This window comes from Erwinia sp. 1181_3, from assembly GCF_052824965.1.
The window spans coordinates 113,577-171,247 of sequence record NZ_VTDE01000004.1 but is presented as its reverse complement, the minus strand read 5'-3'; the positions used below and the strand labels follow the sequence as shown (position 1 = coordinate 171,247).

At 53.9% G+C, this 57,671-nt stretch carries 48 protein-coding genes (1 of these 48 only partly in view); 20 read left to right on the top strand and 28 right to left on the bottom strand.

Features of this window, described 5'->3' with window-relative positions; all coding sequences use genetic code 11:
• Positions 1–16: 16 nt before the first annotated feature.
• A complete protein-coding gene (locus FY046_RS12685) occupies positions 17–1,162 on the bottom strand; it encodes a Gfo/Idh/MocA family protein (RefSeq protein WP_259150059.1) in 1,146 nt (381 codons plus the stop codon).
• A 289-nt stretch (positions 1,163–1,451) separates the two neighbouring features.
• Between FY046_RS12685 and FY046_RS12680 the strand changes: the two genes are divergently transcribed.
• Both FY046_RS12680 and FY046_RS12675 read left to right on the top strand, forming a co-directional pair.
• Entirely contained in the window at positions 1,452–2,330 is an 879-nt protein-coding gene (locus FY046_RS12680) for a BadF/BadG/BcrA/BcrD ATPase family protein (protein ID WP_159338151.1), read from the top strand.
• 7 nt (positions 2,331–2,337) lie between these two features.
• The gene (locus FY046_RS12675) at positions 2,338–3,465 is read left to right on the top strand and encodes an ROK family transcriptional regulator (protein WP_133846542.1); all 1,128 of its coding nucleotides are present in this window, start codon (positions 2,338–2,340) and stop codon (positions 3,463–3,465) included.
• Positions 3,466–4,074: 609 nt separating this feature from the next.
• Here FY046_RS12675 and FY046_RS12670 read toward each other — a convergent pair.
• On the bottom strand, positions 4,075–5,166 hold the full coding sequence (locus FY046_RS12670) for an ABC transporter ATP-binding protein (protein WP_167863949.1): 1,092 nt from the start codon (positions 5,164–5,166) through the stop codon (positions 4,075–4,077).
• Positions 5,167–5,178: 12 nt separating this feature from the next.
• Positions 5,179–5,778, bottom strand: a complete 600-nt coding sequence (locus tag FY046_RS12665) for a GNAT family N-acetyltransferase (RefSeq protein WP_171148686.1) — start codon at positions 5,776–5,778, stop codon at positions 5,179–5,181.
• 530 nt (positions 5,779–6,308) lie between these two features.
• On the opposite strand from FY046_RS12665, the gene FY046_RS12660 reads away from it, so the two are divergent.
• The 3 genes from FY046_RS12660 to FY046_RS12650 are packed head-to-tail and all read left to right on the top strand — an operon-like array spanning position 6,309 to position 9,395.
• Complete coding sequence (locus tag FY046_RS12660; RefSeq protein WP_171148523.1) at positions 6,309–7,649, top strand: ABC transporter substrate-binding protein; 1,341 nt, start codon at positions 6,309–6,311, stop codon at positions 7,647–7,649.
• Between the two features lie 58 nt (positions 7,650–7,707).
• Positions 7,708–8,577, top strand: coding sequence for a carbohydrate ABC transporter permease (locus FY046_RS12655; protein ID WP_446186114.1), 870 nt, complete (start codon positions 7,708–7,710; stop codon positions 8,575–8,577).
• Between the two features lie 2 nt (positions 8,578–8,579).
• Positions 8,580–9,395, top strand: a complete 816-nt coding sequence (locus FY046_RS12650; protein WP_133846546.1) for a carbohydrate ABC transporter permease — start codon at positions 8,580–8,582, stop codon at positions 9,393–9,395.
• Positions 9,396–9,417: 22 nt separating this feature from the next.
• On the opposite strand, the gene FY046_RS12645 is transcribed toward FY046_RS12650, so the two are convergent.
• Positions 9,418–9,567 (bottom strand): hypothetical protein, encoded by a 150-nt coding sequence (locus FY046_RS12645; protein WP_159338149.1) that lies wholly within the window; start codon positions 9,565–9,567, stop codon positions 9,418–9,420.
• Positions 9,568–9,812: 245 nt separating this feature from the next.
• Here FY046_RS12645 and FY046_RS12640 point away from each other — a divergent pair, with 245 nt between their 5' ends.
• Positions 9,813–10,352, top strand: coding sequence for a cytochrome b/b6 domain-containing protein (locus FY046_RS12640; RefSeq protein WP_133846547.1), 540 nt, complete (start codon positions 9,813–9,815; stop codon positions 10,350–10,352).
• A 31-nt stretch (positions 10,353–10,383) separates the two neighbouring features.
• On the opposite strand, the gene FY046_RS12635 is transcribed toward FY046_RS12640, so the two are convergent.
• Genes FY046_RS12635 through FY046_RS12610 form a run of 6 tightly spaced genes read right to left on the bottom strand, consistent with a single transcriptional unit; the run spans position 10,384 to position 16,341 of the window.
• Positions 10,384–11,055: a flavin reductase family protein gene (locus FY046_RS12635; RefSeq protein WP_197931277.1), complete on the bottom strand. Its 672-nt coding sequence runs from the start codon at positions 11,053–11,055 to the stop codon at positions 10,384–10,386.
• A gap of 1 nt (position 11,056) precedes the next feature.
• Positions 11,057–12,481 (bottom strand): M24 family metallopeptidase, encoded by a 1,425-nt coding sequence (locus FY046_RS12630; RefSeq protein ID WP_133846548.1) that lies wholly within the window; start codon positions 12,479–12,481, stop codon positions 11,057–11,059.
• Between the two features lie 23 nt (positions 12,482–12,504).
• Complete coding sequence (locus FY046_RS12625; RefSeq protein ID WP_339506149.1) at positions 12,505–13,329, bottom strand: ABC transporter permease; 825 nt, start codon at positions 13,327–13,329, stop codon at positions 12,505–12,507.
• Complete coding sequence (locus FY046_RS12620; RefSeq protein ID WP_159338147.1) at positions 13,322–14,149, bottom strand: ABC transporter permease; 828 nt, start codon at positions 14,147–14,149, stop codon at positions 13,322–13,324. Before FY046_RS12620 ends, FY046_RS12625 begins: the two co-directional genes overlap by 8 nt.
• A 9-nt stretch (positions 14,150–14,158) precedes the next feature.
• Entirely contained in the window at positions 14,159–15,211 is a 1,053-nt protein-coding gene (locus tag FY046_RS12615; protein ID WP_446186113.1) for an ABC transporter substrate-binding protein, read from the bottom strand.
• Between the two features lie 14 nt (positions 15,212–15,225).
• Positions 15,226–16,341 carry an ABC transporter ATP-binding protein gene (locus FY046_RS12610; protein WP_197931278.1) on the bottom strand — a complete coding sequence of 372 codons (1,116 nt, stop codon included), beginning with the start codon at positions 16,339–16,341 and terminating at the stop codon, positions 15,226–15,228.
• 552 nt (positions 16,342–16,893) lie between these two features.
• Between FY046_RS12610 and FY046_RS12605 the strand changes: the two genes are divergently transcribed.
• From FY046_RS12605 to FY046_RS12595, 3 genes are all read left to right on the top strand, one after another.
• The gene (locus FY046_RS12605; RefSeq protein WP_167863954.1) at positions 16,894–17,994 is read left to right on the top strand and encodes a sugar phosphate isomerase/epimerase family protein; all 1,101 of its coding nucleotides are present in this window, start codon (positions 16,894–16,896) and stop codon (positions 17,992–17,994) included.
• Positions 17,995–18,102: 108 nt separating this feature from the next.
• Positions 18,103–18,825 carry a GntR family transcriptional regulator gene (locus tag FY046_RS12600; RefSeq protein ID WP_133846554.1) on the top strand — a complete coding sequence of 241 codons (723 nt, stop codon included), beginning with the start codon at positions 18,103–18,105 and terminating at the stop codon, positions 18,823–18,825.
• Positions 18,826–18,900: 75 nt separating this feature from the next.
• The gene (locus tag FY046_RS12595) at positions 18,901–19,314 is read left to right on the top strand and encodes a GFA family protein (protein WP_159338239.1); all 414 of its coding nucleotides are present in this window, start codon (positions 18,901–18,903) and stop codon (positions 19,312–19,314) included.
• A gap of 52 nt (positions 19,315–19,366) precedes the next feature.
• Here the strand turns inward: FY046_RS12595 and katG are convergent, their stop codons facing one another.
• The 4 genes from katG to FY046_RS12575 all read right to left on the bottom strand — a co-directional run bounded on the left by katG (position 19,367) and on the right by FY046_RS12575 (position 24,982).
• Positions 19,367–21,544 (bottom strand): catalase/peroxidase HPI, encoded by a 2,178-nt coding sequence (gene katG / locus FY046_RS12590; protein WP_167863955.1) that lies wholly within the window; start codon positions 21,542–21,544, stop codon positions 19,367–19,369.
• A gap of 150 nt (positions 21,545–21,694) precedes the next feature.
• On the bottom strand, positions 21,695–22,261 hold the full coding sequence (gene satP / locus FY046_RS12585) for an acetate uptake transporter (protein ID WP_421504524.1): 567 nt from the start codon (positions 22,259–22,261) through the stop codon (positions 21,695–21,697).
• A 194-nt stretch (positions 22,262–22,455) separates the two neighbouring features.
• A complete protein-coding gene (locus tag FY046_RS12580) occupies positions 22,456–23,661 on the bottom strand; it encodes an MFS transporter (protein ID WP_446186112.1) in 1,206 nt (401 codons plus the stop codon).
• A gap of 205 nt (positions 23,662–23,866) precedes the next feature.
• On the bottom strand, positions 23,867–24,982 hold the full coding sequence (locus tag FY046_RS12575; protein ID WP_446186111.1) for a metallophosphoesterase: 1,116 nt from the start codon (positions 24,980–24,982) through the stop codon (positions 23,867–23,869).
• A gap of 148 nt (positions 24,983–25,130) precedes the next feature.
• Here FY046_RS12575 and FY046_RS12570 point away from each other — a divergent pair, with 148 nt between their 5' ends.
• Positions 25,131–25,664 carry a GrpB family protein gene (locus tag FY046_RS12570; RefSeq protein WP_159338140.1) on the top strand — a complete coding sequence of 178 codons (534 nt, stop codon included), beginning with the start codon at positions 25,131–25,133 and terminating at the stop codon, positions 25,662–25,664.
• 617 nt (positions 25,665–26,281) lie between these two features.
• Positions 26,282–27,568 carry a methyl-accepting chemotaxis protein gene (locus FY046_RS12565; RefSeq protein WP_133846561.1) on the top strand — a complete coding sequence of 429 codons (1,287 nt, stop codon included), beginning with the start codon at positions 26,282–26,284 and terminating at the stop codon, positions 27,566–27,568.
• A gap of 168 nt (positions 27,569–27,736) precedes the next feature.
• Here FY046_RS12565 and FY046_RS12560 read toward each other — a convergent pair whose 3' ends face one another.
• The 5 genes from FY046_RS12560 to FY046_RS12540 all read right to left on the bottom strand — a co-directional run bounded on the left by FY046_RS12560 (position 27,737) and on the right by FY046_RS12540 (position 32,770).
• Positions 27,737–28,165, bottom strand: a complete 429-nt coding sequence (locus FY046_RS12560) for a hypothetical protein (RefSeq protein ID WP_446186110.1) — start codon at positions 28,163–28,165, stop codon at positions 27,737–27,739.
• A 65-nt stretch (positions 28,166–28,230) separates the two neighbouring features.
• Entirely contained in the window at positions 28,231–29,625 is a 1,395-nt protein-coding gene (locus tag FY046_RS12555; RefSeq protein WP_446186109.1) for a M24 family metallopeptidase, read from the bottom strand.
• Positions 29,626–29,648: 23 nt separating this feature from the next.
• Positions 29,649–30,584, bottom strand: coding sequence for a nucleoside recognition domain-containing protein (locus FY046_RS12550; protein ID WP_133846564.1), 936 nt, complete (start codon positions 30,582–30,584; stop codon positions 29,649–29,651).
• A 99-nt stretch (positions 30,585–30,683) separates the two neighbouring features.
• Positions 30,684–32,156 (bottom strand): ATP-binding protein, encoded by a 1,473-nt coding sequence (locus tag FY046_RS12545; RefSeq protein WP_446186108.1) that lies wholly within the window; start codon positions 32,154–32,156, stop codon positions 30,684–30,686.
• Positions 32,157–32,248: 92 nt separating this feature from the next.
• Positions 32,249–32,770: a hypothetical protein gene (locus FY046_RS12540; RefSeq protein WP_159338135.1), complete on the bottom strand. Its 522-nt coding sequence runs from the start codon at positions 32,768–32,770 to the stop codon at positions 32,249–32,251.
• A 266-nt stretch (positions 32,771–33,036) separates the two neighbouring features.
• Between FY046_RS12540 and FY046_RS12535 the strand changes: the two genes are divergently transcribed.
• On the top strand, positions 33,037–34,365 hold the full coding sequence (locus tag FY046_RS12535; RefSeq protein WP_242462141.1) for a glycoside hydrolase family 10 protein: 1,329 nt from the start codon (positions 33,037–33,039) through the stop codon (positions 34,363–34,365).
• A 242-nt stretch (positions 34,366–34,607) separates the two neighbouring features.
• Positions 34,608–34,967, top strand: a complete 360-nt coding sequence (locus FY046_RS12530) for a cupin domain-containing protein (protein WP_133846566.1) — start codon at positions 34,608–34,610, stop codon at positions 34,965–34,967.
• A 70-nt stretch (positions 34,968–35,037) separates the two neighbouring features.
• On the opposite strand, the gene FY046_RS12525 is transcribed toward FY046_RS12530, so the two are convergent.
• Positions 35,038–35,502: a GNAT family N-acetyltransferase gene (locus tag FY046_RS12525; RefSeq protein WP_133846567.1), complete on the bottom strand. Its 465-nt coding sequence runs from the start codon at positions 35,500–35,502 to the stop codon at positions 35,038–35,040.
• A gap of 173 nt (positions 35,503–35,675) precedes the next feature.
• Here FY046_RS12525 and treZ point away from each other — a divergent pair, with 173 nt between their 5' ends.
• From treZ to glgX, 3 genes are all read left to right on the top strand, one after another.
• Positions 35,676–37,463, top strand: a complete 1,788-nt coding sequence (gene treZ / locus FY046_RS12520) for a malto-oligosyltrehalose trehalohydrolase (protein ID WP_446186107.1) — start codon at positions 35,676–35,678, stop codon at positions 37,461–37,463.
• Positions 37,460–39,994 carry a malto-oligosyltrehalose synthase gene (treY, locus tag FY046_RS12515; RefSeq protein ID WP_446186106.1) on the top strand — a complete coding sequence of 845 codons (2,535 nt, stop codon included), beginning with the start codon at positions 37,460–37,462 and terminating at the stop codon, positions 39,992–39,994. The genes treZ and treY overlap by 4 nt, the downstream gene beginning before the upstream one ends.
• A 63-nt stretch (positions 39,995–40,057) precedes the next feature.
• Positions 40,058–42,133, top strand: coding sequence for a glycogen debranching protein GlgX (gene glgX, locus FY046_RS12510; protein WP_446186105.1), 2,076 nt, complete (start codon positions 40,058–40,060; stop codon positions 42,131–42,133).
• Positions 42,134–42,168: 35 nt separating this feature from the next.
• On the opposite strand, the gene FY046_RS12505 is transcribed toward glgX, so the two are convergent.
• Entirely contained in the window at positions 42,169–42,378 is a 210-nt protein-coding gene (locus tag FY046_RS12505; protein ID WP_133846571.1) for a glycine zipper 2TM domain-containing protein, read from the bottom strand.
• Positions 42,379–42,805: 427 nt separating this feature from the next.
• On the opposite strand from FY046_RS12505, the gene FY046_RS12500 reads away from it, so the two are divergent.
• The gene (locus FY046_RS12500) at positions 42,806–44,701 is read left to right on the top strand and encodes a beta-glucoside-specific PTS transporter subunit IIABC (RefSeq protein ID WP_133846572.1); all 1,896 of its coding nucleotides are present in this window, start codon (positions 42,806–42,808) and stop codon (positions 44,699–44,701) included.
• Positions 44,702–45,054: 353 nt separating this feature from the next.
• Here FY046_RS12500 and FY046_RS12495 read toward each other — a convergent pair whose 3' ends face one another.
• From FY046_RS12495 to FY046_RS12475, 5 genes are all read right to left on the bottom strand, one after another.
• Positions 45,055–45,387, bottom strand: a complete 333-nt coding sequence (locus FY046_RS12495; RefSeq protein WP_446186104.1) for a hypothetical protein — start codon at positions 45,385–45,387, stop codon at positions 45,055–45,057.
• Positions 45,388–45,487: 100 nt separating this feature from the next.
• Positions 45,488–45,871 (bottom strand): hypothetical protein, encoded by a 384-nt coding sequence (locus FY046_RS12490; RefSeq protein ID WP_446186103.1) that lies wholly within the window; start codon positions 45,869–45,871, stop codon positions 45,488–45,490.
• The gene (locus FY046_RS12485) at positions 45,868–46,482 is read right to left on the bottom strand and encodes a peptidoglycan recognition protein family protein (RefSeq protein ID WP_167863964.1); all 615 of its coding nucleotides are present in this window, start codon (positions 46,480–46,482) and stop codon (positions 45,868–45,870) included. The genes FY046_RS12490 and FY046_RS12485 overlap by 4 nt, the downstream gene beginning before the upstream one ends.
• Before the next feature lie 22 nt (positions 46,483–46,504).
• On the bottom strand, positions 46,505–46,987 hold the full coding sequence (locus tag FY046_RS12480) for an Hcp family type VI secretion system effector (RefSeq protein WP_446186102.1): 483 nt from the start codon (positions 46,985–46,987) through the stop codon (positions 46,505–46,507).
• A 169-nt stretch (positions 46,988–47,156) separates the two neighbouring features.
• Entirely contained in the window at positions 47,157–48,083 is a 927-nt protein-coding gene (locus FY046_RS12475) for a DMT family transporter (protein WP_446186101.1), read from the bottom strand.
• Between the two features lie 137 nt (positions 48,084–48,220).
• Here FY046_RS12475 and FY046_RS12470 point away from each other — a divergent pair, with 137 nt between their 5' ends.
• The 3 genes from FY046_RS12470 (at position 48,221) to FY046_RS12460 (ending at position 53,004) form a co-directional block, all read left to right on the top strand.
• Positions 48,221–48,715 carry an Lrp/AsnC family transcriptional regulator gene (locus FY046_RS12470; protein ID WP_159336675.1) on the top strand — a complete coding sequence of 165 codons (495 nt, stop codon included), beginning with the start codon at positions 48,221–48,223 and terminating at the stop codon, positions 48,713–48,715.
• 320 nt (positions 48,716–49,035) lie between these two features.
• On the top strand, positions 49,036–51,186 hold the full coding sequence (gene fhuE, locus FY046_RS12465) for a ferric-rhodotorulic acid/ferric-coprogen receptor FhuE (RefSeq protein WP_167864008.1): 2,151 nt from the start codon (positions 49,036–49,038) through the stop codon (positions 51,184–51,186).
• A gap of 561 nt (positions 51,187–51,747) precedes the next feature.
• Positions 51,748–53,004, top strand: a complete 1,257-nt coding sequence (locus tag FY046_RS12460) for an SfnB family sulfur acquisition oxidoreductase (RefSeq protein ID WP_420361208.1) — start codon at positions 51,748–51,750, stop codon at positions 53,002–53,004.
• Positions 53,005–53,452: 448 nt separating this feature from the next.
• Here the strand turns inward: FY046_RS12460 and FY046_RS12455 are convergent, their stop codons facing one another.
• Positions 53,453–54,925, bottom strand: a complete 1,473-nt coding sequence (locus FY046_RS12455; RefSeq protein WP_167863969.1) for an MFS transporter — start codon at positions 54,923–54,925, stop codon at positions 53,453–53,455.
• Between the two features lies 1 nt (position 54,926).
• Positions 54,927–57,671 carry the 3' portion of a multidrug efflux RND transporter permease subunit gene (locus FY046_RS12450; protein ID WP_446186100.1) on the bottom strand. It continues 372 nt past the right edge of the window, so only the last 2,745 of its 3,117 coding nucleotides appear in the window; the start codon falls outside the window, past its right edge; the stop codon is at positions 54,927–54,929.

The following is a 57,671-nucleotide window of genomic DNA, read 5'->3' as shown; positions in this document are numbered from 1 at the left end:
CAAACTCACCTCCAGATTACCCCTGGTGGGCATCGAATTTTTTCCAGGTTTCCGTTAAATCAATGACCTGACGTATTTTTCTCGCTTCATCAATCTTAATTGCAGTCAAACCGGCTTCCAGTGCATCTACCACGGAGACTTTCAGCGGCGTTCCCTGAGTGATGTGTTTGACGATCTCTTCCGCCATCAGTGCATCGGCACCGTAATGACCGTCGTACGCATTGCCACCGTAAGAGGTATCCACTTCTTTTTCGCCCGTACGCGCGTTGTGAACGCGGAAGTAGTTACGCACAAAGTCCCCTTCGGCCATACCATCGGTGCCCATCACGCAGAAACGGCGGAACTCGTCAGGCACATTCAGATTGGCATGGAAGGACAGGGTGGCACCGTTGGCGTATTCAATGATCGCTGTCTGGTAGTCAACAATATCAGCGTCGCTGTCAAAGACGGCATCCGTGCTGGACCAGCCGCTCGGTTTCTCGTGATAAATCTCGGATGCTGCGGTGATCGCGCCCTGCGGGGCATGTTGGGGAGTGAACGACTTACGGCCGCCAAAGCTGGCCACCCGCACAGGGCGTTCAGCCATCAACCCCTGATAGAGGTCGATATCATGGCAGCATTTTTCCAGAATGTAAGGACCGGCATACTTCTCCAGACGGCGCCAGTCACGCTGGAAGAATGCACCGTGGTAAGGCTTGATGTGTTCGGTGGCTTCCATCGAGGTGATTTCGCCCAAACGGCCCTGATCGCGGGCGGCCAGCAGATCGTGGTAGAGCGGGGAGTAACGCAGTACCAGACCGACCAGAATACGTTCCTTGCCGTACTGGCGCACCAGCTTCGCCATCTCCATCGTCTGTTCTTCGTTAATCACCACCGGCTTTTCAGTGAACACGCGGTAACCCGCCGCCAGCGCCTGGCGAATATGTTCCAGATGCATAAAGTTAGGGGAACCCACCAGAATCAGATCGAGTTCACCCGCTTGCAATAACGCCTCGATGGAATCAAAGGCCGTACCGGGTGCAATACCGAAGCTGGCCAGATTAGGCAGCCCCGCCGGGGCGGGATCGAAATAGCCGGCGATTTCAAATGATGGGTCGGCTTTGCTGAACTCGTGAACCACATGGGACAGGCGAAAACCAAGACCGATAATGCCTACTTTCATGTTAAAACCCCTGACGGAAATGCATGAGCGTGAGGTGAAGGCCAGTTAACCGTATGCAGACAGGTTCGCTGGAGATTATCTGACCACCAACTTATTACGGCAAGAAAACTAATGTCAACACGCGCACTGAGACATTTCACCAGGTTATTGGTTAATGCATTGTTATAAAACATTTTTAATGAAGGTGATTTTCGTCATATTTATTTGTTATTGCGATTTAAGTTTTTTTCACCTATCGTTCGGTCAATAATGAAACAACGATTCACAGCGATTAACGTGGGAGCAGCCCGTGTATTCTGACTATCTCCTTGGTATTGACGGCGGTGGCACCCATTGCCGTGCAAGGCTGACCGATAAACAGGGCGTTCTACTGGCCGAAGTGACGGGGGGAGCGGCCAATGTCTGGTCAGACTTCGCACAGGCCATCGACAGCGTTGAGCAGTTGATCGCCCGGGCGATGGCCACGGCGGGCCTTCCGCCTGATGCATTGAAGAAAACCGCGCTGGTGGCGGGTCTGGCAGGGGCCAATGTCGCTTCCGTTGCTGCGCAGCTGGCAGACTGGCAGCCCGCCTGTGCCTCTTTGCAGGTGCTGAGTGATGTTGAGATCGCCTGTGCAGGCGCTCACGCAGGCAGCGCGGGTGCGGTGTTGATTGTCGGCACCGGCAGTCAGGGTGCCGCCTGGGACGGTGAACGCTTTACGCTGCTGGGCGGTTGGGGGTTTGCACTTTCCGATCAGGGTTCGGGAGCCGAACTGGGCCGTCGGGCGTTGCGGCAGGCGCTGCTGGCTCATGAAGATCTCATTGTCAAAACCGACTTTACCCAGACCGTGATGGCGCGTTTTCAGCACAGCGCGGAAACCATGCTGTTGTGGACACGTACGGCAACGCCGGGCGACTGGGCACGTGTGGTGCCTGAGGTGTTTAGCGCTGCCGCAGCGCAAGATCCTCATGCGGTAAAATTAATCCGGCAGACTGCCGAGGATATTGCGATGATAGTCCGCCGCCTGCGCCTGCTGAGCAGCGGTCATATTGCACTGATGGGCGGGCTTGCTGCGCCGATCGAACGCTGGCTGGATGATGATATCCGGGCGCTGCTGGTACCGCCGCAACAGGATGCACTGGCAGGCGCATTGCTGCTGGCCCACTATCACGCTTCATTTGCTGAATAAGGGAACGATGACAGCGCCAAATGTAACCGCGCGCATTCTGCGCCTGATTGTTGAAAATGCCCCGATCAGCCAGTCCGACCTGAAAGTACGCACCGGGCTGAGCATGTCGACGGTCTCACAGGCCACTAACCGGCTACTGGCTCAGGAAATTATTCAGGAGCTGGGGCTGCGGCGGGTGTCGATGGGACGGCCGAAAACGCTGCTGGGACTGAATCCTGAACGCGCCAGCGTGGTCGGTATTCAGCTTAATGCTGAACGCAATCTGATCGTGATGACGGATCTCAACGGGAACTTACTCGGTGAACAGCAGATCCCGTCGGGATCTATGACGCCACGCCAGCTCAGTGATGCGCTGGCGAAATTTTTACGTGGCGTGGAGGGAAAGCGCGTCAGTGCCATCGGGCTGGCGCTGTCCGGGCTGGTCGACGCGGAGCAGGGCATCTGTATCCGCTCTAATGTGCTGGACTGGGATAACGTGCCGATTGCGCAGCTGCTGTCCGAGCGTTTCTCGTTGCCGGTGTTTATCGAGAATGATGCGAATGCGATGGCGATGGCTGCCATGGTGTTTGGTCAACTGGGCAATGTGCACTCTGCGGTGATTGCCACCTACGGTAAAGGGATTGGTGCCGGCATTTTGCTGGATCGCCAGCTTTATCGTGGCCGACATGGTAAAGCGGGGGAGATTGGTCACGCACTGCTGGGTGATGGCTCGATGCGTCTGCTTGAGGATGTCGCCTCTTCCCGGGCTATTCTTCGGCGTCTGGCGTCCGGCCCGGAGAGCAAATCAGTGACGCTGAAGTCTCTGGACGCGGCACCCACGCCGGATGCGCTTGAGGCACTGGAGGAGGCGGGGCGCCATTTAGGCATTTCGCTGGCGAATTTGTCCATTGCCTATGATCCTGACGTGGTGTATCTGGCGATGGAGCCGCAGATGGCCTCACGCATCCTGCTCGACCATATTACCCTCAACTTCCAGGCTTACCGCCTGAAGCTGACGCCGCAAACCACGCCCCTGCAATTTTTGACTGAATCCAGCCGTATGTGGGCGCTGGGGGCGGCCGGTTTTGCGATCAATAAGCTGTTGGATTTGCTGGCGGCGCAGGCGAATGATGAGGCAGAAAATCCCGTTAGTTAGTGGGTCAAGGGCGTTTCGCTTTCCCACGTTGTGGGCGAAGCGACCAAAGGGCGGCAGTCGCCCCGCCCTTTGGAATCCACGCTTGCGGCAGGCGCTGCGCCCGTTTCACGGGTGCCTTCGCAAGCGTTGCTCACCGACGGACCGCTCGTGACGGCACCTCCCTGTGCCGACACGAGCGTTCATCCTGGTTCACATCGCTTCCTCAGCGCAGCTTAATTGCCGCCTCAACATCAAAACCCAGGTCAAAATCTAAAGAAATTAAAACACCAACAAAAGCCAAGAATGGTTCTTTTGTGTTTGGTTTATTTTTAGTCCGTCTTTGATTGTTCTTTTGACCTGGCCGTTGACCTTTTGAGCGGCAATTAAGCCTCGCCGAAGGAGGGCGGATTTCCAGGACGAGCCAACAGGACGTCGGCGAGAGGGCGTGCCGGGACAGGGATGTCCCGTCACAGCCAGTCCGGCAGGAAAGCCAACCGACTGAGGGAACCCACGAAGTGGGCGATGCGACTGGCCGCCCTGGGTCGCTCAGCCCGCGACAGCGGGAAAGCGAAACGCCTTTGACCTGGCCGTTGACCTGGCCTTTCGGGTCGCCCCCTACGTTAGGCCACTTCAGCGCACTCGCTGCCCCTGCTCATCGAACACCAGACAATGCGTTGGCGGGATCACCCATTCCACCCGTGTACCGATCTCCCGCTGATGCACTTCGCGCTCCTCCACCACCAGCATCTGCTCATCCCCGGTATTCAGATAGAGATAGTTAGTGTGCCCCAGCAGCTCACAGTAGGTCAGCTCCGCACTGAACTGCGAGGGGCTGGCGCTGTCTTTCACCGGCTGGAAGTGCTCAGGGCGAATACCCAGACGCATTTTCTGCCCTTCGTGGCAGGGGGTATTCAGCGCCAGCGTCAGATTATCAATGCCCAGCGACGGCAGACGCAGTTGCACCTGGCCTTCACGGGTCGCAACCACCTGGGCATCAATAAAGTTCATCTTTGGCGAACCGATAAACCCGGCGACGAACAGATTGTCCGGGTTGTGATAAAGATCCAGCGGCGTACCCACCTGTTCAATGCGCCCCTGACGCAGCACCACAATACGGTCTGCCAGCGTCATCGCTTCCAGCTGATCGTGGGTCACGTAAATCATCGTATTCCCGAGGGAGGCATGCAGACGGGCAATCTCAATACGCATTTGCAGGCGCAGCTCCGCATCCAGATTCGACAGAGGTTCATCGAACAGGAAAATACGCGGTTGGCGAATAATGGCACGCCCGATGGCCACACGCTGACGCTGGCCGCCTGAAAGGGCACGTGGATGCCGATCCAGCAGTTCGGTCAGATGCAGTTTTGCCGCGGTTTCGGCAATGGCGCTGGCGATCTCGGCTTTAGGCCGTTTGGCCACCTCAAGTGGATAGGCCAGATTGCCACGCACTGTCATATTCGGGTACAGCGCATAGGACTGAAAGACCATCGCCACACCACGTTCGGTCGCGTGACGCTGGGTCATATCCTCTTCATCAATCAGCAACTGACCACCGCTGATCTCCTCCAGCCCGGCAATCATTCTCAGCAACGTGGACTTACCGCAGCCAGAGGGGCCGACAAACACCACAAACTCACCGCTGTTAATCGTCAGGTCGATACCTTTGATGACACTGATGTGATCGTAAGACTTTTGAACGTTCTGCAATCGCAAACTGGTCATGAACTGCCTCACTCAAAGTAACTGGCCCATATAAATGGCATTGCTGCGCAGCAGAGGCTGGAAGCCCAGGCGCTGATAGAACGCGCACACCTGTTCATTTTGCAGGCTGACGCCAAGATGCACACCACCGACACCCGCTGCACGCAGGGCATTCAGCTGATGTTCAATCAGTTTGCGTCCCCAGCCCCCTTTCTGCTGCGCAGGTAACAGATTGATATGGAGATGGGCAGGATAGAGCGTGACCAGTTCCCCGGCGGCAGCATCAGGATGGCGAATACTGTTTAGCACGTTGGCATCCAGCGCAGCCTCAGGCTGACGCTGGCGATATTTTTCCTGTAATTCAGGCCACCATACGTTGTTCAGCGTGGCTTCAAAGGCGCGCGTATCAGGGGCGGCAACCACATAGCCCATCACCTCACCGTCCACATCCAGCACGAACGCGAAGTCGGGCGCAAAGCGCGCATAGGGAACAGCAAAACGTTGCCCGGGGTACTCCGGGTCGGAATAGAGCGCACTGGCATCAACCCCCGCATTCGCCGTTTGCAGGCAAATTTGGTAGAGCGCCGGATAGTCGTCCGGGGTGGCTGCACGGATCACAGGGTCATTATTCATCATCAATTCTCGTTGGTCAGCAGATGAGCAATTTCAACGTTAATGAATGCCGACTTAGTTTTCAAGATGAAATAATTGCGTGACATCACAAAGCAGACGTAATAGTGCATCATTCTGCTCACCGATAACCACGGTCATCCGCCGGGTACGCCTTTAGCGCTGCGGCCTGCGCCTTTCCTGGTGTAGTGGAACCCGCAACGCGACCGGAAAATATATGATTTTCGTATGGTAAAACAGGAGGTTAGTTTTCCCCAATTTTTATCAGCTTAAGATGCTGGCAACAGGGAGATAAGCGGAGTGAATCACAGGCTATCGACCGCGTCTGCGCGATGGCATGCTGAATCGGTGCACAATATGTTGCTTTTATGCACGCGCTCACAGTGCTGTAAATCGCTACAGGCGGTGTTTGACTTTATTTTCCTATTAAAGTAAGTATGAAGGGGTGCATAAATAATCGTAGCTTCAATCTGCGGGATTGGCAGATGTCGACATGAAAGGATGCCCATTCAGTGATGGAGAAACCGAGCACTATGTCTAGTTCATCCGTTCGTTCGTCCCAGTTTCGTACTTCAGTGCGCCTGCTCTCACGTTTGATAGCGGCCGGCGCGCTGGTCGGGTGCATGGCGCAAAGCGCCCATGCCGTCACGCTTAATGAATGGGATATCTATAACTATCCTCAGCAGACCGCCGCAGTTGATGAAGGGATAAAAGAGTTCTCACAGAAAAACCCGTCAATTGTGATCAACCGATCCGTTCACTCGTTTGAAGATACCCGCATCCCGCTCAAGCTGGCGCTCACCGCTGGCGATGGTCCGCAGATTGCCCAGGTCAATCAGGGCGGCGGCGATATGGGGTCATTGGTGAAAGACAAGCTGCTGGTGCCGCTGGACGGTTATGCCAGCACCTATGGCTGGACCAAACGCTTCCCGGATTCCATCCTGAAACGTAACCGCTGGTCCGACACGCAGGACTTCGGCAGCGGTAAGCTGTATGGCGTGGCAAGCCTGGGGGAGATGGTCGGGCTGTATTACAACAAAGCGCTGCTGGATAAAGCCGGCATTGCCGTGCCGAAAACGCTTCCCGAACTGGAAAGCGCAATGGCAAAACTGAAAGAGCAGGGCGTGGCCCCGATGATGCTGGGCCTGCTTGATGGCAATATGGGTCAGCAGATGCTGAGTACACTCTGGCAGGCGCAGATCGACAGTAAGGATCGTAAAAAGCTGGATGACCTTATCTATGATGTTGGCGGCACCTTTAAAGATGACAAGCTGAGCCGGGCGGCAACGATGATGAAGGACTGGAACGAGAAAGGGTACTTCTTCCCGGGCTTCCAGGGCATCGGTAACGATGATGCCGCAACACTGTTCCAGAACGGGCAGTCGGCCTTCCTGATCAGCGGGACCTGGTATCTCGGCCAGTTTAAAGATAATAAAGATCTCCACTTTGCCGCGATGCCTGCAGGCGAGGGCGTACAGCATGCGCTGATGGTCGGGGGCACCGATTTAGCGTTCTCCGTGACCAGCACGGCGAAGGATAAAGCGCAGCAGGATGCCTCGGCGAAATTTATCGATTATATGGTGTCAGATGCCATGGCCGACCGCTGGTTAAAAGCCGGTTTCCTGCCGGCCAGCTCCAGTAAGAATGCCCAGGTTCCTGCGGATAACGTGCTGCTGAAAGAAGCCTGGCAGGTGTGGTTAACCCTGAATGAGAATGACGGCCTGGGCCATTATGTGGACTGGGCGACGCCGACCATGAACGCGGAGCTGAATCAGAATGTTCAGCTGCTGCTGGGAGGGCGTCAGACGGTCGATAAGATGGTGACCAATTTCGATAATAACTATCAACGCTACCTCAAAAGCATGAAACATTAAGCCGCATTGCCCGGCAATCCTGCCGGGCAGTCAGACGTTCTGGCCTGTGAGTCCGTTTATGTTGAATCTAAGCCCCTGGCGTAATTTTCTTTATCTTCTTCCTGCGGTGCTGGTGTATGGCGTCTTTTTGCTGCTGCCACTGTTGGCCTCGCTGGGTATCAGCTTTACCGAATGGGACGGTACCTCGTCCCCGGTATTTGCCGGTATCAGTAACTATATGCGGATGTTCAGCGATCCGGTGTTCTGGATTGCGCTGGGGAACAACGCCCTGCTGATGCTGTTTTATACGCTGCTGCCTATCGGCATTGGGCTAATGCTGTGCAGTTTCCTGAATGATATGCGCAGCAATACAGAACGCAGTCTGCTGCGCATCCTGTTCTTCCTGCCGTACATTATGCCGATGGCGGTACTGGGCGTTGTATGGCGCTGGCTGTATAACCCGGCCTATGGCCCCATCGATCAGCTGTTGCGCGCCATCGGCCTGCCGCATCTGGCGCTCTCCTGGCTGGGCGATTTTACCTGGGCGCTGCCCGCCGTTGGTATGGTCGCGACCTGGTATTTCTTCGGCTTTTGTCTGGTGCTGTTTATGGCGGGCCTGCAACGTATGGATCCGTCACTGTTGGAAGCGGCCGATCTTGATGGCTCGTCAAGACGACAGAAGTTTATGCGCATCACGCTGCCGGGGTTAAGACCTGAGGTGCGTATCGCACTGCTGCTGACGGTGATCGCCAGCCTGAAAACGTTCGACCTGGTGTATGTGATGACGCAGGGTGGCCCCGGCACCTCGACCATGGTCACCAATATCTTTATGTATAAGCAGGGCTTCGACCTGCACTATTTCGGCTATGCCTCTTCGGTTGCGGTCTTCAGTATGGTGATCGTCTTGCTGATTAACTGGCTGATTCATCTGGCGTTAAAGGAGCGTTAATCATGCACAAAACGCCGGTAAGTTCCCGTGCGCTGATCTGGGTGGTGGCGCTGCTCACCGTGCTGCCGTTTATGCTGGCGCTGCTGACTTCATTTAAAACGCAGATGGAGCTGTTTCAGGGTGTGTTTACGCTGCCTGGCTCTTTCAATGTGAAAAATTACATCACGGCCTGGCAGCAGGGGCATTTTAATGTCTATTTCCTGAACTCTGTGCTGGTGGTGATCCCGGTGGTGGTGTGCAGTATTTTTCTCGGCATTCTGGCGGGGTTTGGGTTCGCCTGGTTGAAGATCCCCGGTAAGAAAGTGATTGCCGCGATGTTTGCCCTCGGCATGGTGCTACCGAGCGAGGCGTTTATCATTCCGCTTTACCATGAGTTGCGCTGGATGGGGCTGACCAATACCTATCTGGCGTTGATCATTCCGCAGATCGCGCTGTCGCTGCCGTTTACCACGCTGATGATTGCCAGTGCGTTTCAGCAGGTGCCGAAAGAGCTGGTGGAAGCGGCGGTGATGGACGGCGCATCACGGGTGAAAATTCTCTGGGGGTTGCTGGTGCCCGCCATCGGGCAGACGCTATCAACGCTGGCGCTGCTGCTATTTATCTGGACGTGGAATGAGTTTTTGATGCCGCTGATTCTGGTGAATAAAGATGAACTGCGCACGCTACCCATCGGCATGATGTTATTCCAGAACCGCAACACCATTGATATTCCGGTGCTGATGGCCGGCGCGATGATCGTTATCCTGCCGTTGATGGCGGTGTTTTTAATCTTCCAGCGCAAGTTTATCAGCGGCGTGACCGAGGGCGCGGTGAAATAGGGGGCTGATATCCCCCATCCTGTTAACGACCTTTTTCTTTTCTGACTAATGCCGGGTAACTGTATTCCGCCGCGTTCCCGGTGCGGATGTCTAAGACCGTGTAACGGGCATCCGGGAAACGGCCTGCTTTGCCGGTTACCAGCAGGGCGCGGCCGCGCTGATCGTTAAACATCTTTCCCGCAGGGAACCTGGGGGCGTCCGGGTTTTTACAGGGGCAGTCAGAGCGGCATGTCATGATGGTGCCTCGCGATGGCAGAGGGATAACAGGAATAGGTCCGGGTGATATTGTGCCACAGCGGCGGCCAAAACGTCGTGGTGGAACGAGGTTTTTTGGCGCCTATCGGTAAATTTTGCCTGTGGTTAAAACGTGTTAGCCGGATATACTGCGCGCAAACTTATTCAATGACTCTGCGGGTAATGCAAAAAAAATACACTTTCCCTTTGATTGCGCTGCACTGGCTGACGGTGTTTCTGCTGCTTCTGGCTTATGGTTCCATTTTGATCAGCGACTATGCACAGCCGGGAACCTGGCACGGTTATGCTATTGCAGTGACCCACGTGACCGCCGGGGCAACAGTGCTGATTACCATGATCATGCGTTTGATGATCCGTCTGCGCAAACGATCGCCCGCGATTATTCCCGCGCCGAAACGCTGGCATACCGCGCTGAGCCATTTAACCCATACCTGCATTTACGCACTGTTTATTTCCCTGCCCGCGCTGGCACTGACCTCCCATTACTTCTGGGGCGGGGAGTGGAGCCTGTACGGACTGCCGATGCCCGTGGCCGCCGTGCCCGATACTGAACTGTCGGAAACGTTGATCCACTGGCACGCCGTACTGGCGCCCCTCGGCTACTGGCTGATTGGTTTACATGCGCTGGCGGCACTGGTGCATCACTATATTTTTCGTGATAACACCCTGATCAGGATGATGCCATCACGGCAAAAAGGCTGACCGGGTGGCCCGGCCGCCAGAAGACCTGAGCTTATTCCACAGCAGGTTTCACCGCGACATCCCGCTGCGCCCACTCCTCACTGCTCAGGGTTTTGATATCGAACTGGTCGCGCGTGCGGGTATAGGTGTGCCCGCCCATGCGGCCAACGGCATCCATCAACTGCTGGTCGATGTGCAGGTTTTCCAGGTTAACCGCATCGCTGCGGACATAAACGCCCAACACTTCACCGAGGATAATCTCGCGCGCCGGGCCCACCTGTAAAGTGGTATGGCGGCGGCACTCCAGCGCGGCCGGGGCGGCCAGAATCCGCGGACTGCGCACCATTTTACCGGGTGTAGTTTCCAGCCCGGCTAACGCTAGTTCGTCCACCTCAGGACCGAATTTAATCGCGCAGATCTCCATCTGTTCAACCAGTGCATCATCCACGATATGCACTGTAAATTCCCCGGTTTCACGGATATTACGCGCCGTATCTTTAAAACGCATATCCGCATAGTTTTCCACGCCGATGGCGACAATCGCCGGGTCATGCGTCAGTACGTTAAAGAAGCTGAACGGCCCGGCATTGGGCATACCGTCCTTGCTCAGGGTGGTGACCAGCGCGATGGGACGCGGGATTACCGTCCCGATGAGCAGCTTATAGCGATCGCGTTCGCCCAGCTGGGCAAAGTCAAACCAGGTATGTCCCGGCATATTTTTCATTTCAGACTCCGGCAGTTATGCGGTGAGTGTCCAGCGGGGTATGGCGGCTGAGGTTTTCAAACCCCTCTTTCGTGACAACGTAACAATCACCGATATTGCAGCCCGCTGACAGCGGCTCCAGCCACTGTGTGTGCATCACGAAAATCATGCCTTCTTCCAGACGATCGTAGTTATGAGAGGAGATGTTGAAACTGTTCTGACCGCCCGCCATGCCGACCGAATGGCCCAGGTTTGGGTTATGCGGCCCATGCGTTGCCGGGTAGACGTGCATCAGCCTGCGACCCTGGGCTTCATAATCGGCATCAGGCACATACTGCTGTGGGATCAGACGCGCTGTTCCGTCGGGCATCGGTGACCAGTTATAGGGCATGGTGCGCGCCTCCGGGGAGGTCAGCAGCCCGGCATCAATCATCGGTGCAAACGCCGCGTTGTTAATATCACGCATCAGCGCCCCCGGTTTAATCAGTTTTTCGGCCTGCTTCACGCCAGCGGTACAGGCGGCCAGCACCCGCTCCTGACGTTCAGTTATCTCACCCACCGCAATCATCCGCGCGGTCTGAGCGGTATAGCCGCGCCAGGTCACGTTGGAAATGTACAGATTGATCAGATCGCCCGGCCGCACAACGTGACCATAAGGTTTGCCGCAGTGGGTGCCGAACTCGTTAATGCCGATCTGATAGCCATCACCCGTTTCACCGCCGAACGCCAGCTGCGCACAGCTGAAGGCCGCATAGATTTCATGATCGGTGACGCCCGGTTTCGTTACATGGTAGGCCGCCTGGGTGCCAATGCTGATGAGCTGTGCGGCTGCGCGGAACATCTCAACTTCACGCGGCGAGCGGACCTTCTGCAAACGCTCAAGGATGGCACTATCCTCAACATATTTCGCGGCGGGTGTCAGCGATGCCAGCGCCGCCCAGAACGTTAACGAGGTCCGATCACCGATTTTACCGATCTGCGCTTTTGACAGCCCGAAACGGGCCAGCACCTCAGCACATTTTTCTGCCGTTTTGACCACCGAATCGCCGGGGCGGTCGGCATATTCGCGGCCAATCGGGCCAATTTGCCAGATTTCATCAACCAGCAGCGGCTCACCACCGGGGGGAAGCAATACCGACTGCGTGAAAAAGGAGAGCAGTACCAGCGGTTTGTCACTGTCGGTCGGGACGATCAGCACGCCTTCACGCATCCAGTCACAGAGATAGCGCAGCCAGGGGTTAGAGGCATGGAACCAGCCAACGCTCCCGGCATGGACGATAATCGCATCATGTCCCGCTTCCACCGCCTGACGACGCACTTTACGCAGACGTTCTTCGAACTCTTCTAACGGTAACGGCAGCGGCGCTGAAAATTCAAAATCCGGCTGGAAATCGGCCAGCAGCGCGCCAATGCGATAGCCAGCGGCCTGAGTCGCACGAGTATTCATAGTCTTTCCTTGTCGTCAAAAAATCAGGGTTGCTGTGGTCGCGGTGCCAGCACGCGCCGGGCGACCAGCAGACCAAGCAGGGTGATCGCGATTAAAATCCCGGAGATGGCCGCAACACGAACGTCGAGCGACTCCTCGATCAGTGCGAACATACGCAGCGGCAAGACGGTGGTGCGGGCATCGGCAAGGAACAGCGAAACCGAGACATTATCCAGAGACTGAATAAACACCAGAAACGCCCCTGCCATAATGCCCGGCATCAGCAGCGGTAAGGTGACGCGGCGCAGCGTCATAAACCAGCTGGCCCCCATCGTGGCCGAGGCTTCCGCCAGCGAAGGGTTCATCCCCTGCGCCACCACCGACACGGCGCGATACATCAGGGGGCCAAACACCACCACATGGCCAAGAATGGTCAGCCACAATGACGGCGGGAAGCCGATAAAATTGGCAACAATCAGCGCAGCCAGCCCGTAGACCAGACTTGGCAGCACCAGCGGTGCCAGCAGCAACGGTTCTATGGTGCTGACATTTCTGCGCTTCATCCGCGTCATACCGATGGTGGCAGGCACGGCGAAGATCAGCGCACCCAGTACGGCCAGGGCGGCGATTTTTAACGAGTTTCCGGCGGCAACGTGCTCCGTGGCTGACCGGACCGGATCTAACAAGGCCTCGTACCAGCGCAGAGAGAAACCCTGCGGCGGGTATTTCAGGGTCTGCCCGGAGGTGAATGACATCATCAGTGCAATCACTATCGGGGCCACCAGATAGATCACGCAAAGCGAGCCAAATCCGTAGACAAAGAGCTTATACATCAGGCCGGGAACAGGGTTTTCGCGTCGATTAAGCATGACCGTTCAGTCTCCGGTGGCGTGAAATCATCGTGAGTGCGACCAGCAGGCACCCGGTGGACACCAGGAGCACCACAGCAATAGCGGAAGCCAGCGGCCAGTCGAACAGCGTACCCACTTCGCGGTAAATCAGCTGAGGGACATACACATTACGCGCGCCGCCAATCACCGCCTGGGTAACAAATGAACTGCTGGTGCTGGCAAACACCAGTATCCAGCCTGCCAGCAGGCCGGGCAGCATCAACGGCAGCAGCACGGTGACCAAAATTCGCCATGCGCCCGCCCCGGACACCTGAGCCGCTTCGGTCAGTTGATAAGGTGTGCGTGAGAGAATGGCGATCAGCGGCAGAATGATCAGCGGGAGATCAATCTGGCACATCGCCATCACCAGTCCGGTTTCGGTGAACATCAGGCTGGTCGGCATTCCCGTTATCCCCATGGCCATCAGCGCCTCGCTGATCGGCCCCTGGCGGCCAAGGATGACAATCCAGGCAAAGGTGCGTACCACGTTACTGGTCAGCATCGGAATCAGCGTCAGGAAGATCAGCACCTGACGTAAGTGACGCCCGCTGTGCCAGTAAAGCAGGGCAATCGGCACGCCCAGCAGTGTCGTTCCTATGACCGTTTCAATCCCCAGCCTGGCGGTGTTCATCAGCACACGGAAGTTAAAGCTATCACCAAAGAAACGCGCGTAATGGCTTAACGTGACACCGTCACCGGACGTGAAGCTGAAACCAACCAGAACCGCCAGCGGTGTGGCAAAAAAAACCAGTGAAAGCAATAACATGGGTACAACATAAGGAAAGCCGCTCTGTTTCATCACATCACCTTAACCGGCAACCAGGGAATCAAACTGGCGTATCCAGTTATCACGGTTTTTGTTAATCGCAGCCCAGTCCGGGTAGACCAACGATTTCAGCTGCTCACGCGTGACATAGGCAGCTATAGCCGGTGTCAGGGCGACGTTTTTATTGGTCGGGAACATCTCGACGGGGGGTTGCATCAGTGCGGTTTGTGCCGCCTGAGAGATGGCGGCATCCATATAGGCATAGGCCGCATCGAGATTTTTACTGCCTTTGGTGAGATGAATATTCACCGGGGCGGCCGGTGAGCCACTCTCCGGGTGTACGAACTCCGCGTTTAACCCCAGGCTTTTCAGTCGCGCCACATTCCCGGTACTGCACATAAACACGGCAATTTCACCCTGCTGGAACAGCGTCATCTGATGGTTGGTACTGTCAACGATGCTGGTGAGCTGCTCCGGGTGTTCCTTAAACAGTTTAAAGACCGCGGCCATGTCATCCGGGCCTGTCCCGTAAATTTTTGCCAGCTCGGTATACGCCATTACGGCGGTGTTCGAGGCAAATCCGGTCCAGGACACCAGGCCTTTGTATGCCGGATTCTCGAACAGGTCGCGGTAGCCTTTGGGGCGCGGCACCAGGTCGGGATTGTAGGCGATGCCGTTAACCTCAACGGTGACCGTCGGGCCATATTCGCCCTGAAATGCCGGATCAAGCAGGTTCCAGTTTTTCAGGCGTGACGGATCAATTTTCTGGATCAGATCCTTTTCAATAGCGACTGTCATCTGTCCAGGCGACATCAACAGCGTGTCGTAAGGCGGGTTTCCGGGGCTGGCCAGCACTTTTGCCAGCTGGTCCTGGGCCATCGCAGGGGACACCGTCATGTCAAAACCCTCTTTTTTCAATATCGGCGTCAGGATAGTGCGATACGCATCTTCCCAGTTCCCCGGGAAGGTCGCGGCGACGGCGGTTCCACTGCCTGCGGCGGCAAGCGCACGCAGTGAAAACGGCAGCATGGCGGAAGCGGCGACACCCGCCATTAACTGACCAAACCGACGACGACTGATTTCTACATTTTTCATAGTGTTCACCTGGGTTATTGATTCATGGGAAGCGGTTCAGCCGGGAAGGCGTGACAGCGGGCAGTGTCAATCTCAGCAAAAAGTTGGGATCCGGGTTGGGGGATAAACGTTGACGGCCCGCGTACCTCTGACGCTTTCAGACGGGTACCGTCTTCCAGTGCCAGGTCATGCAGCAGCGTTGGCCCGAGCGGCACCGATACTGTCATGCGTACGGGCTGGGTGTTTTCCCCTGGCTGCAAACAAAGCCGCACCTCTTCAGGACGGAAAGTCAGCGTCACTTTTGAACCGGTAGTGAAGTTCAGACGGCGCGGCAGGCGCACGGTGCTCTGGTCGGGCAGGCCGATCAATGTGGTGTCGTTATCGAAACGCAGCACGGTACCTTGCAGCTGATTGGTCTGACCGATAAACGTATTCACGAACAGTGTTTTCGGTTGGTCATACACCGCCATCGGCGTATCGATCTGTTCAACGTTCCCTTTGTTCATCAGCACCAGACGGCTGGCGAGACTCTGCGCTTCTTCCTGGTCGTGAGTGACAATCAGCGTGGTAATGCCCAGGGTTTTTTGCAGGTGCAGCAACTCAACCTGCAGATCGAAACGCAGCGCCCGATCCAGCGCGCCGAAAGGCTCATCAAGCAGCAGCAGTGAAGGGCGGCCAGCAATGGCGCGGGCCACGGCAACACGCTGCTGCTGGCCACCGGATAGCTCACGCGGCAGGCGATGACCAAACTCGTTCAGTCTCACGAGGGAGAGCATCTCCGCCACGCGTTGCTTACGTTCCGCGCGGGATATCTGCTGACAGGCCAGCGGATAGGCAATGTTCTCTGCCACGGTGAGATGGGGGAACAACGCATAGTTCTGGAATACCATGCCGATGCCGCGAGCCCTGGCTGACACGTTGGCGAGCTCCTGGTCCCCCAGAACAATTTTGCCTGTCTTTGGCTGGATCAGTCCGGCGATGGCTCGCAGCACGGTGGATTTACCGCATCCGCTTGGCCCGAGCAGCGCCACAATTTCACCCGGTTCAATGGTAAATGACACATCACTCACCGCGTTGTTGCCACCGTAACTGTGGGTCAGTCCCTGCACGCTCAGGCGCTTACGTTCAAGGGTATGTTGCTTATCTTGCATAGGGCTTCCCTGGTGATGAGTCGCTGTCATAAGACGAATAAGACGAATGGGTTGATGACAAGGAAACTGCAAGCCGTATGCCAGATTGTTGGGGGAAGGGGAGGGAAACTCCATAATGGATTGAAATAAAACAATTATTAATTTAAATCAAAGTTTCGCAACTCTGTGCGAATTAAATTACACCTTATAATTCGAAAGAAAATTCCTTACGTGAAATGACGATTGTGGTGCAGAAAGAGCATTATTTTGGTGCAAATAATCACCAGGATCGCGCAGAAACAGACGATAAAATCCCCTTTTTTCGCAAAATGATCGCCCATAAAGATGACGGAAAGCCCGTTCTGTCAGGTTTCTGACGTACTGACAGTGCAATTACGATGATGTGATATGAATATTTATGCGAAAGTTTGTTATACAAAATAAAATAAAAAATATAGAGATTAATTATCAATGAGATACGTTAAATATCATGACGAAAAAGGGTCGATGGCATAAGGCTTGCAACCTCCTGAGCTATCAGTCAGTGATTTGTTAACCTTAAAGGAATCGTCAATGAAGTTAGGCATCGATGGGTTGAAACTACCCGAAGTTAAAAAACGTGGCCCGCTGGCCAGCCTGGATCATGTTAAGTCACTGGGGCTTCAGGGCATCTTCTTCAGCACGGTGCTGGATATGAGCCCCAATCTGGACAGCGGTTTACTGCGGGATATCCGCGCAAAAGCCGATGAACTGGGTCTGTATCTGGAAAGCGGCCTCGGAAAAATCAACCCTTATTGCAGCGCAGAAGCACCAGAACTGCGGGCCATCGGCAATGGCGATATTATTGCAGGGCTGACCCGCATGATTGAAGCCAGCGCAGCGATTGGCTGCCGGGAAATGTGGGTTTCACCGGGTAATTTTAAACCTGCCTATCCTGGCCGTCTGGCGGCCGACCGTTTCCGTACCGATGTCACATGGGAAGAGCAGCTGGCAGGCATGGCAAATGTCATGCGTAAGCTGGCCCCGGTTGCCCGCGCTCACGGCGTGCATATGAATATCGAGACTCACGATGAGATCACCTCTTTCGAAATACTGCGGATGATTGAGGCCGTAGGGGAAGAGTGCGCGGGGGTGGTGCTGGATACCGCCAATATGCTGCAACGCGGCGAAGATCCGGTGCTGGCCACTCAACGCCTGGCCCCCTGGGTGCGTCAGACCCATATTAAAGATGCGTACATTGGACGCGCTCCGGGGGGACTGGATTTTCAGCCGCGCCCATGTGGCAGCGGCGTGGTGGATTTTGCTGCTATTCTGTCGATTCTGGCACAGGTCAACCCACAGCTGAATCTGTCGCTGGAAATCGCCCAATCGACCGACGATAATCGACGCCGTCCTCATCCGCGTCAGTGTATTCAGATTGACGATCCGCTCTGGCGCGCCGGGCATCCCGACCTGACGGCCAGCGAGCTGGAGGCGTATTTTGCCACCATTGATGCCTGTGCTCAGCGCGTTGCCGCTGGCGAGGTTGAAGACTGGGAAAGTTATGAACGTAGCCGCTACGGTTACCCAAGCTACGAGCATCAATCTTACGGGTTTAATGAAGCGATTCGTTTTATTCAGCAATCGGCAGCACATATCCGGGCCACCTGTCGCGCTCAGGGCATCGTGTTATAACCCGGTTACGTATCAATATCATTATCACGATATAGAAGGCAGTCACCGTTGTGTTGCGGTAACGTACTCAGCATGCGGTCAGGGTTCAGACAGAGGATGAACAAGCTAATGAAAAAAACGCGTGCCAGGGCGACACCGGTTGCTAGCGCCGACAGTCATGATGACGTATCCGAGCGGATTCGCGTCACGCTGGCGGCGGCAATTGGTGAAGGGGCGCTGAAGCCCGGCAGTAAAATTCTTGAGGAAGCTATCGCCGAACATTTCGGCGTGAGCCGGACGGTGGTGCGGGGCGCGCTGGGCGTGCTGGAAAGCGATCATCTGCTGGAGCGCAAAAGAAATCGCGGCACTTTTGTTGCCGAACCGAGCGTTGAGCAGGCCAGGCACTTGTTTGAAGCCCGGCGTCAGCTGGAGGGTATCCTGCTGGCGTTCGTGGTGGATCGGGCCACCCCAGAGCAGCTGGATAGCCTTGAAAAGCTGGCAGATGAAGAAGAACAGATCCATCATCATGGCGACGAGAAATCGAAAACAGTGTTGTCCGGCAAGTTCCATATTGTTCTGGCAGAGCTGGCCGGTAATCCGGTGCTGACCGAGATGCTGACGAAGATTGTTGCGCGGCTGTCGCTGGTGATGTCGCTGTATGAGGAGGATCGCAAAGATGATTGCGGTGCTGACCATCATCGCCAGATTGTCGCGGCGCTCAAAGCGAAAGATTTAGCTAAGGCCCGGGCGTTGATGGACCACCATCTTGCCGATATTGAGGGGCGGGTGCGGCTGACGGAAGGCCATGGTGACCGGCATTCCTTTATGTCGATGTTGGAAAATTTTTCCTGAGCCGACATCACAGTATTGTCACCAGGAGCGCAGATAATGTTAGCTGGCTCCTCAACTGATAACGGGATTATGACGATGACGGAGAACATTTCTGCTCAGTGCCACTGCGGCGCAGTGGCCTTTAACGTGACACTTATTGATGGCCTGAATAGCGCGCGGCGCTGCAACTGCACTTTTTGCCGGATGCGGGGCGCCGTGGTGGTGTTTGCGTCAGCAATCGATGTGATAAAGGGCAAAGAAGCGCTGACGGAGTATCGGTTTAACAGCCGGGAAGTGGCACACTATTTCTGTTCTGTCTGCGGCATCTATACCTTCCATCAGAGCCGCTCGAATCCTCATCAGTACGGGGTCAATGCGGCCTGCCTCGAAGGCGTATCGCCGTTTGATTTTACCGCTTTGAATGTCACTGACGGAGTAAATCATCCGAAGGATGGCGGTGCAGGCGGGGTGGCGGGAGTATTATCGTACGTCCCCAGCGAGAGGAAATAACGCAGGCGTTGAGAAAAAGGGTAAGCGGCATGGATCCGCTTACCCGCAGGAATTACTGAACGTCGAAACGATCGAGATTCATGACTTTCGTCCAGGCAGCGACGAAATCGAGCACAAACTGATGCTGGTAACTGTCGCTGGCATACACTTCCGCCAGTGAACGCAGTATTGCGTTGGAACCAAACACCAGGTCTGCACGTGTTGCGGTGTATTTCAGCTGACCAGTGGTACGATCATGCCCTTCATAGTGTTCTTTAGCGTCATCACTTGCGCGCCAGACGGTGCCCATATCTAACAGATTGACAAAGAAATCATTGCTGAGCACACCCACCCGGTCGGTAAACACACCGTGCGGGGTGTTATCGACGTTCGCCCCGATAACACGCAGCCCACCGATTAACACCGTCAACTCAGGTGCGGTCAGCGTAAGTTGCTGCGCTTTGTCGATCAGCATATTTTCTGTCGATGCACTGCTTCTGCCACTTTTGTAGTTACGGAAACCGTCAGCAACCGGTTCAAGTACCGCAAAGGAAGCCACATCCGTTTGCTCAATGCGCGCATCCACCCGGCCAGGTAAGAAGGGCACATCAATCAGGACGCCCGCAGCTGCGGCCGCTTTTTCAACGCCCACGGTACCTGCCAGAACAATCGTGTCGGCGAGAGAGAGCTTCCCTGACTGCTGTTGAATCGCCTCAAGCTGAGGTAGCACACGACTGGCGATACGGTTAACTTCCCAGTGACGTTGCGGCTCAAGGGCCAGACGCGCACCGTTGGCACCACCGCGTTTATCGCCACCGCGGAAGGTGGAAGCAGAGGCCCACGCCACTGATACCAGCTCACTCACCGAAAGAGAGGAGTCCGCAATCCGCTTTTTCACCGCGGCAATATCCGCAGGCACCGGGTGATGCACCGCAGCAGGCAACGGATCCTGCCAGATAAAATCTTCCGCCGGGATTTCAGGCCCCAGATAGATACTTTTCGGCCCCAGATCGCGGTGGGTCAGTTTGAACCAGGCGCGGGCGAAGGCGTCATTGAACGCATTGTGATCGTTCAGGAAACGACGTGAGATTTTCTCAAACTCAGGGTCAAAACGTAACGTCAGGTCGGTTACCAGCATCGTCGGTTTACGTTTTTTCGTTGCATCAAACGGATCGGGGATCAGGTCTTCCGCATCTTTAGCTTCAAACTGGATCGCGCCCGCCGGGCTGCGGGTCTGCACCCACTCATATTTGAACAGGTTCTCGAAAAAGTAATGGCTCCAGTGCATTGGCGTCTGGCTCCAGATCACTTCCAGACCTGAGGTGATGCTGTCCGCGCCGATGCCCGAACCGTGAGTACTGACCCAGCCAAGTCCCTGCTGCTCAAGCGATGCCGCTTCAGGTTCAGCGCCAACGTGGGTCGCTTCGCCCGCGCCGTGGGTTTTGCCCAGCGTATGGCCACCGGCAATCAGGGCAACGATCTCTTCGTCATCCATCGCCATATTGCCGAAGGTTGCCCTGATGGCCGCCGCTGCCGAGGCCGGGTCGCCGCTGGCGTTCGGGCCTTCAGGGTTAACGTAAATCAGCCCCATTTCAGTGGCAGACAGAGGATTGCTGGCGAGACTTTCCGGGTGACGGTGCGTCAGCCATTCTTTTTCATCGCCCCAGTTCACGTCCAGATCGGGTTCCCAGACATCCTGGCGGCCCGCCGCAAAGCCAATCGTCTGGAAACCGGAGTTTTCCAGTGCCACATTCCCCGCCAGAATAATCAGGTCAGCCCAGGAGATCTGTTGACCGTATTTTTGCTTCACCGGCCACAGCAGACGTCGTGCTTTATCCAGACTGACGTTATCCGGCCAGGAGTTGAGCGGGGCGAAACGCTGCTGACCGCGCCCGGCACCGCCACGACCATCCACCATGCGGTAGGTGCCAGCACTGTGCCAGGCCATACGAATAAACAGCCCGGCATAATTACCCCAGTCAGCGGGCCACCACGGCTGAGAATCGGTCAGTAATGCTTTGAGATCGGCTTTAAGGGCAGGGTAATCAAGCTTCTTGAATTCTTCACGATAGTTAAAATCAACGCCGAGGGGATTGGAACGGTTGGAATGCTGGCTCAGAAGATCGACTCTTAGCTGTTTTGGCCACCAGTCATTGCTACTGGTGCCACTGCCTGCAATGGGTTTGGCGGCTCCCGCGTGGAAAGGACACTGCGCGGCTGAAGCATTTGGGTTTTCCGACGATTGGCTCATTTCTCTATCCACCTTTTTATTGTGTGGTTTTAAAATAGTGCATTCTGAGCTTGCGGTACATCTGGATAACCCTATTAATGTGATAGAGAATAAGGAGGTGGCTAACAAAGGGGCTGAGTGGCCACGTTGCCGATGGCCACTTAAAGTAAGTTAGTGTTTATCACCCACAGGCAGGATGCTGCGACCGAACTGCTCATTCAGCACTTCAGCCATCGCCAGATAAAACGCGCTGCCTCCGCAGACAACACCAATCCAGCCAGCAACGTGAATGATCGCCGGGTTATCCACCAGATGGCCAATCGCCAGCAGGGCGAACAGCACGGTCAGGCTGAAGAACACACATTGAAGTGCGCGGTTGCCTGCCAGGGTGCCGAAGAACATGAATAACGTAAACACGCCCCACAGACCCAGATACGCCCCGAGGAAATGCCCGTTTACTGCCTCTGTCAGACCCATTTTCGGCATCAGTAAAATCGCGACCAGCGTCAGCCAGAAGCAACCGTAAGAGGTAAATGCGGTTAAACCGAAGGTGTTGCCTTTTTTATATTCCAGCAGACCCGCGAATATTTGCGCGATGCCGCCATAAAAGATGCCCATTGCCAGGATAATAACATCCATTGGGAAAAACCCTATATTATGCAGGTTCAGCAAAATGGTGGTCATGCCAAAACCCATCAGGCCCAGCGGAGCCGGATTAGCTAACTTAACGGTGCCCATAAATCCCCAGAAATATTGATTAAGATGTTGAAAGGGTTCAACCCTCGCCAGCACTCCCTGGCAGGGCGCGAGATCATAATCAGAGCACATCAAAGCTTCTTTGATCTAAAGAGGGTGAAACTCACTATTTATATTCTTATATGCTGCTGGGTATCTCAGCCAGTGAAATAGGTGCGTATAAAATAGATTGAGACTCAGGCCATCGTTCTTTTCATCGCCAACCGATGCCCATGGCGGAAGAACAGCAACCCGGCCGCGGAGAAACCGATCAGGGCAATAAACATGACCGGTGGAGGGGTATAGCTGAGTAAGAATCCACACAGTACGGGGTTAACGGCACCGCCAATATTGCTCAGGTTCTGTACACCGTAGTAACTGCCTTTCATATTATCGGGCGCGATGAAATCGATGAACATATATTCCACGGGGATTACAATCAGCTCGCCAAAACTGAAAATCACCATCGCTATCATCCACAGCAGTATCGAAGGCCCCGCGAGCATAAAGCCGGCCAGACCGAGGATAAAGAATAACGTGCCGAAAAATAACCATCTCAGCAGGTTGTCCTGTTTCATGCGGCTGCTCATCACGTACTGAAAGGCAATAACAATCACCGCGTTGGTGATCATAATGGCGCCAATCACTTTATAGGCGTAAGCGGCATCCGCGATAATAATCAGGTACTGCGACAGATATCCGGTGAACTGCCCAAAAACAATCGCACCGAAGGTGCTGCCCAGAGTGAAATAGATCAGGCAGCGATCACGCATCAAGATGGATAAAGTCTGGCGTAAGTCGGGTTTTTCCAGAGGTTTCAGCTCAACATCGTTACGCGCAGGGCTGTTGGGGATATTGCGTAATCCCACCATCAGCGCAATAACCGTGACCAGCGCCAGAGTGCCCGAAATCATAAACGGTAGCGTTGGGTCAAACCCCGCCAGCCAGACACCTAATGAAGAGCCAACGGCCCAGCCCACATTGATCAGCGTGTAGTTCATCGAGAATGCTTTGACACGTTTCTCGACGGGAAGCCACGCGGCAATGCAGGCTTTGATGGTGATGCTCAGTAGCGCATAGGATGCGTTGAGCAGGGCGATTACCACGACCACACTGCCGACCTCTGGCAGTAGCGGCAGCAAGAAAAAACTGAGGGCGAACAGACTGATAGAGAAACCAATCAACAAGCGGTGGCTGAATTTATCGACCAGGTAGCCACCGTAGAGACTGCTGAAAATACCGATAGCAAGGCTTGCCCCCATAATGATGCCGATACTTTTGGGCAGCAGATTATAGTGCTCGGTGAGGTAAATAGTCAGAAAGGGCAGCGTGACCCCACGGCCAATTGTCAGCACCAGTGAGCCAGCAAGCAGGGCAAGAATAATTGGCGGCATTCCTTTCATTTATTACATTCATCCATCAATTTATTAACAACCAGACCCGTTACTCTACTCTGTTATCAGGCATTTTTTGTATCGTAAAACCATAATGTTTCAAGGTGTTAACTGGAGAAAAAACTATAGAAATATCTTATTCCAGTGGGGAATACTGCGCTGACGTCAGGCGTTCCCGCTCTCCCTTTTTCAAGGCATGAGCGGGGTACCAGTTTTACTTCTTACGCGTCAAGGTGATGCGGGTCAGTTCCGATGGGCGTCCCACTCTTACCGCCATACCTGGCCAAAGACCGGTACCGTTATTCACGTACAGCTGCATGCCATCCACATCATAACGGCCTGAAACAAAACCATTATTAGGTTTGGCAAACAGCCGATCGAATCCCCAGATTAAGCCGCCGTGCGTATGGCCTGAAAGCTGGATATCGACGCCCTGTGTGGCATTTTCACGCGCATTTTTGGGCTGATGATCGAGTAACACAATCGGTGCGTTTTCCGGTGCGCCTGCTAATGCTTGGGTGAGATCAGGACCATCAGCACCTCGTGCGGTGGCTGATGCATCGGTCAGGCCGGCGATCACCAGTTTTGCCTCTCCGCGGGCGATCACCTTGTGGCGGTTGAGCAGGGGATCTAACCCTAAGGAAGCCAGATGCTCCGTCCACGCCTGTTGTTCGAAGAAGTATTCGTGGTTGCCGGTGATGGCCAGTACGCCATCCGGGGCATGCAAACCGCGCAGCGGTTCGACATCGTTACGGCGGTTTTCCAGGGTGCCATCAATAACATCACCGGTGATGACGATCAGGTCCACATTCAGCGACATTGCCTGTTTCACCATGGACGCCGTCCAGCTGGCATTGAAAAGCCGGGTGATGTGCAAATCGGTGAGCTGGAGCAGTTGATAACCTTCAAATGCCTGCGGCAAATTGGCGACCTCAAGAGTGACATCTTTCAGCGCGGGAACGCGGGTGGCCTGTTGAACGCCATACGTAGCCAGACCCATGGCAAACAGTGCAGCCAGGTAACGAATGCCAGGCGCAATCTCCAGCGGATGCCTGACAATCAGTGAAATCAGTGCGACCACATCAATCACCAACTGCGTGAGCGCGAGGAACAGCACCGCACTGAACGCCCAGTTGAAGAGAATAATCAACATGCGCGGCATTTCAGGCGCAAAAATGCTGCCAGAGGTGAACCGGCTAACCAGCAGATACTGAGAAGCCAGCAGCACCAGCAGCGATAACAGGATTTTTAGAGCAATGGGCATGGAAAGCGGGATAAGAAAACGGGCGATAACATACCAACTCGGTATGCTGAAGATAAGGTGAAACATGTCAATATTCCCTTAAAAAGTGGTGCACGATAATGCAAAGATGAAATGAAAAGCATCTGTCACTGAACAATCTGAAAAGTTGTAGCATAGATCCCGTATTAATCTAAGTGCTAAGGTCATTACACAGAGCAAAAGGAGGAGGGTACTCATGCGGACCGTGACTGTGACCGCTTACGACAAGCGGTGGCCCGATCTATTCGAGGCAGAAAGCGCGCTATTACTGGCCACCCTGGGCAATATTATTTTCCGCATTCACCACATTGGCAGCACGTCAGTACCCGAGCTGGCAGCAAAACCCGTCATAGACATATTGTTAGAGGTGAATGGGCTGACAGAACTGGATAACGCCAATGCTGCAATGAAGCTCAATGGCTACACAGCCCGTGGTGAAAATGGCATCCCCAATCGTCGATATTTCACTAAAGGTGGCGATCAACGCAGTCATCAGGTTCATGCTTTTGCTGTAGGCGACAGCCAAATCATAAAGCATCTGGCGTTCCGGGATTATCTGATCAACAACAAGGACGCAGCAGAAGAGTATGCCGAAATAAAACGTGCTGCAGTGCTGGCAAGTGGCAACGATGTTCATCGTTACAGTGCTTTCAAGACGGCGTTTATTGAACACCATCTTCGGTTGGCACTTACTGGCGCTGAGTGTTCAGCCAGTCACACCAAGCCTTAGCTGTGAGTTTCATCAGTGGAGAGAGAGCTTCAGACACCATCAGTGAACAACAGAGGATGAACCGCGGATAAACATCAGATTCAACGTACCGCTACGTTGGTGCGCATAATGTATATTATGTTAAATTGAATATCAGGAGGCACTCCCGCTGGTTGCAACCGGCTCGCCTTCTTTTCCTGACTGAATCTACATCTACTCATCTCTCCGTGCCAACGGTACACCAATGTGTCGCTACGTGAAAAGTTGGGGATAACTCCCCTTCTCTTTTCGTAGAATTCGCGTAGCGACGCCAACTCTGCAATGCCCTGCAATTATTTTCATTTTTCCCTGAATCTTTCCACGCATTTGCCGATACCCGTTAAGGACAGCCACTTACGTGTCCGCCACCATACTTGTTAGAACACCAGGAATGCACAGACAATCATCCCGGCAAGCACCCTTTGGGTGTAAAGAGATACCATCTTTCGTGACTGACTGATGACCAAGTGTCCCGCCTGGAAAAAACATTCAGCCCACTATGGGCTTGCCGAGAAGAATTCAGTTGCGATGGCGATGTCCACAAACCGGCCTGCGCGTATCTGGTTCATCGAGATGTTGATAACTTCCTGAGGTGTTCTATGTTTGGTATGAAAAAATCGAGCTTTTCGCTGCCCTCGTCCAAAAGTAACGGCATCACCCGGGACATCAATGCAATAAAACAGCATGTGGCATGGATTGAGTTTTCGCCTGATGGAGAGATTCTCAACGCCAATCAACAATTTCTCGATGTCACTGGTTACTCACTGAGTGAGATTCAGGGAAAACATCACCGGATTTTTTGCAAACCGGATTACTGCCGTTCAGCAAGCTACAGTGCCTTTTGGCAGACACTCGCAACAGGCGAATCGGTAACGGGTATCTTTGAACGTTTCAGCAAACAGCATCAGCGCTTTTATCTCAGCGCCACCTATTTCCCGGTTACCGATGATAACGGCATTGTTTATAAAGTGATTAAGGTCGCCTCCGATATCACCGCCCGCCATCATGAGTTAGAGCAAAAAGAAGCGGTGATCACTGCGCTGGACCTGTCCATGGCAGTGATCGAATTCACGCCTGACGGTCAGATTCTTACGGCTAATAGCAACTTTCTTACCCATATGGGCTTTAACTTGTCTGATATTGTCGGCCAGCATCATCGCATCTTTTGCTATGAAAGTTTTTATCGTGAAAACCCCGATTTCTGGAAAAAAATTGGCAAAGGTCAGCACTTTGTTGGGCGCTTTGAACGTAAAACGGCCAGCGGTGAGCGCATTTGGTTAGAAGCCAGTTACAATCCCGTCTATGACGCTGATGGCCATGTTTGTAAGGTGATTAAGATCGCATCTGATATCACTACCCGTGTCGAAGCCGCAAAACGGGTGGCCGATATCGCCGTTACCACCTCAGAAGAAACCTCGCAAATCACGCATAATGCCAATGAGGTGCTGGAAGAAACGGTTCGTAACTCCGGGCTGGTTGCTGTTCAGGTAAATGCCGCAACCGAGATTGGCGCAAAGCTCAATGCTTCGGCCAAAAGCATTACTGAAGTCGTGGATACAATTAACGTTATTGCCGCACAAACCAATATTCTGGCACTGAATGCCGCCATTGAGTCAGCGCGGGCTGGCGAAGCCGGACGCGGATTTAGTGTCGTCGCTGCGGAAGTCCGCCGACTGGCGGCATCGACTGCCAGCGCCACGCAAAAAATAACGTCCGTCGTAGAAGTGAATGCTGATTTAATCCAGCAGATGTATCAACAGTTGGATGCGGTAAAACAATTCGTGGTCACCGAACAGGATAAAATCAGCGACCTCTCGCGGAGCCTGAAGGAAATTAATCGCGGCGTGCACCAGTTTGTCAGCGTCATCCATCGGCTGGATGTGTAATCCACCCTGTTCAGTCGACGGGTTTAGATGCCGGAGAAAGAGCAATGATGAGCGAATGCGGCAACAAGCTTATCTGGTCAGCAGCCCTGTGCTGCTGGCTTTGCACCACGTCCGGACCCGGCGGACATCAATGAAGAAGTGCCCCATCTCCCATGCTAAAATAGTATATTAATCGCATCTCTTAAGTTTAATCAGACCATTTTTCGTATGATCTTGCACAAAATCTGGACCATCAACCCAAACATATTTTTTCTTACTTTTATCAAAGAAACCGTGCCATCTGAACAATCCTGAACTGCCCTTAATGGTCATTTCAGCCACCGATTTCGTTGTGCTGAAACTATCCCACGCAAGGTTCATTCCACCTGTACCAAGATCAAGCGGCTTATCAAAATACACAGCAACCTGATTAGCGGAGATCTCTTTTGAATGGATTGAAATGATAATTTGATTGTCATTCACAATAAACGGACTGGGGATCTTACTTAACTGAATTGAAAAACCCTCGTCATCACATGTCGTTCCCCATGTGCCGAGATGAGACTGTGCATAAGACGTAAATGACAGAAAAAATAAACCAGCAATGAAAATTTTCATTAATACTCTTCAAGATACTTCAATAAAATGACGATGTTCTATGCGAAACAATAAATCCGGAGCAGTTAGCGCTCAACAAACAGTGACTGATTCTTTGCCAGATAGAAAGGCCTCAGATAAGCCACGGTATTGGACAATGGCAGTATTTCCTCACTCAGGTTGATGCCAATTTCCTCACGCAGATAACGCCGTCTCGTCTCAATACGATTCCATAACGCCGGATAGTGTTTGCTGATCTCTGCCTGAAGCGTGATATCCGCAAGTACCACGCACTCTTCCGCGCTAACGCCTGTGTAACCCGCGACCGAAGGGATGATATCAATCTGCATGATCATGCCGCTTTTCAGCGGTTCATCCGACCCCTCATAGACCGGGGAAGACATCCACTCTTCATCTGAAACGAGGTGACCCGGATTCAGGTGCCAGCCATAGCGTTCTTTCGGTAATACACGTTCCACCAACTGGTAAAGCTCGTCGCCGGTCATGCCACAGTGAATATTTTCCAGCCAGGCGACAACCGCAGCGAAATACGGTTTAGCCATACGCTGCAACCACTCTTCCTGCCCGGCAGGCAATTCACTCTCATCGGCAATGACAAAACCGGTTCTGCTGGACAATCCGCCTTTAAAGCCAGTGGTCAATGATAACGGATCACCCTTCTGCACTTTCTTATAGCTCGGGTAAATATTGGCTTTATCGAAGCGGCTACCAGTGGCGGCAATGGATACCACCGTGTTGTCCTGGCCTTCAGCGGCCAGCAGCGCGCCGAGATCAACTTCACGGACGCCAACCTCAATCGCATTGATGGCATCAAGAATACAGTTTGATGCGAGGTTAGCGCCGTATTCATAGTGAGCAATTTCGTTTGCATTACAGGTCGCACGCGCCCCCGACTTGCCGCTAATAAAAAGGTGAGCGGCATTCTCCAGCTCTGCACTGGCTTGTAGCGTGCGTCTGACCGCCTCAACAATAAAATACGGCAGATCAAAGAACGTTTTGCCGTTCCCGGCCGCCGGAGTGAACATCTTCCAGCCCACCAGCCCTACCTTACTTTTATTGTTAAGCCCGGCGTCGGTGAAGATACTTTCCAGCGGCGCTTCGTTATCCATTGGCTGATTTGGCAGAGAGAAGTACGGGCTGTGTGCCAGCGTGACCGGCACGCGTGAAAAGCGCGCAAGCTTCAGGTTTTCATTGCCCAGCACCAGCGTACATTTGCCACTGGTTTCCAGAATCAGCAGGCCTTCTTCAAAACGCGGAATAAATCCCGTCAGATAGGCGAAGTTAGCGCCATGCTCTTTGTCTGCGTAAATCACAAGAGCATCGAAGCCTTCGTTCTTCATCCCATCCAGGATTTTTGCTTTTCGCGCCAGAATCGTGTCATCTGTCAGGAGAACAGGCTCAACCTGGGTAAATTTCACCGGGGCGACGGTCGCTCCTAACGTAATTTTTGTGGAAACCATAATGTACTCCCTCAGGTTACGTATTAATGGTTAAGCAGCAGATGGATCACAGTGCGCAGCAGGATACCCAGCAAAACACCGGGAATAACGTAACGAAACAGCCTGACAAAGCGACTGGCAATACCCAGAAAAATACCGATACCAGGCAGATCAAAGGTCTGAATCATTAAGCCAGCAGAGGCGTTAATCTGCTGAGGTGTTATCAGCCCTTTCTGTATCAACTCCGTCATCACGCCGTAATATGCGGTGCCCCCTGCCAGCATTTTGGTCAGTGCCGGCATAACAAAGATCTCCGGGATATTGAACATGCCGAGCAGCGGGGCAAGCAGTGCGGTCAGCCCTTCAATAGCCCCTGCCGCTTTCAGTATGCCCACCACCGTCAGCGACAGGAGAAGCATGGGAACGGATCCCAACGCCAGGCGAATTGCGTCTGAACCGGCACCGTTAATGACGGCGATCAGCCCCTGAGGCGCATTACCCTCCAGTCTCTCTTTTTCCGCCAGCGGCAGGGAATCCGTCGACAGCCTGCGCCCGCTAAGGTGATAGGTGAACGCCGCCGCAGCCAGCCCCCCGACGATTGAAATGATCACGGCTTCGCCCCAGTGCAGGCCAAAAGGGATAAGGGGATAAAACACGTTCCCCTGGCCCATGGCAAAAAGCATCGCCAGGGCTGCCGCGAGGTGACGGTCGGAAGTGCCGCGTTTCTCCATAATCGCCAGCGCCGCCAGCGGTGCGGCGAAACTAACAAAGTTCAGCTGGATCAGCGCAAAAATAGCCAGTCCGGTGATGCCAAATGGCCTGAATATCGGCGTCATCACACGCACAATCGCGTCAAGCACGCCCTTCTGTTCCAGATATCTCATGATAATCAGCATGACTACCATCACCGGGATCAGGGTGTAAAGTGCAACATCAACAGAGGTTCGCCCTGCCGACATAATAATGCCAATGATATCCATTAACGGGTTCCACAAGGGTATAAGAAGAGCCGACTGCCCACTATTCGTTAGCAACGGGATAAGATATAAAATCCCGCTCTACTTCAACTCTTTCAAGTCTTACCAAAATTTATACCAGGGCCGTGGTTTTGCCATACTATCGGTGTGAAGTCTTTCAGGAGTTGGTGCAATGGTACCCCTGTTCGCAATTATCGTCTCACACAGCACACCGATGCATTCTGTCAATGCTGTTTCGAACTCCCTGGTGACATCTCCAAGACCTGTCCTTGCATGAATAAACTCATGGATCAGTACGCCGGAAAAAACATCAACGGATGTAAGGCACTTTCTGGATATAATCACGCAGCATGTTTGTGGTTCCCAACAACCCTGAGTTTCTACAGATAAGAAAATATCTGGCCGTAGTGTTTCTGATATTTTAATATCTAATACCCTTGCAGGAACCCCGCCAAAGATATCAATAATTTCATTCTTCAATGAGAAAATCTTTCGTTCGTAAGGCGTCAGATCTCTTTCTTCAATAAATTCAAACTGAAAACTGTCATTATAGCTCTGAACATAGTTCGTAATATCATTTATCGAGTTACCTTCTTCATCCACTTTATCGGCAAGTCTGAGGCGAAGGTTATCCGGTATTGTAATAATTTTGGTGCCATTTTTAATGGCATCATCAACCATGTTGGGATGTAAAATACTTTCTGTCGCAGTGATAAACACGACATTACCATTTTTATTTAGCAGTGTAACTGCATGCTCCTGAACGTCTATCCATGAAAGCTCATCATGCATAGTGCCAGAGCTAAATCCGGACATATCTTCAGCAAGGAGATCCGCAACATAGTTATTTGATGAGGATAATAGGATCTTCTTCACGGTATCCGTGTACGCACTTCTCCCAACATGGGTTCGTTCACGATTAATCGCTTTCTTCAATTGTGAATTGATATGAGTAATATTGTATGAAAAGAGAAAGTTCTCCTCCCGGGCAACGAGAACTCCGTTGATGAAGATTTTTCCAACACCAGATGAATTACTGATAGTCTGCCCATATCTGGTCGTATCTATGATGCTATCGTTACTGAAAGTGAGAAACATATCCTTTGCTGCATGCACCTCATCATCAGAAATACCGGCCAAGGTTATGATTGTGCCTTCAAACGCGGTGTCATCATCTTCTTCTTCAATAACTGCATGTAGGGTTGTAACATCTCCAAAACCCTGCTTAGACATCTTACTTGTAGTGATTTTTCCGTAGCGAGACTGAATCAGACATTTGACGCCATTCCTCTCGAACGTTGCTAAGGCATCTTTCAACCCAATACCAAAACGCCCTATTACACCGGGTGTATCAAGCTTCTCCTGATTCTCGTTCTGGGTTAAGTGTGTGTACTTAAGCCCCCGGCCAAAATCTCTAATGAGCCAGTCATCTCCTTCTTTGCGAATAGATACTGCTGCTGTCTTAGTCAGGAGTTGTTCATCCAGAGCATTCGCTATAATTTCTCTTACAGCATGCCGAACTTCCCAGTTTTCGAGTATCTTTTCAATATTGAGATCAAACGCTTTAATTGACATACCTGATTCCTAATCCATCAATGGACGTGTACCTTCGGAAATATGAGAATTCTTTGAACGCTGCCAGCCAATACGCTCAGGAAAATCAACACCTACTCCCAATCCTCTCTTACATAAGGCTTCTGCCAGTTTTTGTCCGTAACTGGAACCACCTCTCCGTTGAACGTATGCGTACAGCAATGGCACCTTACGGGGATATCTTCTGCGGTAAATTCCGGGTTGATCTTTTGCAGTAATCCATCGTCATCGACACACAATCCGCTGTAATAAGTCGACTCATCGCAACGGACATAGCTGCTCCACTCTTTACGATGCAGTCTGACCATAAAAAAAATTGGCGCGGCGTTATCCAACCGGCTGACGGCCTCTTTATGCACATCATCCCAGCGCTGGCCGACTTTACTCAATAAAAATTTATACAACGGCGTGTAATCCCGGCCGCGCTCAAGCCGCCCGTGCATGCCTTCACGCATCGGCAGATTGTCATCTGCAATGTTTTTCTTATGGCGCAGCCAGCGGTATTCACCGCCCGGGTGATTCTGCACCTGTCCCCATGTAGTGGTGTTCACCTTACGATAGAGCTTTTTAGGTTGATTCGAACGCTGGATCCGCACTTTCACCTCTGTTTGAAAAGACAGACTTTCATCAGTCGCCCCGCGGTCGCCAACTGTCGCAATTCGGGCATGATCAGAGCAGATGTAAGCATGCTAAAATGATTGAACAGATTAATCTATTTTTGGAGATTGTTGAACAGGTTAGCCAGTGCGATATACGCTTCCCCGTCCCCTAATCCATTGACTTTACGGCCTGAAATAAGAGAATCTTCTTATCACTCGACCACCAGAAAGAACCGGAGCATACCATCACCCGTTCTCGCCGTATTCCCGCCGTCATCGCCCTTAAAAGGTCGGCCGCACTGGCTATCGCCGCGCTGTTGCTGTTCAGTTGTTCTTCCGAACCGCCGAAATCGCTGGTCACCCCGCTCCCTCCGGTGGCAAAACAGCCACTGCCAACCCGGCCTGAGCTGGCGAAGGAACCGATGCGTGGCGTCTGGCTGGCGACCGTTTCGCGGCTGGACTGGCCGCCGATCGCTTCGGTCAATGTCAGCAGTGCGGCGCTGCGTATCAGCCTGCAGCAAAAAGCGCTGACCGATAAGCTGGATAAACTGAAAAGTCTCGGCATCAATACCGTATTCTTCCAGGTAAAACCCGATGGTACGGCGCTATGGTCGTCAAAAATCCTGCCGTGGTCAGATATGCTGACCGGGAACATTGGCGAGGATCCGGGCTACGATCCGTTGCAGTTTATGCTCGACGAAGCGCATAAACGCGGCATGAAGGTGCATGCCTGGTTAAACCCTTATCGCGTATCGGTGAATACCCAATCCTCTACCGTTACCGAACTGAACCGCACGCTGTCGCAGCAACCTGCCAGCGTCTATGTACTGCATCGCGACTGGATCCGCACCTCGGGGGATCGTTTTGTGCTTGACCCCGGCATCCCGGAAGTGCGCGACTGGATCACCAGCATCGTCGCTGAAGTGGTGGCGCACTATCCTGTCGATGGCGTGCAGTTCGATGACTATTTCTATACGGAATCGCCGGGATCTGCCCTCAATGACAGCCAGACGTTCCGGCAATACGGTCAGGGATACACTAGTAAGGCAGACTGGCGGCGGCACAACACGCAGCAGCTGATCGAGCAGGTGTCGCGCACCATCAAACAGTTAAAACCGGATGTCGAATTCGGCGTCAGCCCGGCTGGCGTATGGCGCAATCTGTCACACGATCCGGCAGGCTCCGATACACGGGGCGCGGCAGCCTATGATGAATCCTTCGCCGACACCCGCCGCTGGGTGCAACAAGGCCTGCTGGACTATATTGCCCCGCAGGTGTACTGGCCTTTCGCACGCCAGGCGGCACGCTACGATGTGCTGGCAAAATGGTGGGCAGAGGTGGTGAAACCCACCAGCACGCGCCTGTATATCGGCATTGCGCTGTATAAAGTCGGGGAACCGTCGAAGAATGAGCCAGACTGGACGGTACAGGGAGGCGTGCCGGAGCTGAAAAAACAGCTCGACTTGAATGAGTCGCTACCGAATATTAATGGCACCATCCTGTTCAGAGAAAACTATCTCAACCAGCCACAGACTCAGGATGCGGTAAATTACCTGAAAAGCCGCTGGGGTCAGGCCGCCTCCACGCACTAAAATAACCCGCAGGATCAGCAGGCTACCGCCCTGCCGATCCTGCTTTATCCCCCTCGCATCCTGCGCAAAAGTTTCTACCAATCTCAGCCCGCTTTACACGCAAATCTGTTATTTGACGGCCGATAAATTCCGTAATCTGTTCAGTAAACCCTTTAATCTGGATAACGAACCGGGATAACACCCTTATGTGTTTTTTAATCCTTGATAGCCGCCGTAATACCGTCACCTGAGGAATCATATTGATGAAAGTGCAGAAAATAGAACAGCCCGCCGCCATCGAATCGCTGGAGTCATGGGGAACCGTTGAAGGCCTGCCGGGCACCTCTGCCATCAAGCTCTCCGGCCTGCAAAAAGTGATTCCGGGGAAGGAAGATATTGATACCGGGATTTTTCAGTGTGGCGCGGGCAGCTATCGTCGCTCGGTTAAACAGGCTGAAATTATGCATTTCCTCGGTGGCTCCGGGTCATTTACACCCGACGGTGAAGAGACGTTAACCTTCAAAGCGGGTGATTCCTTCTTTTTCGAAGCCAACACCGAAGGCACCTGGGTGGTGGAAACCGAGATGCGTAAGCTGTATGTGATTTTTGATGCGGAAGTCTGAGTAATTCAGCCCTACCTGATCCCCTGTTTTGTCCTGCGGGGATCGGGTGTTAAACCCATAACCCCCCTTTTTACATCAATATCTTACGCAATCGATAATTGATAAAACTCTGGCCACGCACCGACACCTGCTGGGCTTCAACCAACTGGAAGCCGTGTCGGATAAAGAAGGGTTTCGCGGTAATGCTCGCCTCGGTATAGATAACCGGGATGTCCATCTTCACTACCGCCAGCTCCAGCCACTTTAGCAGCGCGGTTGCCACACCGCAGCGCTGATGCCGGGGATCGGTAAATAACATATCCAGATGTCCGTCATACTCCACGTTGCCAAACCCGGCGAGCTCCCCATTGCGGATCGCTAACCAGCACTGACTCTCTTTGAATCGTTTCTCCCAGGCCGTCCTGTCTACCTGCACCCAGGCGTCAATCTGTTCCGGGTTGTAATCTTGTGAGGCTATCTGACGCACCGCGCCCTGAAACAGCGTAATAGCAGCATCAAGATCGCTGGCCTGGAATGCTCTGATAGTGATGCTCATCGGTTCTCCATCTTGCCTGGGGTGATCACTTGTCCCTACATCTTAGTCTATGATTGTTATGGCCTGACAGCTATCCCGATCCCGATAACACCTTTTCCGACTAACGCTCAGAGTAGCGGAGCGCCGTTGTGTTGCCAGCGATCCCCGAGCGCTGGATAAAACGAGGACAGTGAATGGAAACCCGATCATATTTAAAACATTGGGGCGCCGAGTATGTGGCCACCGATACCGTTCGTTTTCGCCTCTGGGCCACGGGCCAGAACAAGGTCAAACTCCGGCTCTCCGGTAAAGAAACGGACATGCAGCCCACGGGAAACGGCTGGTTTGAGCAGCTGGTCAGCGGCGTATTACCCGGTGCGGAGTATCAGTTTGTACTTGCCGATGGCATGACGGTGCCGGACCCCGCTTCCCGCGCGCAGCGTGATGATGTCGATGGCCCTTCGCTGGTGATCGACCCCACCGCTTACGTCTGGCAGAACACCCAGTGGTCAGGACGGCGCTGGGAAGAAACCGTGATCTATGAGCTGCATATCGGCACCTTTACGCCGCAGGGCACATTCCAGGCGGCGGCAGAAAAACTCCCTTACCTGGCGGAGCTGGGCATCACGATGATCGAAGTGCTGCCGGTGGCGCAGTTTGGTGGCCGTCGTGGCTGGGGTTATGACGGCGTTCTGCTGTATGCGCCCCACGCCGCCTACGGCACACCGGATGATTTTAAAGCCTTTATCGATGCGGCGCACGGTTACGGCATCTCGGTGGTGCTGGATATTGTGCTGAATCATTTTGGTCCGCAGGGGAATTATCTGCCGCTGCTGTCCCCCGACTTCTTCCACCCGGAGCGGATGACACCCTGGGGAGCGGGTATCGCCCATGATGTCGAGGCCGTGCGTCAGTATATTGCAGAAGCACCGCTTTACTGGTTGCGGGAGTTTAACCTCGATGGCCTGCGTTTCGATGCCATCGACCAGATTGAAGACACCACCGACCCCCATATCCTGATTGAGATTGCCCAACGCATCCGCGCTGAACTGCCTGAGCGGTCGATCCATCTGACGACCGAAGACTGCCGTAACGTGATTTTCCTGCATCCACGCGACGCTGACGGCAACGCCCCGCTGTTTAACGGTGAATGGAATGATGACTTCCATAATGCGATCCATGTGTTCGCCACCGGGGAAACCCATGCCTATTACCAGGACTTTGCCGACCACCCAGAAAAAGGCGTGGCGCGGGCGCTGACGGAGGGCTTTGTCTATCAGGGTGAGGTTGCCGTTCAGTCTGGCGAAGCGCGCGGCGTCGACAGTCGCGGTCAGCCCCCTGCGGCGTTTGTTGATTTTATCCAGAATCATGATCAGGTGGGCAACCGCGCGCAAGGCGACAGGCTGATCACCCTGACCGGGGCCGACCGTAACAAAGTGCTGCTGGCCACACTGCTGCTCTCACCGCATATCCCGCTGCTGCTGATGGGCGAAGAGTATGGCGAGACCAACCCGTTCCTGTTCTTTACTGATTTTCATGGCGATCTGGCGCGGGCCGTACGCGAAGGGCGAGCCAGAGAGTTCGAAGGCCACGCGGGGCATGAAGGGGAAGTCGTCCCCGATCCGAACGCGGAAACCACCTTCACCCGTTCTAAGCTCGACTGGCATAAGCCTGACAGCGCAGAGGGCAAAGCCTGGCTGGCGCTGACCAGACAGCTGCTGACACTGCGTCAAAACGTTATCGTGCCGCTGCTGGGGACTGCGGGCGGTCATGCAGGCCAGGTGCTGAAGACCGCACCGGGGTTTGTGGCCGTCAGCTGGACCTTCCCCCGGGGCCAGTTATCCATTGCTCTGAACATCGGTGACTCAACGCAGCCACTGCCCGCGCTGCCCGGCAAAACGATTTTCGCCTGGCCGGCTGATACGCAGGGTCTGCCACAGCACGCCATCGTGGTTCGTCTTCTGCCAGGAGAGGAAAAATGACCATTCCAACTGCCACATGGCGTATTCAGTTTCGTAACGGCATGACATTTGATCGCGCTGCCAGCCTCGTGCCCTACCTGAAACAGCTGGGGATCAGTCATCTCTATGCTTCCCCAATTTTTACGGCGACCGCCGGGTCAACTCACGGCTATGACGTCACGGATGCCAATGAGATCGACCCGTCGATTGGCGGCCGCGCGGGGTTTGACCGTCTGGTCAGCGCGCTGAAAAATGCCGGGCTGGGACTGATCCTCGACATCGTGCCGAACCATATGGCGGCCTCGCTGGAAAATGCCTGGTGGCGCGATGTGGTTGAACACGGTGAGGCAAGCCGCTACGCGCGACATTTTGATATCGACTGGTCCCGCCGTTTGACGCTGCCGTTCCTGGGCGATGCCTTTGAGACGGCGCTGGATAACAATGAGATCACGGTGCAAGCCGATCCCGACAGCGGTAAACCCGCGCTGGCGTATTACGACACCTTCTACCCGCTGAAACCGGAAACCTGGCAGGAATGCGAAGCCGATGTACTGGCACTCACCGATCGGTCGGAGATTGCGGCACTCCACCAGCGTCAGCCTTGGCGGTTGATGTGCTGGCGTGATGCGGCCAATGAACTTTCCTACCGCCGTTTCTTTGAAATCACCGGACTGGTGGGAATGCGGGTTGAGGATCGCGGCGTGTTTGATGATACCCACCGTTTGATCCTCGAACTGGTCCATTCCGGTGCCGTTGACGGGCTGCGGGTTGACCATGTTGACGGGCTGGCAAACCCTCAGGCGTATCTGACGCGTCTGCGCCAGCAGGCAGGCCCGGACTGCTATATCACCGTAGAGAAAATCCTTGGCAAAGATGAACAGCTGCCGAGCGACTGGCCGGTTTCCGGCACCACCGGCTATGAGTTTATGGCAGCGCTCTCCGATGCGCTGGTCGATGGCAGTCAAATCAGCGCCCTGCGCAAAATCTACAATGATGTGCTGGATAAGCCAGTGAATATGGCCGCCGAACTGCGAGAAGCAAAGCGGCTGATGGTGGATAAGAACTTTGCCGGTGAGTTCAGCACGCTGCTGACCCTCGCCGGTGATATTGCCGCAGAGGAAAATGCACTGTTGCCGGAGAACAATCTGCGGCAGGCGTTGCGCGAACTGCTGATTGCCTTCCCGGTGTACCGCACTTACGGCACGGAAAACGGATTGCCTGCGGCCGATAGCGAATTATTGCAACAGGTGGCAAACCACGTCAAAAACCGTACCGATGCCCCTGACCCGGCCGCACTTAATCTGATTCTTCGCATTCTCACCGGCGATATCCCGGCACACACGCGTCAGCAGGCCACCACGTTCCGCATCCGTTTCCAGCAACTGACTGGCCCGCTGATGGCGAAATCGGTCGAAGATACCCTGTTCTTCCGCCAGCACATGTCGCTGGCGCTGAATGAGGTTGGCGCGGAACCGCTGCCGCGTGCCTTCTCGCTTGACCGCTTTCACGCAGAGATGAAAGTGCGTCTTGCACGCCAGCCGGATGCCCTTTCCGGCACCACCACGCATGATACCAAACGCGGCGAAGATGCCCGGGCACGGCTTTATACGCTCTCCGAGGCCCCGGCACACTGGGCGGCGTGCGTGGCGCGCTGGTGCGAGATGAACCGCAGCTGCGTGGTGACGCTTGACGATGGCCTGGCGCCAAAACCCTCTGTCGAGTGGATGCTCTACCAGGCGCTGGCCGGTGTCTGGCCTGCTACGCTTCAGCCCCGGGATCATGCCGGGCTGGCGGCGCTGGAAGAGCGTTTTCTCGCCTATGTGCAAAAAGCACTGCGCGAAGCGAAGCAGCGTACCAACTGGACTGCCGTAAACGATGACTACGAGAATGCGGTGCTCGACTATGCGCGTCACCTGCTCTCACCGGCTAATACCGACTTTTTACATGATTTCTCCGCCTCGCTGCAACCGTTTATCCAGGCCGGGCTGGTGAACAGTCTTACCCAGACGGTGATGAAACTGACTGCGCCAGGCGTACCGGATATTTACCAGGGCAGTGAAACGCTCGATTTCAGCCTGATCGATCCGGATAACCGCCGGGAGCCGGACTTCGCCAGGCTGCAACAGATGCTGACGGCACACAAAACGCCGCTGGATAGCGACCCGGCGCACTGGCTGAGCGGCCAGCTCAACCAGCATGTGATCGCCAGCCTGCTACAGCTGCGTCAGGCCCGTCCGGCACTGTTTCGTCATGGCGATTATCTGCCGCTGAGTGCACAAGGCCCGCGCGAAGACCATCTGATCCTGTTCGCCCGACTGGACAGTACCCATGCGCTGATGGTGATTGCCCCGCGTCTGGCGCTGAAGCTGCCGGATAACGCCGGAGAATCTGATCAGACGGCGCCTTCTGCCTCGACCACCATCGCGCTGACGGCACCGCTTTCCCACCGTCGCTACCGTAATATCCTCAGCGGGGAAGTGATGTTTGTGACCGATCAGATCACGCTGCCCGCCACAGACACGGGTTTACCGCTGATACTCAGCAGTGAATAGCACCCAGAAAAGTGAATAACAGACGCTACCGCTTACCATTTGCCAAGGGATGAAAAGAACGCTATGTCGAACGCAACACCTTATGTCATCGAAGCCGGGTTAAGCCACCAGCTGGGGGCCAATTTTGATGGTGAAGGGGTGAATTTCGCCCTCTTCTCCGCGCACGCTGAGCGCGTTGAGCTGTGCCTCTATGACCCCAGCGGACAGCAGGAGATCGCCAGGCTGGAACTGCCGGAATACACCCATGAAGTGTGGCATGGCTATGTGCGGGGGCTCCAACCGGGTGCACTCTACGGCTACCGTGTTTATGGTCCCTATGAACCGGAGAACGGACATCGTTTTAACCCGCATAAGCTGCTGATCGACCCGTATGCCCGTGAACTGTCAGGGGATATTGAGTGGAATGAGGCGCACTTTGCTTACGATTTGTATGATGATGAGAAGGACCTGACCTTTGATACCCGGGACAGCGGCCCGTATACCCCCAAATGCCGGGTTATCGATCCGGATGAATTCCTCTGGCATGATGAAAATCGCCCGGTGGTCCCCTGGTCAACCACCGTGATCTACGAAGCGCACGTCAAAGGCTTTACCCAGCTGAACAGCGCGGTACCTGAAGCGCTGCGCGGCACCTATGAAGGCATGGGCCATCCGGCCGTCGTGGATTACATCAAAAGCCTTGGCGTGACGTCAGTTGAATTGCTGCCAGTCCACTGGTTCCCGGACGATCAGCACCTGCTGGACAAAGGGCTGAAGAACTTCTGGGGCTATAATTCGCTCGCGTTCTTCTCTCCGGCTTCGCGCTACTTTGGCCCTAACGGCATTCAGGGTTTCCGCGATATGGTGCGCGCCTTCCACGATGCCGGGATCGAGGTGATCCTCGACGTGGTGTATAACCACACGGCAGAAGGTAACGAACTCGGCCCGACACTGTCCTTTAAAGGCATTGATAACTTCTCTTACTACCGCACCTTGCCGGATCAGCACCGTTATTACATCAACGACACCGGCACCGGCAATACGGTCAACACCTCACATCCCCGGGTATTACAGATGGTAATGGATTCCCTGCGTTACTGGGCAGAATCGATGCATATCGACGGTTTTCGCTTCGATCTGGGCACTATTTTGGGCCGTGAACCGGGTGGCTTCGATCCCCGCGGCGGTTTCTTCGATGCCATCATGCAGGACCCGGTGTTGTCGCGTCTGAAGCTGATTGGCGAGCCCTGGGATATTGGCCCTGGCGGCTATCAGGTTGGCGCTTTTCCACCCGGCTGGGCGGAATGGAACGATAAATACCGTGACACGGTGCGGGAATACTGGAAGGGAGACAATGTCTCAACCGAGTTCGCGGCTCGTTTGCTGGGCTCAGGCGACCTCTACGATCAGCGCGGGCGTCGTCCCTGGGAGAGCGTCAACTTCATCACCGCCCACGACGGTTTTACGCTGAATGACCTGGTGTCGTACGACAACAAACATAACGACGCCAACGGCGAGGACAACAACGATGGTCATAATGATAACCGCTCCTGGCATTACGGTGTCGAAGGACCAACGGAAGATGAAGGGATCAACGCGATACGTGAACGTCAGAAGCGTAACTTTCTTGCCACCCTGTTGTTCTCCCACGGGACACCGATGCTGCTGGCGGGTGATGAATTTGGTCGCAGCCAGCGCGGCAACAATAACGGCTACTGCCAGGACAACGACATCTCCTGGATTAACTGGGACGATGTACCGGAAAGCGGCGAAATGCTGCGTGAATTTACCCGCCAGCTGATCGCCCTGCGCACCGCTCAGCCTTTACTGCGGCGTGAAAGCTGGCGCGATAATATGGATATCAAGTGGTTTAATGCAGGCGGTGGTTTTCAGCAGCCGGAACAGTGGGATGAAGGTTCAACGCTCGGCGTCTATATTGGCCGGGCAGACCTGACGGAGGAGGAGGGCATCTGGCATGACGTGCTGATGTTGTTTAACCCATTTGAGGGCAATGTGCCCTTCCTGATCCCGCAGTTTGGCGAAGGTGGCTGGGTACTGGAACTCTGCACATCGGACAGAGCCACACCCGGCCAGGTGATTACCAAAGAGAAAAATGTCGAGCTGGAAGGTCGCAGCATTGCCCTGTATCGCAGGCCTTAATCGTACGCTTTCTTATCGGGTTAGCGCAGGTCAGCTTAACGGCTGACCTGATGCCCAATTACACCACCGATGGCTGCGCCGCCCAGTGTTCCCCAGGTGCTGCCTCCGGTCAGGACCGCACCACCCACCGCCCCCACACCCGCACCAATAGCGGTGTTTCTGCCACGATGAGACATGCCACAGGCCGTTACTGAAAGAGTCACCAGCAAAACAATGGCAATAGTACCGCTGCGTTTTAACAACATAAAAACCTCATTACCATTACGCATAATGGAAGGCAAAAAGTTAACGTTTTATTGTTCTTTTCCATCCCCTGGAAGAACCACTGCTCCTTTGCTGCAGAATATAGGCCTTGTTGTTGACCTCGGGCAGGTAAAAATTCTTATAAAATGGCACTATTTTTTGCCGCCCCTGACACCCCGCCAGCCACTGCTACAAGCGACCTGTACGCGATTTAACCTCTGCATTCGTGATGATGCATAAGCCCCCCTTCAGCGTTTTCACCGTGGTTTAGCTCTCACATCCACTGCCCTGTAGCCCGAAATGAAACCCTGTGAAACAGCTCACGCTCTGATATGAAACCGGTTGCAGAAATCGGTTTCACTGATAGCATCAAATCAGTTTCACCCTCTGTTACATAACCAGCTACCCATAATAAAAAGGTCTGACAATATGGCAGTTATCAGGGATTACAATAAGTTAGCAACTGATATTCTTCACGAGGTCGGCGGTGAAAATAATATCAATACCTTCTCGCGCTGTGCGACCCGTTTGCGTCTGGTACTAAATGAAACGCCGGATGGCGCTAAGGCGAAAGTCCAGAGCCTGCCGGGCGTCATCGCCGTGGTTGAGAGCGGTGGACAGTTTCAGGTGGTGATCGGCACCCACGTGGCCGATGTGTTCAATGCCCTCTCGTCACTGATTGGCGAGCAGCACGCCGGCGGCACCGCTAAACAGAAAACGCGTGTGCTGGATGCCGTCATCGGTACCATGTCGGCGGTGTTCGCGCCCATCGTTTATATTCTTGCTGCCGCCGGTATTCTTCAGGGGATCTTAATTGTCGTCGGCCTGATTGATGCGGATATTAAAACCTCCGGCACCTTTGCCATCTTCAACTTTATGTCGTGGACACCGTTTGCCTTCCTGCCGGTGTTTATTGCGATTACCGCGGCCAGACACTTCAAATGTAATCCGTTTATCGCCGTGCTCTGCTGTTGCGCCCTGATTAACCCGGAATGGACATCCATGGCAGGCCGGATTGCCGGGGGCGAAACCATCAGTTTCCTGTTTATCCCGCTGGCCAAAACCGTGTATACCTCATCGGTATTACCGCCGCTGTTCCTTGTCTGGGCGCTCTCCTGGCTTGAAAAACGCGTTGAGAAAATCCTGCCGGAGGTGATCAGCGCCCTGTTCACACCGCTGATCTGCTTCGTGGTGATTGTGCCCCTGACGCTGATTGTGATTGGCCCGATCACCACCTGGGCGGCGATGGGCATTGCCAGTGGTTATAACGCCCTGTTTGCCTTTGCCCCTGCCGTTGCGGCTGCCGTTATTGGCGGTGTCTGGCAGATTATTGTGATCTTCGGCGTTCACTGGGGCATTACGCCGGTGATAATGGCGAACTTCGATACACAGGGTTATGACTCCTTCCAGGCCTACCAGACGATTGCGGTGATCGGTCAGATGGCCGCCGTGTTTGGTGTGTTCCTGAAAACGCGTAACCGGGCGCTGAAAGCGACCTCCTTATCTGCCGGTGTCACTGCGATTTTCGGTATCACCGAACCGGCTATCTACGGTGTGACGCTGCGTTTCAAAAAACCGTTTATCTGCGGCTGTATTGGTGGCGCCATTGGTGCCGTCGTGGCCAGTATGTTTGGCTCGCTCTACTACGCGTATGCTGCATTGCCGGGTCTGTTTACCCTCGTCAATGCCATCAGCCCCGATGCCCCGATGTCGTTTATTGGTGAACTGGCGGGCAGCGCCACAGCCATTATCCTGACGATTGTCATGGTGCAGTTTGTCGGCTTTGAAGATCCGATTGATGAAGAAATCCTGAGTGAAAAAAGTCAGCAGGCTCCTGCTGCGACTGCAACTACCGCTACCGCGGCTCCGGCACAGAACCTGGCACTATTCAGCCCGCTGTCGGGTACGGCAATCGCGCTGGAAAGTGTTAACGATGAAACGTTTGCCGGAAAAATGCTGGGTGACGGCATCGCCATCAGCCCGAGTGAAGGCCAGGTGGTGGCACCGTGTGATGCCGTGGTGGCCACGTTGATTGATTCTCATCATGCTATCGGGCTTCTCTGTGATAACGGTGCCGAGCTACTGATCCACGTGGGCCTGAACACCGTTAACCTGCAGGGCAAGCACTTCCACCCGCTGGTGAAAGAAGGTGACAGGGTCACGGCCGGGACGCCGCTGCTGACATTTGATAAGGCCGAAATCGAAGCGGCGGGTTACGACCTCACTACCCCGGTGCTGGTGGTTAACAGCGACGACTATCAGCTGGATAAACATCAGTCCCAGGGCGTTATTAAGCCACTGACACCGTTGATGACCCTCTCCTGATGACATAAAAACCCCGGCGTGCCGCGCAATGGCACGCCGGGGTTTCAACCTCTTCTTCCACCGCTGATTGCCAACACCCCGGGTATTCTGCTGGGGCTGATTACTTTTAGTACCGGGTTGTAATGTTTTTATGTCTGCGATATCTCCAGTTTTTAGTCGCTGGCTATTTAGTGTAAGGTCCGGGTCCAGTTTGACCACGCCGGAGCGGCAAAAGACGCATCCCTGCGGGCCTCGGCACGCGACGTCCTGTCGCGTGACGTCCGGCTTACCTCAAACTGGCCCCATCCCCTCAGAAAATGTACTTGCGGTGGGTTCTTATATCCCGAGATATTGAGACAGGATGTTTACAATTTTCATTCGTCCTCCCATGCGTTATCCAGATAAAGAAACGACTTTCTCTTCCCAAAATTATTTTTATCTTGAAAAGTGACGCCACCAAGACCACTGGAGTGCAACCCCCAGGTCCCATAGGACCCATCTTTGAAAGTCACAGTACCTGATGCTACACAAGGAGAATAATGTTCATGAAGCCACTCGCCGATATAATCAGCTTCTTCAGCCTTAGCAAAGTAATTAATGAGTTGCTCTTTAGTTGGATTGAAAAGTCTGCACCATTTAGAATACCCCTGAGTATCTTTAAAACTAGTAGTAAAGTGACCACCTACTAATGTTTCAATATGTTCCACCTCCCTACCCGCATGGATGAATAAGGGCAAAAAAATCAGGAGATAGAGTAAATTTTGTTTTATTCCCATTTTTATGTGTTCGCTTTAAAGAATGTTAATCTCACCACTTATTATCAGTATAAAGAAACGATCTTTCTTTTCCGTAATTTTCTTTATCTTTAAACGTGACACCACCAAGACCACTGGAGTGCAACCCCCATGTCCCATATGATCCATCTTTGAAAGTTACGGTGCCAGATGCTATGCAAGGGGTGTAATACTCATGAAGCCATTCACCGCTATAATCGGCCTCTTCAGCCTTAGAAAAGTAATTAATGAGTTGTTCTGTCGTGGGATTGAAAAGCTGACACCACTTAGCATACCCATCTTTATCTTCAGCAAGTCCATCATAATGACCACTCTCAATCACCTCAATATGTTCTACTTGCCTGGCCTGAATAACCAGCGAAGAAGATAATAAAACAAAAATCAATGTTATTTTCATTCCCATTTTGCTGTGCTCGCTTCGGTTGTGTTTTTCCTTCCAATATCAGGATGTCGGTGAACCTCAGTCATGGGCACTTGAAATTGACGAGTCAGCTCTGACACCAGCCATTTAAGGGATCGATTTTGTTCATCAGTGACAGATTCGAAAACTTTTTTATTCTCAGGCCCAACAGCCATTCCAACGATTTCAATGCCTATACTGTCAGTATTATTTGGGAACCGGTCAGGGAAGTTCTTCCCTCTCTCTATATTGGATATTTCTTGAGAAATCTCTCTTTCCCAAAATCTTTGGGTATGTAATGCCAATAAGCGCACTTCAGTCGGTTGGCATACTTTCTGTAAAAAACATTTTGACTGCACCAGACCAACATGCCAGGTCATTTTGAATAACGAAGCCGTTTGATAAACCTTGCCATCCTTGTCGATCAAAAAATGTGCACCGTTGGCCGATTTGTTGCCATAACTGTTAAAGGTGCTTTGAGCTGTCGGACTGGCAGTTTGATGCACCACAATACCATTAACGCTATCGAGAACCCCTCTCTCAATCGTTTTAAATATTTTTCGCTCAATGCGATCATCATAAATATAACCATCTTCATCGATATACATTTTATACTCCTTTATAAATGTACTAAATAATCGCGTTAGCTTTAATGTCATAACCCATCGCTACCACACCCAGTTTATTTCCTTCTGCGCTCTGTGGTACGTATTCTAATTTCACTCTTGAAAAACTGAGGCCGACTCTTTCTATCGGCATTGGCATGTGGTTCATACCCATCGGCTCTACGCTGGTAATAATCAGCTCTTGCAGGGTTATTGTTAAGAAGTCTAATGGAGAACCACCGGCTTTTCTGACGGTCAGAATAGCCTCCGGGATATGTTTTCCCGCAAGGAAATATTGAATGAGAGTGGTCGAGGATTTATCAATGTAATGTTTGAAATATAAATCGTGTACGGTTGATTTTCCCGAACCTCCGCCACTTCCCGAGTGCATATTCGCTGGCTGAGCGACTGACCAGTTCCATCTTAAAACCTCAATTTCCCCTTTATGAGAATGATCGAGTGATTCGCCCTCAATACCATTGATTTTGATAAACATATCCTGAGCCATACATCCTCCTTGTGGTGGGCATCCGGTTATAACGTGAATCTTTCCTCTGTTTGGGTGCTGCGCGCATAACCTGACAGGCCCCATAACGAAATGGGGACCCTATCAGTTATCTGTGGCAACGTCAGTCATGGTTTTGCCTGGAATATCAGAAGTTCTGGTGCGATCGCATTCAGGAGTGCGGTCGGGTTTTCCCGGCGGAAAAGGCGGTCATACTCACCCCGGCGAACACCAGAGCCAGACCTGTCATAAACAGCCCTGATAGCGAGGTACCCAGAAAGACCACCGATGCCAGCGCGCCAATCAATGGTACGCCCAGCGTAAAGCTGGACATGGCAAACACGCTGATGCGCCGCCCGTGTTCAGACGAGATGACAAAGCAGACTGAGGTGGCAACCGGGCCAATAAAGAACAGCAGCCAGAGAAGGCCGGAGCTGAAATGGATCGCCTCAACGGGGCCATCAAGTAAACTGGCAAAGAAAATCAGTGGAATGGTGGCAATCAGCATTTGCCAGGGGGCCAGTGATAGCGGCGTTGCCGTCCACTTATGGTGCTTCACATGGATAATCACCAGTGACCACGAGATGGCACCGGTAATCAGAAACGCACAGCCCATCACGGCGCCAGGTGCGGACCAGTTCATTTCCAGCGGAGAGCAGATCAGCCCGATACCCACCAGCCCGGTTAACAGCGCAATGATCTGAATGAAAGATGGCGTATGGCGCAACAGCAGCCAGGAAGAGAGGATCCCCCACAGCGGCGTGGTATACGCCAGCAGTACTGCATGGCTGGTATCAGTGTATTGCATGGCGATCATCCCTAATCCGGTGAAGACCACCATCTGGAAAATGCCGATGCTAAGGATCACGGGCATATCGCTTTTGGCCGGCAGTTTCAGCTCTTTTTTAACCGCGACAAACAGAAACAGACAGGCTCCGGCGCTGCCGAAACGGATCGCCGCAAGCCATAACGGCGGCACATCGTTAAGCGCCATCTTGGTGGCAGGCCAGCTAAGCCCCCATAAAACCACCATCACCAGCAGCCACAAAACCGTGGTTTTCATTGAATGCTGCCCGGCATTCTGTACGGCTGTTTTCACGTTACTCATCATCATCACTCACTGTGCATCGATGTGATGATTTTATTTTCCCGTTACAGGAAAAGCTGTTCTAATTACCCGCCATAACGCTGAAAAAAGAAACGGTTTCCGTCAAAAACACAATTTGCAGGTAAAATATGCCCCAACACACGATTGAACTGGATGAAACCAGTCTGCGCATACTGGATCTGTTGCAGCAAAATGCGGATATCAGCAACGCTGAGTTGGCGGAACGCGTGGGCCTGTCCACCTCCCCCTGCTGGCGCAGAGTCACGGAAATGAAGGAAAAAGGCGTATTAAGAGGCGCGGTGATGCTGGCCGATCCACTGAGCCTTGGCCTGGCGGTGAACGTCTTTGTGCATGTCTCGCTGAAGCAGCAGGATAAAGTGTCACTGCGGCATTTCACCGATGCCATCAGCGAACGCCCGGAGGTCATGGAGTGCTATCTGATGACCGGGGAGTCGGATTTTCTGCTGCGGGTGGTGGTGGAAAATCTGCAAAAATATCAGTTGCTGATGATGGATTGCCTGACGCAGATAGAGAGCGTATCCAGTATTCGTTCCAGCTTCGCTTTAAGCCAGGTGAAATACACCACCGCCCTGCCAACGCAACATCTCAAGGCCTTACGCTAGCCTTATCGTACTATTTTTCAGCGCCTGATTCCTGAAGGCGCTGATAATCCTCGCCACACTCAATTTCTCCAAAAATTTAACTCACTGATTATAAAGTAAAATCATATTTTGTTTCATGTGACGACATAATATTAACAATGATCCCATAAAAGAAAATGATTATCATAATCATTAGTATTGAACTTTAGCTGCGCCACCCTGACTTGGGGCCATCTGGCCCGTGACTGACCGATAAAAAAATGGCCACGCTTTTTGTTATTCCCTATTTCGCACAAGGAAAAACCATGTCTTCCCGCACCTTCTCATCCCACACCAGGGGAATGGGCTCGCCTCTGCGCGTGCCGGGCCAAAAAACGACGTTGTCCGTTTCACTGCTGGCGCTGATGATCCATGCGCTGGTTAACCCGGCCATGGCGCAGGAAGCCGCCTCCCCGCAGGAAATGGTGGTGGATGCCACGGCAGATGACACCGCCGCCAGCGAGAAGCAGGATTACACGGTCAAAACCACCCGCGCCGGCACCAAAATGCTGATGACCCCGCGCGATGTCCCGCAGTCATTAAGCGTCGTCACCGAGCAGCGGATGCTGGATCAGAATCTGCAAACCGTGGGCGAGGTGCTGGATAACACCACCGGGATCGCCACCCAGCTGGTCGATAGCGAACGCTCCTCCTACTTCTCTCGCGGTTTCCAGATCACCAATTACACCTTCGATGATATCCCTACGTCAGCGGCAGATAACTGGAACTACGGCGATGCCGGAGAAGACACCGCCATCTATGACCGCATCGAAGTCGTGCGCGGTGCAACCGGGCTGATGAGCGGTGCGGGCAGCCCGTCGGCGTCGGTCAATATGGTACGCAAACATGCCGACAGCAAGACCGTGACCGGCAATCTGAGCGCCAGCTATGGCCGCTGGAACACCCAGCGTTACGTGGCCGACCTCTCTGCCCCGCTGAATGAAGAAGGCACCGTGCGTGGCCGCGTTATCGCCGGTTATCAGGATCAGGACGGCTGGCTGGATCGCTACCATAAAAGCAAAAAGTTCCTCTACGGCGTGCTGGATGCCGATGTGACCGACAACACCACGGTGTCGCTCGGCTACGACTATCAGGAGAGCAACACCGGCAACCCGACCTGGGGTGGATTGCCGACCTGGTACAGCAACGGTTCGCGCACCCATTACAGCCGCAACCTCAATCCGTCAGCTGACTGGACGCGTTACAGCCTCGACTCGCGTAAGGTTTTTGCCAACGTCAAACATGACTTTGATAATGGCTGGACCTTCCGCGTCAATGCCACGCACGCTGAGCAGACTTTTGCTGACAAGCTGCTGTATGTGATGGAGTTCCCCGATGCAGTGACCGGGACCGGGGTCAGCGGCTATGGCAGTCTGGATCGCGGTAAGCGCACGCAGGAATCCATTGATACCTATGCCAGCGGTCCGTTTGAACTGCTGGGGCGTAACCATGAGTTGATGGCAGGCGTCAGCTACAGCCGCCAGCATAACCAGACCTACAGCGTGGACGGTGCGCTGGATTATGCGCAGATGGGCAGTTTTGATAATAACTGGAACGGCAACGTTCAGGAGCCCGAATGGGGTGACTGGTATCTGAATGCCGATGACGTGATCCGCCAGAAATCGGCCTACACCGCCGCGCGCTTCTCGCTGGCCGACCCACTGTCGCTGATCCTCGGCGCACGTTACACCCAGTGGAGCACCGTTGGCAGCAGTGGCAACATGAACAAAAATAACATCACGCCATACGGTGGCCTGGTGTATGACATCGATGATACCTGGTCGGCTTACGCCAGCTACACCTCGATCTTCCAGCCACAGACCTACCGCAGTACTGATGGTGCTTATCTGTCGCCAGTGACCGGGAAAAACTATGAAACCGGCCTGAAGTCTGACTGGTTTGATGGGCGTCTGACCGCCACCTTTGCGGTATTCCGTATTGAGCAGGAGAACGTGGGTCAGGAACTCAGCGGCACGTTTGTGAATGGCTCCAGCGAGCAGGCGTATGTTGCGGCTAAAGGCGCGGTCAGTAAAGGCGCGGAGTTTGAGCTGAACGGTGCCGTCACCGACAACCTGCAAATGACCTTCGGGGCAACGCGCTATGTGGCGCGAGATACCTCCGGCCGTTTCAACAGCAATATGCCGCAGACCTCATTTAAACTCTTCTCCCGCTATCGTTTACCGATGTTGCAGGACCTGACCATCGGCGGCGGGCTTAACTGGCAGAACCGCACCTTCCAGGATGCCACCGGCCCGGATGGTGAAGTGCAGCGCGTCTACCAGGGCAGCTATCCACTGGCCAACCTGTTTGCCCGCTACCAGTTCACCAAACAATTGGCGGTACAGGCCAACGTCGATAACCTCTTTGACCGCTCTTATTACTCATGGGGCAGCGATTATGTGGTTTACGGCGAACCGCGTAGCTACTCGGTCAACCTGTCGTACGCCTTCTGATAAAAAAAGCCCCGGCACGATGCCGGGGCTGATCATACAGACAAAGGCGATTACTGCATAAATGAGAACTGCGTGGTGATACTGGAAGAGATTGGCTGACGCGGTTGATCAGTTTTTTTTAGAGAAAAAAATCCTGACAGTACCGACTGCAACGATGGTTAAAAGACTACTTAAAAACCAATAATCCGGCACAACAAAATAGTAAAAAACAAACAAGAAAATAACCACCATATTCACGATCAAATCAGACGCTGTATCCTTTATGAAATATAACAATGCTTTCATTTTTATTTATTTCCTTTTTAGCTACTGTCAAACTATCACAAACCAAATAACCAATAAAAAACAAAGAGTAAAATCATAAAATATCCAATAACGTTGGCGATAAAACTCAACTGTCGCCTTAAACTACGCTATTCCCGTTTCCCAACCCGCGCCTTATCAGCGCGGTAACAATCGATGCGATGAATCCTTATAACCGACGTGAACACAGTGTGACAGGATGGAGTTATCCGCGCCAATGCGCCCTGTCACCGTCATTAAGGAGTGCCTGTGTCTGCTATCGAATCCCTGGCTGAAGCCACTGAATTTTATGTTAACTCCCCGGAACACTTCGATCCGCTGCCGCGACCGTCACAGCCTGCGAATATCATTACCAGTGATGCTGAAGCGATTGCTGTCGCGGAACGGCTGGCGCAGCAGTTTGCACCGGGGGCTGCCCGCCGCGACCGTGACGGTATTTTACCGGTGGCCGAGCTGGACGCGTTCTCCCAAAGCGGCCTGTGGGGCATCAATATCCCGCGGGAATACGGCGGCGCGGGTGTTTCCTATGCCACGGTTGCGAAGGTGATTGCCATTATCTCCGCTGCCGACTCGGCGCTGGGGCAGATCCCGCAAAATCATCTGGCGGGTGTTGCCCATCTGCTGGAGGACGGAACGGAAAGCCAGAAGCAGACGCTGCTGGCCGGCGTGTTATCGGGACTACGCTGGGGCAACGCGTTTTCCGAAAAAGGCACCGCCACGGTGGCCGATTTCAAAACAACAGTGCGTCCGCATAACGGTGAACTGGTGGTGAATGGCGAGAAGTTCTACGCCACGGGCGCGTTGCTGGCGCATCTGGTGCATACCGTGGCGGTAGATGAAGAAGGTCGCGCCAATCTGGTGGTACTGGATCGCGATGCTGCGGGCCTGACAGTGATCAACAACTGGTCGAGCTTTGGCCAGCGCACTACTGCGTCCGGCACCGTGCTGCTGGACAATGTTCATGCACCGCAGGAACGACTGATTCCCGTCTGGCAGGCATTTGAACGCCCAACTGCCGCTGGCCCGATTTCTCAAATTATTCAGGCGGCGGTGGATACGGGGATTGCACGCGGTACGCTGGCCGATACACTGGCCTTTGTGCGCGAGAAATCACGCCCGTGGATCGACAGCGGCCAGGAACGCGCCAGCGATGATCCCTTTACCATTGCTGCCATCGGCGACCTGCAAATCCGTCTGCATGCCGCCGAAGCGCTGCTGTGGCGCGCCGGAGAGCTGATCGACGTTGCTGTCACCACACCCAGTGAAGAAACGGTGGCCGCCGCTACCGTCGCCACAGCCGAAGCCAAAGTGCTGTCCACCGAGATCGCCATTCTTGCGGGTAACAAGCTGTTTGAACTGGCAGGCACGCGCTCCACGCTGGCGGAATATCAGCTTGACCGCCACTGGCGCAATGCCCGCACGCACACGCTGCACGATCCAGTGCGCTGGAAGTATTTCCATGTCGGGAACTACTATCTGAACGGCGTTAACCCACCACGCCATGCGTGGAGTTAATGCAGAAAAAAGCCCGCATCAGCGCTGAGGTATCCCCACAAAAATGAATGGCTTCCCGTCTGGCGTCAGGTCCGGGGCCAGTTTGAGCACGCCGGAGCGGCAAAAGACGCATCCCTGCGGGCCTCGGCACGCGACGTCCTGTCGCGTGACGTCCGGCTTACCTCAAACTGGCCCCATCCCCGCAGAATCGTTGCTCGCTGTGGATTTTAAAACCGCAACAGCATGACGCTCTCTGTGCATTGGTTAGGGTTTTGACCTGGATTTTGACGTTGAGGCGGCATTCAGCAGCGCTGAGGAAGCACAGTGAACCAGGACGGTCGATAAAATAATCGAAATTAATCATGTTGATCACTCCCTGTGAGATGTCTCAGCTGGGATGCCATCATACGCGACACTTAAAATCATGCCTATTGCCGATGCTGCGTGTTCAAACTGGCTTCAGCCTTTGTCACACCGTTTTACGGGTATACATCGCCAGCACCCCGCCTGTGAGAAGCAATGCAACAATCGATGTACCGATCACCGAAACAAAGCCACGGCTAAAGGCCGCTTCGGCCAGATTCAGCAACACGCGCCCTTCCGCAGGTATCAGCGATCCGGCGGCAATTAACGCACCATCAATGCTGTCCTGTGCCAACGCGGGCAGATGCGGAATGGCAGACATATCATACGAATACAGCGCGGCCAGAATCCCGCCGAGAATGGTAATACCGATTGCGCCACCGAACTCAAACGCCACGCCCTCAATCGATGCTGCCGTCCCTGAGCTGTTTTCCGGTGAGTTGAGGATGATCGCGGTCGATGCCGCCGTCATCGCGCCACCAAGTCCGGCGCCGGTCAGCGCCAGGGCTGCGACCGTCATCCACAAGGCGGCATCATACACCATCAGGTAAACCGCCAGGCCCGCCGCAGAGAGCAGCAAGGAATACTGAATCGCCCGGAGTGAGCCTATATGCGGCACCAGCCATCCTACCGCAGGCCCGGCAATAAAGGAGGCGAGCGGCAGCGGCAAAATAAACAGCCCGGCCAGTAAAGGCGACATAGACAGCACCAGTTGCAGCCGCTGCGTCACGGCCAGTTCAACGCCGATGACGCAGGCAATCGACACCATTGCGGCGATCACACCCGCCGTAAAGAACCGGTTGCTAAACAACGCCAGATCGAGCATTGGGCTGGCTGAGCGCTGCTGTTTTCTGACAAACAGCAGCGTCATCATCACCCCGATTACCCCGGCGATCACCGCAATGCTGAGCTGCGGTGACGGCTTGCTGAACTCCTTCATGGCATAAATCAGCCCGGTGAGGCCCGCCATAATCTGAACGGCAGCGGTCAGACTGAATACCCGGGTGTGGTCGCCCGGTATCGGCGGGATCAGTTTCAGCGAAAACAGCAGCACCAGAACCACAATCGGGACGTTGATCAGAAAAACCGATCCCCACCAGAAATACTCCAGCAGCAGCCCACCAATCACCGGACCGAGCGCCGCCCCGCCGGAAGCCACCGCGGCCCAGATGCCAATCGCCAGTGAGCGCTCGGCGGGATCGTCAAAGGCTCTGCGCACAATCGTCATGGTTGCGGGCATCATCATCGCCGCCCCGACAGCCAGCAGCGCACGAGAGGCAATCAGCATCTCAGCGGAAACGGAAAATGCCGCCGCCAGCGAGGCGATGCCAAAAATGACCAGCCCGAGAATGAAGAAGCAGCGTGCGCCAATACGGTCATTCAGCACGCCCATGCTGATCAACAAACCTGCCATCGTCAGCGGATAGGCATTAACGATCCACAGCTTCTGCGTCGCCGTTGCCTGAAGATCATGGGTCAGGCGCGGCAGCGCGGTATAAAGCACGGTCATATCAATGACCACCAGTAATAAAGCGCTGGAGATCACCGCCAGGATTACCCAGCGAAATGAGGAAGACATATCAACTTTCCTTGTGGGTTATACGATGGTGACTAAAGCGGCCAACCACATTCATCACGCTGAAATAGAACAGCGGAACAAAGAATATCGCCAGCAGCGTGCCGCTGATCATGCCGCCAAACACGCCGGTCCCGATGGCGTGCTGGGTTTCGGCGCTCGCGCCGCTGGCGATCATCAGCGGTACCACGCCCAGCGTGAATGCCAGTGACGTCATCAGGATCGGACGCAAACGCATCCTGGCCGCTTCCAGCGTCGCTTCTACCAGACTTTTGCCATTGTCATGCAGCTGTTTGGCGAACTCGACGATAAGAATGGCGTTCTTCGCCGACAGCCCAATGATGGTGATCATCCCCACCTTAAAAAACACATCGTTCGGCATATCACGCAATATAACCGCCAGCACCGCACCCAACAGGCCTAACGGTACTACCAGCATCACGGAGATGGGAATGGACCAGCTCTCGTAAAGCGCGGCCAGTATCAGGAATATCACCAGCATCGACAGCGCCATCAGCATCGGCGCTTCAGAGGCGGACTGCTGTTCCTGCAGTGACAGCTCGGTCCATTCCACCGCGAAGCCATCAGGCAGTTCTGTTGCCAGACGCTCCATCTCTTTCATCGCATCACCACTAGAGTAACCCGCGGCGGCGCTGCCGGTGATTTTCACCGCCTGATAACCCTGATAACGCACCATTTGCAGCGGTGAGGTTTCCCATTTCGCCTGCACAAATTCGGACAGCGGCACCATGCCGTTGTTAGCGTTACGCACATTCAGCTTCAGAATATCGTTCAGCTCCATACGGAACGGCGCATCGGCCTGAATGATCACCTGCTGCATCCGGTCGCCGTTCGGGAAGTCATTCACATACAGTGAACCCGTCGCCCCTGAAATCGTCTGGCTGATATCGTCAAACGACACGCCCAGCGCAAAGGCTTTTTGTCGGTCAATATGCAGGTTGATCACCTGGCCTTCAGGCAGACCATCAACGTAAACGCCCTGCACCACCTTGCTGCCTGCGGCCATTGCCAGCAGCTGGTTCTGTGCATCTTTCAGTGCCGCATAGCCTTTACCCGCGCGATCTTCCAGGCGCATGGCGAAGCCCGATGAGTTACCCAACTCGTCGATGGCTGGCGGCATCAGGCTGTAGACCTCACCTTCAGGGATATCGTGCAGGGTTGCCAGAACATGACGGGCTTCGGCAGCGGCGGTGGCTCCTTCGCGTTTATCCCAGCCCTTAAGCGTGGTAAAAGCCAGCGCGGAGTTCGGGCCAGAACCGGCAAAGCTGAAGCCCATAACGGCCAGGTTAGTATCAATGCCCGGGCGCGCCAGCACGGTTTTTTCAAAGGATTTCACCACCTCTAACGTCCGCTCACTTGTCGCATCTGATGGCAACTGAATCGACGTCAGAAAGTAGCCCTGATCCTCTTCCGGCAGAAACGACGAAGGCACGCTGCGCATCGCGAAGAACAACACCACGCAGAGCACAGCATACAGCAGTAAACTCCGGCCCGTCCGCTTCAGCATACGACTGACGCCCTTCTCATAGCGTTCGGTCATGGCGCTGAACTTACGGTTAAACCAGCCAAAGAAACCTTTTTTCTCGTGATGCCCTTTTTTCACCGGCTTCAGCAAGGTGGTACAGAGTGCAGGCGTCAGGCTCAACGCCAGGAACGCTGAGAACAGAATTGAAACGGCCATCGACAAGGTGAACTGCCGGTAAATTGCCCCTACCGAACCGCTGGCCATCGCCATTGGGATAAACACGGCGCTCAGAACCAGCGTAATCCCGACGACTGCACCCGTGATCTCCTTCATCGCTTTCTCGGTGGCTTCTTTGGGCGGCAACCCCTCTTCTGCCATGATACGTTCCACGTTCTCCACTACCACGATGGCGTCATCGACGATAATACCGATCGCCAGCACCATGCCGAACATGGTCAGTACGTTGATCGAGAATCCCGACATCAGCATCACGGTAAACGTCCCGAGTAACGCAATGGGCGCCACAATGGCGGGAATAAAGGTGTAGCGCACATTTTGCAGAAACAGATACATCACCAGGAACACCAGCACCATCGCTTCAATAAAGGTATAAATCACCTTCTCGATGGAGACTTTCACAAACGGCGTGGTATCAAACGGGATGCTGTACTTCATCCCGGCTGGCATGGCTTTGCTCAGCTCTTCCAGCCGTGCTTTCACCTCTCCGGCAGTGCGCAAGGCGTTTGCGCCAGGTGCCAGCTGAATCGCTGCTCCGGTAGAGACGCGCCCATTTTCCCTTGTGGAGAAACCAGAGGTTTGTGGGCCCAGCTCAATCCGTGCGACATCAGACAGCGACACGCGTGAACCATCCAGATTTGCCCGTAGCGTAATGCGCCCAAACTCCTCCGGCGTGCCGAGCTGGCCCTGCACCGTCATCGGGTAAGTTACGCGCTGGCCTGTAACTGCGGGATCATCCCCAATTCGGCCCGGTGAGATCTGTACGTTTTCAGCGCTGATAGCCTGACTGATATCCCTGACGGTCAGGTGGTACTGAGTCAGTTTTACCGGGTCCAGCCAGATGCGCATCGCCTTTTCCGCGCCAAACAGCTGAACGCGCCCCACGCCGCCAATACGCCGCAGTTCCTCAGACATATTGCGCGAGAAGTAATCGCTGAGATCGCCTTCAGTGATATTGCCCTGTTCTGAGGACAGGCCGACGATCATCAGAAAGCCTGACGATGCCGCCTCAACGTTAAGCCCGTT

What these genes read in the sequence shown, in the direction of transcription:
- FY046_RS12670 (WP_167863949.1), bottom strand. Translation starts at nt 5,166, where the DNA reads ATGACCAGTTTGCGATTGCAGAACGTTCAAAAGTCTTACGATCACATC.
- FY046_RS12550 (WP_133846564.1), bottom strand. Translation starts at nt 30,584, where the DNA reads ATGGATATCATTGGCATTATTATGTCGGCAGGGCGAACCTCTGTTGAT.
- FY046_RS12645 (WP_159338149.1), bottom strand. Translation starts at nt 9,567, where the DNA reads ATGTTTAACGATCAGCGCGGCCGCGCCCTGCTGGTAACCGGCAAAGCA.
- FY046_RS12675 (WP_133846542.1), top strand. Translation starts at nt 2,338, where the DNA reads ATGACAGCGCCAAATGTAACCGCGCGCATTCTGCGCCTGATTGTTGAA.
- FY046_RS12530 (WP_133846566.1), top strand. Translation starts at nt 34,608, where the DNA reads ATGAAAGTGCAGAAAATAGAACAGCCCGCCGCCATCGAATCGCTGGAG.
- FY046_RS12485 (WP_167863964.1), bottom strand. Translation starts at nt 46,482, where the DNA reads ATGTATATCGATGAAGATGGTTATATTTATGATGATCGCATTGAGCGA.
- FY046_RS12620 (WP_159338147.1), bottom strand. Translation starts at nt 14,149, where the DNA reads ATGAAACAGAGCGGCTTTCCTTATGTTGTACCCATGTTATTGCTTTCA.
- FY046_RS12595 (WP_159338239.1), top strand. Translation starts at nt 18,901, where the DNA reads ATGACGGAGAACATTTCTGCTCAGTGCCACTGCGGCGCAGTGGCCTTT.
- FY046_RS12555 (WP_446186109.1), bottom strand. Translation starts at nt 29,625, where the DNA reads ATGGTTTCCACAAAAATTACGTTAGGAGCGACCGTCGCCCCGGTGAAA.
- FY046_RS12525 (WP_133846567.1), bottom strand. Translation starts at nt 35,502, where the DNA reads ATGAGCATCACTATCAGAGCATTCCAGGCCAGCGATCTTGATGCTGCT.
- FY046_RS12505 (WP_133846571.1), bottom strand. Translation starts at nt 42,378, where the DNA reads ATGTTGTTAAAACGCAGCGGTACTATTGCCATTGTTTTGCTGGTGACT.
- FY046_RS12685 (WP_259150059.1), bottom strand. Translation starts at nt 1,162, where the DNA reads ATGAAAGTAGGCATTATCGGTCTTGGTTTTCGCCTGTCCCATGTGGTT.
- FY046_RS12655 (WP_446186114.1), top strand. Translation starts at nt 7,708, where the DNA reads ATGTTGAATCTAAGCCCCTGGCGTAATTTTCTTTATCTTCTTCCTGCG.
- FY046_RS12570 (WP_159338140.1), top strand. Translation starts at nt 25,131, where the DNA reads ATGCGGACCGTGACTGTGACCGCTTACGACAAGCGGTGGCCCGATCTA.
- glgX (WP_446186105.1), top strand. Translation starts at nt 40,058, where the DNA reads ATGTCGAACGCAACACCTTATGTCATCGAAGCCGGGTTAAGCCACCAG.
- FY046_RS12545 (WP_446186108.1), bottom strand. Translation starts at nt 32,156, where the DNA reads ATGTCAATTAAAGCGTTTGATCTCAATATTGAAAAGATACTCGAAAAC.
- FY046_RS12660 (WP_171148523.1), top strand. Translation starts at nt 6,309, where the DNA reads ATGTCTAGTTCATCCGTTCGTTCGTCCCAGTTTCGTACTTCAGTGCGC.
- FY046_RS12635 (WP_197931277.1), bottom strand. Translation starts at nt 11,055, where the DNA reads ATGAAAAATATGCCGGGACATACCTGGTTTGACTTTGCCCAGCTGGGC.
- satP (WP_421504524.1), bottom strand. Translation starts at nt 22,261, where the DNA reads ATGGGCACCGTTAAGTTAGCTAATCCGGCTCCGCTGGGCCTGATGGGT.
- FY046_RS12610 (WP_197931278.1), bottom strand. Translation starts at nt 16,341, where the DNA reads ATGCAAGATAAGCAACATACCCTTGAACGTAAGCGCCTGAGCGTGCAG.
- FY046_RS12605 (WP_167863954.1), top strand. Translation starts at nt 16,894, where the DNA reads ATGAAGTTAGGCATCGATGGGTTGAAACTACCCGAAGTTAAAAAACGT.
- fhuE (WP_167864008.1), top strand. Translation starts at nt 49,036, where the DNA reads ATGGGCTCGCCTCTGCGCGTGCCGGGCCAAAAAACGACGTTGTCCGTT.
- FY046_RS12565 (WP_133846561.1), top strand. Translation starts at nt 26,282, where the DNA reads ATGTTTGGTATGAAAAAATCGAGCTTTTCGCTGCCCTCGTCCAAAAGT.
- treZ (WP_446186107.1), top strand. Translation starts at nt 35,676, where the DNA reads ATGGAAACCCGATCATATTTAAAACATTGGGGCGCCGAGTATGTGGCC.
- katG (WP_167863955.1), bottom strand. Translation starts at nt 21,544, where the DNA reads ATGAGCCAATCGTCGGAAAACCCAAATGCTTCAGCCGCGCAGTGTCCT.
- FY046_RS12665 (WP_171148686.1), bottom strand. Translation starts at nt 5,778, where the DNA reads ATGAATAATGACCCTGTGATCCGTGCAGCCACCCCGGACGACTATCCG.
- FY046_RS12480 (WP_446186102.1), bottom strand. Translation starts at nt 46,987, where the DNA reads ATGGCTCAGGATATGTTTATCAAAATCAATGGTATTGAGGGCGAATCA.
- FY046_RS12630 (WP_133846548.1), bottom strand. Translation starts at nt 12,481, where the DNA reads ATGAATACTCGTGCGACTCAGGCCGCTGGCTATCGCATTGGCGCGCTG.
- FY046_RS12455 (WP_167863969.1), bottom strand. Translation starts at nt 54,925, where the DNA reads ATGTCTTCCTCATTTCGCTGGGTAATCCTGGCGGTGATCTCCAGCGCT.
- FY046_RS12650 (WP_133846546.1), top strand. Translation starts at nt 8,580, where the DNA reads ATGCACAAAACGCCGGTAAGTTCCCGTGCGCTGATCTGGGTGGTGGCG.
- FY046_RS12560 (WP_446186110.1), bottom strand. Translation starts at nt 28,165, where the DNA reads ATGAAAATTTTCATTGCTGGTTTATTTTTTCTGTCATTTACGTCTTAT.
- FY046_RS12490 (WP_446186103.1), bottom strand. Translation starts at nt 45,871, where the DNA reads ATGAAAATAACATTGATTTTTGTTTTATTATCTTCTTCGCTGGTTATT.
- FY046_RS12615 (WP_446186113.1), bottom strand. Translation starts at nt 15,211, where the DNA reads ATGAAAAATGTAGAAATCAGTCGTCGTCGGTTTGGTCAGTTAATGGCG.
- FY046_RS12470 (WP_159336675.1), top strand. Translation starts at nt 48,221, where the DNA reads ATGCCCCAACACACGATTGAACTGGATGAAACCAGTCTGCGCATACTG.
- FY046_RS12580 (WP_446186112.1), bottom strand. Translation starts at nt 23,661, where the DNA reads ATGAAAGGAATGCCGCCAATTATTCTTGCCCTGCTTGCTGGCTCACTG.
- FY046_RS12625 (WP_339506149.1), bottom strand. Translation starts at nt 13,329, where the DNA reads ATGCTTAATCGACGCGAAAACCCTGTTCCCGGCCTGATGTATAAGCTC.
- FY046_RS12640 (WP_133846547.1), top strand. Translation starts at nt 9,813, where the DNA reads ATGCAAAAAAAATACACTTTCCCTTTGATTGCGCTGCACTGGCTGACG.
- FY046_RS12575 (WP_446186111.1), bottom strand. Translation starts at nt 24,982, where the DNA reads ATGTTTCACCTTATCTTCAGCATACCGAGTTGGTATGTTATCGCCCGT.
- FY046_RS12600 (WP_133846554.1), top strand. Translation starts at nt 18,103, where the DNA reads ATGAAAAAAACGCGTGCCAGGGCGACACCGGTTGCTAGCGCCGACAGT.
- treY (WP_446186106.1), top strand. Translation starts at nt 37,460, where the DNA reads ATGACCATTCCAACTGCCACATGGCGTATTCAGTTTCGTAACGGCATG.
- FY046_RS12500 (WP_133846572.1), top strand. Translation starts at nt 42,806, where the DNA reads ATGGCAGTTATCAGGGATTACAATAAGTTAGCAACTGATATTCTTCAC.